This is a genomic window from Sedimentitalea sp., assembly GCF_039973035.1.
GTDB lineage: Bacteria > Pseudomonadota > Alphaproteobacteria > Rhodobacterales > Rhodobacteraceae > Sedimentitalea.
On record NZ_JBDWLR010000088.1, the window covers coordinates 113,653 to 169,936 of the forward strand.

Annotated in this window: 58 protein-coding genes (1 of these 58 cut by a window edge); 31 read left to right on the forward strand and 27 right to left on the reverse strand. The window is 58.3% G+C overall.

Annotated elements, in window-relative coordinates; translation table 11 throughout:
- Positions 1-133: 133 nt before the first annotated feature.
- Positions 134-325 carry a hypothetical protein gene (locus ABJO75_RS22730; protein WP_348126218.1) on the reverse strand — a complete coding sequence of 64 codons (192 nt, stop codon included), beginning with the start codon at positions 323-325 and terminating at the stop codon, positions 134-136.
- 351 nt (positions 326-676) lie between these two features.
- On the opposite strand from ABJO75_RS22730, the gene ABJO75_RS22735 reads away from it, so the two are divergent.
- Positions 677-1,603 carry a lytic transglycosylase domain-containing protein gene (locus ABJO75_RS22735; protein ID WP_348126220.1) on the forward strand — a complete coding sequence of 309 codons (927 nt, stop codon included), beginning with the start codon at positions 677-679 and terminating at the stop codon, positions 1,601-1,603.
- Positions 1,604-1,693: 90 nt separating this feature from the next.
- Here the strand turns inward: ABJO75_RS22735 and ABJO75_RS22740 are convergent, their stop codons facing one another.
- From ABJO75_RS22740 to tldD, 5 genes are all read right to left on the reverse strand, one after another.
- Positions 1,694-2,320 (reverse strand): 3-oxoacid CoA-transferase subunit B, encoded by a 627-nt coding sequence (locus tag ABJO75_RS22740; protein WP_348126222.1) that lies wholly within the window; start codon positions 2,318-2,320, stop codon positions 1,694-1,696.
- A complete protein-coding gene (locus ABJO75_RS22745; RefSeq protein WP_348126223.1) occupies positions 2,320-3,024 on the reverse strand; it encodes a CoA transferase subunit A in 705 nt (234 codons plus the stop codon). The genes ABJO75_RS22740 and ABJO75_RS22745 overlap by 1 nt, the downstream gene beginning before the upstream one ends.
- Before the next feature lie 93 nt (positions 3,025-3,117).
- Positions 3,118-5,730 carry a type I DNA topoisomerase gene (gene topA, locus ABJO75_RS22750; RefSeq protein WP_348126225.1) on the reverse strand — a complete coding sequence of 871 codons (2,613 nt, stop codon included), beginning with the start codon at positions 5,728-5,730 and terminating at the stop codon, positions 3,118-3,120.
- Between the two features lie 210 nt (positions 5,731-5,940).
- Positions 5,941-7,092: a DNA-processing protein DprA gene (dprA, locus tag ABJO75_RS22755; RefSeq protein WP_348126227.1), complete on the reverse strand. Its 1,152-nt coding sequence runs from the start codon at positions 7,090-7,092 to the stop codon at positions 5,941-5,943.
- Positions 7,093-7,245: 153 nt separating this feature from the next.
- Entirely contained in the window at positions 7,246-8,667 is a 1,422-nt protein-coding gene (gene tldD / locus ABJO75_RS22760) for a metalloprotease TldD (RefSeq protein WP_348126229.1), read from the reverse strand.
- A 179-nt stretch (positions 8,668-8,846) separates the two neighbouring features.
- Between tldD and coxB the strand changes: the two genes are divergently transcribed.
- From coxB to ABJO75_RS22815, 11 genes are all read left to right on the forward strand, one after another.
- Positions 8,847-9,686 carry a cytochrome c oxidase subunit II gene (gene coxB / locus ABJO75_RS22765; RefSeq protein WP_348126230.1) on the forward strand — a complete coding sequence of 280 codons (840 nt, stop codon included), beginning with the start codon at positions 8,847-8,849 and terminating at the stop codon, positions 9,684-9,686.
- A gap of 46 nt (positions 9,687-9,732) precedes the next feature.
- Complete coding sequence (gene cyoE / locus ABJO75_RS22770; RefSeq protein ID WP_348126232.1) at positions 9,733-10,674, forward strand: heme o synthase; 942 nt, start codon at positions 9,733-9,735, stop codon at positions 10,672-10,674.
- Positions 10,671-10,835, forward strand: coding sequence for a hypothetical protein (locus tag ABJO75_RS22775; protein ID WP_348126234.1), 165 nt, complete (start codon positions 10,671-10,673; stop codon positions 10,833-10,835). Before cyoE ends, ABJO75_RS22775 begins: the two co-directional genes overlap by 4 nt.
- Positions 10,835-11,413 (forward strand): cytochrome c oxidase assembly protein, encoded by a 579-nt coding sequence (locus ABJO75_RS22780; RefSeq protein WP_348126236.1) that lies wholly within the window; start codon positions 10,835-10,837, stop codon positions 11,411-11,413. Before ABJO75_RS22775 ends, ABJO75_RS22780 begins: the two co-directional genes overlap by 1 nt.
- A gap of 23 nt (positions 11,414-11,436) precedes the next feature.
- Positions 11,437-12,249: a cytochrome c oxidase subunit 3 gene (locus tag ABJO75_RS22785; RefSeq protein ID WP_348126238.1), complete on the forward strand. Its 813-nt coding sequence runs from the start codon at positions 11,437-11,439 to the stop codon at positions 12,247-12,249.
- 93 nt (positions 12,250-12,342) lie between these two features.
- On the forward strand, positions 12,343-13,020 hold the full coding sequence (locus ABJO75_RS22790; RefSeq protein ID WP_348126240.1) for an SURF1 family protein: 678 nt from the start codon (positions 12,343-12,345) through the stop codon (positions 13,018-13,020).
- The gene (gene thrC / locus ABJO75_RS22795) at positions 13,020-14,408 is read left to right on the forward strand and encodes a threonine synthase (RefSeq protein WP_348126242.1); all 1,389 of its coding nucleotides are present in this window, start codon (positions 13,020-13,022) and stop codon (positions 14,406-14,408) included. Before ABJO75_RS22790 ends, thrC begins: the two co-directional genes overlap by 1 nt.
- A complete protein-coding gene (locus ABJO75_RS22800) occupies positions 14,405-15,667 on the forward strand; it encodes a pitrilysin family protein (RefSeq protein WP_348126244.1) in 1,263 nt (420 codons plus the stop codon). The genes thrC and ABJO75_RS22800 overlap by 4 nt, the downstream gene beginning before the upstream one ends.
- 10 nt (positions 15,668-15,677) lie before the next feature.
- Positions 15,678-16,262: a GNAT family protein gene (locus ABJO75_RS22805; protein ID WP_348126246.1), complete on the forward strand. Its 585-nt coding sequence runs from the start codon at positions 15,678-15,680 to the stop codon at positions 16,260-16,262.
- A 110-nt stretch (positions 16,263-16,372) separates the two neighbouring features.
- Entirely contained in the window at positions 16,373-17,167 is a 795-nt protein-coding gene (locus tag ABJO75_RS22810) for an MBL fold metallo-hydrolase (RefSeq protein WP_348126248.1), read from the forward strand.
- 21 nt (positions 17,168-17,188) lie between these two features.
- Positions 17,189-18,604: an FAD-binding oxidoreductase gene (locus ABJO75_RS22815; RefSeq protein ID WP_348126250.1), complete on the forward strand. Its 1,416-nt coding sequence runs from the start codon at positions 17,189-17,191 to the stop codon at positions 18,602-18,604.
- 78 nt (positions 18,605-18,682) lie between these two features.
- Here ABJO75_RS22815 and ABJO75_RS22820 read toward each other — a convergent pair whose 3' ends face one another.
- From ABJO75_RS22820 to ABJO75_RS22830, 3 genes are all read right to left on the reverse strand, one after another.
- Positions 18,683-19,162, reverse strand: a complete 480-nt coding sequence (locus ABJO75_RS22820) for a fasciclin domain-containing protein (RefSeq protein WP_348126252.1) — start codon at positions 19,160-19,162, stop codon at positions 18,683-18,685.
- A gap of 198 nt (positions 19,163-19,360) precedes the next feature.
- Complete coding sequence (locus tag ABJO75_RS22825) at positions 19,361-19,900, reverse strand: adenine phosphoribosyltransferase (protein WP_348126254.1); 540 nt, start codon at positions 19,898-19,900, stop codon at positions 19,361-19,363.
- Positions 19,901-19,968: 68 nt separating this feature from the next.
- The gene (locus ABJO75_RS22830; RefSeq protein WP_348126256.1) at positions 19,969-20,598 is read right to left on the reverse strand and encodes a LysE family translocator; all 630 of its coding nucleotides are present in this window, start codon (positions 20,596-20,598) and stop codon (positions 19,969-19,971) included.
- Positions 20,599-20,757: 159 nt separating this feature from the next.
- Between ABJO75_RS22830 and ABJO75_RS22835 the strand changes: the two genes are divergently transcribed.
- Positions 20,758-21,252 (forward strand): hypothetical protein, encoded by a 495-nt coding sequence (locus ABJO75_RS22835; protein ID WP_348126258.1) that lies wholly within the window; start codon positions 20,758-20,760, stop codon positions 21,250-21,252.
- Positions 21,253-21,281: 29 nt separating this feature from the next.
- On the opposite strand, the gene ABJO75_RS22840 is transcribed toward ABJO75_RS22835, so the two are convergent.
- On the reverse strand, positions 21,282-22,154 hold the full coding sequence (locus ABJO75_RS22840; protein WP_348126260.1) for an S-methyl-5'-thioadenosine phosphorylase: 873 nt from the start codon (positions 22,152-22,154) through the stop codon (positions 21,282-21,284).
- 226 nt (positions 22,155-22,380) lie between these two features.
- Between ABJO75_RS22840 and ABJO75_RS22845 the strand changes: the two genes are divergently transcribed.
- Genes ABJO75_RS22845 through ABJO75_RS22855 form a run of 3 tightly spaced genes read left to right on the forward strand, consistent with a single transcriptional unit; the run spans position 22,381 to position 23,607 of the window.
- The gene (locus tag ABJO75_RS22845; protein ID WP_348126262.1) at positions 22,381-22,764 is read left to right on the forward strand and encodes an NADH:ubiquinone oxidoreductase subunit NDUFA12; all 384 of its coding nucleotides are present in this window, start codon (positions 22,381-22,383) and stop codon (positions 22,762-22,764) included.
- Positions 22,765-22,789: 25 nt separating this feature from the next.
- On the forward strand, positions 22,790-23,242 hold the full coding sequence (mlaD, locus tag ABJO75_RS22850) for an outer membrane lipid asymmetry maintenance protein MlaD (protein WP_348126264.1): 453 nt from the start codon (positions 22,790-22,792) through the stop codon (positions 23,240-23,242).
- A 35-nt stretch (positions 23,243-23,277) separates the two neighbouring features.
- Positions 23,278-23,607: a DUF2155 domain-containing protein gene (locus tag ABJO75_RS22855; RefSeq protein WP_348126368.1), complete on the forward strand. Its 330-nt coding sequence runs from the start codon at positions 23,278-23,280 to the stop codon at positions 23,605-23,607.
- On the opposite strand, the gene aat is transcribed toward ABJO75_RS22855, so the two are convergent.
- From aat to accB, 3 genes are read right to left on the reverse strand one after another with little or no spacing between them, the layout of a single operon-like run.
- Positions 23,571-24,203, reverse strand: a complete 633-nt coding sequence (gene aat, locus ABJO75_RS22860; RefSeq protein ID WP_348126266.1) for a leucyl/phenylalanyl-tRNA--protein transferase — start codon at positions 24,201-24,203, stop codon at positions 23,571-23,573. The two genes, ABJO75_RS22855 and aat, sit on opposite strands and share 37 nt — an antisense overlap.
- 35 nt (positions 24,204-24,238) lie before the next feature.
- Complete coding sequence (accC, locus tag ABJO75_RS22865; protein ID WP_348126268.1) at positions 24,239-25,591, reverse strand: acetyl-CoA carboxylase biotin carboxylase subunit; 1,353 nt, start codon at positions 25,589-25,591, stop codon at positions 24,239-24,241.
- Between the two features lie 9 nt (positions 25,592-25,600).
- Positions 25,601-26,086 carry an acetyl-CoA carboxylase biotin carboxyl carrier protein gene (gene accB, locus ABJO75_RS22870; RefSeq protein WP_348126270.1) on the reverse strand — a complete coding sequence of 162 codons (486 nt, stop codon included), beginning with the start codon at positions 26,084-26,086 and terminating at the stop codon, positions 25,601-25,603.
- A gap of 324 nt (positions 26,087-26,410) precedes the next feature.
- Between accB and ABJO75_RS22875 the strand changes: the two genes are divergently transcribed.
- Complete coding sequence (locus ABJO75_RS22875) at positions 26,411-27,919, forward strand: AMP-binding protein (protein WP_348126272.1); 1,509 nt, start codon at positions 26,411-26,413, stop codon at positions 27,917-27,919.
- Positions 27,916-28,719 carry a 3-hydroxybutyrate dehydrogenase gene (locus ABJO75_RS22880; RefSeq protein ID WP_348126274.1) on the forward strand — a complete coding sequence of 268 codons (804 nt, stop codon included), beginning with the start codon at positions 27,916-27,918 and terminating at the stop codon, positions 28,717-28,719. Before ABJO75_RS22875 ends, ABJO75_RS22880 begins: the two co-directional genes overlap by 4 nt.
- A gap of 6 nt (positions 28,720-28,725) precedes the next feature.
- On the opposite strand, the gene ABJO75_RS22885 is transcribed toward ABJO75_RS22880, so the two are convergent.
- The 7 genes from ABJO75_RS22885 to ABJO75_RS22915 form a co-directional block, all read right to left on the reverse strand.
- Positions 28,726-28,986 carry a hypothetical protein gene (locus ABJO75_RS22885; RefSeq protein WP_348126276.1) on the reverse strand — a complete coding sequence of 87 codons (261 nt, stop codon included), beginning with the start codon at positions 28,984-28,986 and terminating at the stop codon, positions 28,726-28,728.
- A 300-nt stretch (positions 28,987-29,286) separates the two neighbouring features.
- Positions 29,287-30,033, reverse strand: a complete 747-nt coding sequence (locus ABJO75_RS22890; protein WP_348126278.1) for an SDR family oxidoreductase — start codon at positions 30,031-30,033, stop codon at positions 29,287-29,289.
- A gap of 587 nt (positions 30,034-30,620) precedes the next feature.
- Positions 30,621-31,376: an ABC transporter ATP-binding protein gene (locus ABJO75_RS22895; protein WP_348126280.1), complete on the reverse strand. Its 756-nt coding sequence runs from the start codon at positions 31,374-31,376 to the stop codon at positions 30,621-30,623.
- 12 nt (positions 31,377-31,388) lie between these two features.
- Entirely contained in the window at positions 31,389-32,144 is a 756-nt protein-coding gene (locus ABJO75_RS22900; RefSeq protein ID WP_348126282.1) for an ABC transporter ATP-binding protein, read from the reverse strand.
- A gap of 11 nt (positions 32,145-32,155) precedes the next feature.
- A complete protein-coding gene (locus ABJO75_RS22905) occupies positions 32,156-33,349 on the reverse strand; it encodes a branched-chain amino acid ABC transporter permease (protein ID WP_348126284.1) in 1,194 nt (397 codons plus the stop codon).
- Positions 33,350-33,352: 3 nt separating this feature from the next.
- The gene (locus ABJO75_RS22910; protein ID WP_348126286.1) at positions 33,353-34,384 is read right to left on the reverse strand and encodes a branched-chain amino acid ABC transporter permease; all 1,032 of its coding nucleotides are present in this window, start codon (positions 34,382-34,384) and stop codon (positions 33,353-33,355) included.
- 115 nt (positions 34,385-34,499) lie between these two features.
- Positions 34,500-35,846 carry a substrate-binding protein gene (locus tag ABJO75_RS22915; RefSeq protein ID WP_348126288.1) on the reverse strand — a complete coding sequence of 449 codons (1,347 nt, stop codon included), beginning with the start codon at positions 35,844-35,846 and terminating at the stop codon, positions 34,500-34,502.
- A 225-nt stretch (positions 35,847-36,071) separates the two neighbouring features.
- Here ABJO75_RS22915 and ABJO75_RS22920 point away from each other — a divergent pair, with 225 nt between their 5' ends.
- The 5 genes from ABJO75_RS22920 to ABJO75_RS22940 all read left to right on the forward strand — a co-directional run bounded on the left by ABJO75_RS22920 (position 36,072) and on the right by ABJO75_RS22940 (position 42,031).
- Positions 36,072-37,379 (forward strand): short-chain fatty acyl-CoA regulator family protein, encoded by a 1,308-nt coding sequence (locus ABJO75_RS22920; protein ID WP_348126290.1) that lies wholly within the window; start codon positions 36,072-36,074, stop codon positions 37,377-37,379.
- Positions 37,380-37,463: 84 nt separating this feature from the next.
- Positions 37,464-37,844, forward strand: coding sequence for a response regulator (locus ABJO75_RS22925; protein ID WP_348126292.1), 381 nt, complete (start codon positions 37,464-37,466; stop codon positions 37,842-37,844).
- Positions 37,841-38,152: a hypothetical protein gene (locus ABJO75_RS22930; RefSeq protein ID WP_348126294.1), complete on the forward strand. Its 312-nt coding sequence runs from the start codon at positions 37,841-37,843 to the stop codon at positions 38,150-38,152. Before ABJO75_RS22925 ends, ABJO75_RS22930 begins: the two co-directional genes overlap by 4 nt.
- A gap of 5 nt (positions 38,153-38,157) precedes the next feature.
- Positions 38,158-40,836 carry an ATP-binding protein gene (locus tag ABJO75_RS22935; protein WP_348126296.1) on the forward strand — a complete coding sequence of 893 codons (2,679 nt, stop codon included), beginning with the start codon at positions 38,158-38,160 and terminating at the stop codon, positions 40,834-40,836.
- 106 nt (positions 40,837-40,942) lie between these two features.
- Positions 40,943-42,031 (forward strand): FliM/FliN family flagellar motor switch protein, encoded by a 1,089-nt coding sequence (locus ABJO75_RS22940; RefSeq protein ID WP_348126298.1) that lies wholly within the window; start codon positions 40,943-40,945, stop codon positions 42,029-42,031.
- Positions 42,032-42,047: 16 nt separating this feature from the next.
- On the opposite strand, the gene ABJO75_RS22945 is transcribed toward ABJO75_RS22940, so the two are convergent.
- Positions 42,048-42,473, reverse strand: a complete 426-nt coding sequence (locus ABJO75_RS22945) for a TIGR01244 family sulfur transferase (RefSeq protein WP_348126300.1) — start codon at positions 42,471-42,473, stop codon at positions 42,048-42,050.
- A gap of 176 nt (positions 42,474-42,649) precedes the next feature.
- Positions 42,650-43,513: an MBL fold metallo-hydrolase gene (locus ABJO75_RS22950; RefSeq protein WP_348126302.1), complete on the reverse strand. Its 864-nt coding sequence runs from the start codon at positions 43,511-43,513 to the stop codon at positions 42,650-42,652.
- A gap of 251 nt (positions 43,514-43,764) precedes the next feature.
- Here ABJO75_RS22950 and ABJO75_RS22955 point away from each other — a divergent pair, with 251 nt between their 5' ends.
- Positions 43,765-43,980 carry a hypothetical protein gene (locus tag ABJO75_RS22955; protein ID WP_348126304.1) on the forward strand — a complete coding sequence of 72 codons (216 nt, stop codon included), beginning with the start codon at positions 43,765-43,767 and terminating at the stop codon, positions 43,978-43,980.
- A 4-nt stretch (positions 43,981-43,984) separates the two neighbouring features.
- Here ABJO75_RS22955 and ABJO75_RS22960 read toward each other — a convergent pair whose 3' ends face one another.
- Complete coding sequence (locus tag ABJO75_RS22960) at positions 43,985-44,203, reverse strand: hypothetical protein (RefSeq protein WP_348126306.1); 219 nt, start codon at positions 44,201-44,203, stop codon at positions 43,985-43,987.
- 160 nt (positions 44,204-44,363) lie between these two features.
- On the opposite strand from ABJO75_RS22960, the gene ABJO75_RS22965 reads away from it, so the two are divergent.
- The 7 genes from ABJO75_RS22965 (at position 44,364) to ABJO75_RS22995 (ending at position 52,723) form a co-directional block, all read left to right on the forward strand.
- Positions 44,364-44,624, forward strand: coding sequence for a DUF2312 domain-containing protein (locus ABJO75_RS22965; RefSeq protein WP_348126308.1), 261 nt, complete (start codon positions 44,364-44,366; stop codon positions 44,622-44,624).
- Between the two features lie 771 nt (positions 44,625-45,395).
- On the forward strand, positions 45,396-46,349 hold the full coding sequence (locus ABJO75_RS22970) for a helix-turn-helix domain-containing protein (RefSeq protein ID WP_348126310.1): 954 nt from the start codon (positions 45,396-45,398) through the stop codon (positions 46,347-46,349).
- A 144-nt stretch (positions 46,350-46,493) separates the two neighbouring features.
- Positions 46,494-47,270 (forward strand): hypothetical protein, encoded by a 777-nt coding sequence (locus tag ABJO75_RS22975; protein WP_348126312.1) that lies wholly within the window; start codon positions 46,494-46,496, stop codon positions 47,268-47,270.
- A 225-nt stretch (positions 47,271-47,495) separates the two neighbouring features.
- On the forward strand, positions 47,496-48,995 hold the full coding sequence (locus ABJO75_RS22980; RefSeq protein ID WP_348126314.1) for a DUF1254 domain-containing protein: 1,500 nt from the start codon (positions 47,496-47,498) through the stop codon (positions 48,993-48,995).
- Between the two features lie 64 nt (positions 48,996-49,059).
- Positions 49,060-50,196 carry a DUF1254 domain-containing protein gene (locus ABJO75_RS22985; protein ID WP_348126316.1) on the forward strand — a complete coding sequence of 379 codons (1,137 nt, stop codon included), beginning with the start codon at positions 49,060-49,062 and terminating at the stop codon, positions 50,194-50,196.
- Positions 50,197-50,223: 27 nt separating this feature from the next.
- Entirely contained in the window at positions 50,224-51,759 is a 1,536-nt protein-coding gene (locus tag ABJO75_RS22990; protein WP_348126318.1) for a DUF1254 domain-containing protein, read from the forward strand.
- A 691-nt stretch (positions 51,760-52,450) separates the two neighbouring features.
- On the forward strand, positions 52,451-52,723 hold the full coding sequence (locus tag ABJO75_RS22995; RefSeq protein WP_348126320.1) for a helix-turn-helix domain-containing protein: 273 nt from the start codon (positions 52,451-52,453) through the stop codon (positions 52,721-52,723).
- 187 nt (positions 52,724-52,910) lie between these two features.
- On the opposite strand, the gene ABJO75_RS23000 is transcribed toward ABJO75_RS22995, so the two are convergent.
- The 4 genes from ABJO75_RS23000 to yidD form a co-directional block, all read right to left on the reverse strand.
- Positions 52,911-53,561 carry a DUF1826 domain-containing protein gene (locus ABJO75_RS23000; protein ID WP_348126322.1) on the reverse strand — a complete coding sequence of 217 codons (651 nt, stop codon included), beginning with the start codon at positions 53,559-53,561 and terminating at the stop codon, positions 52,911-52,913.
- Positions 53,562-53,590: 29 nt separating this feature from the next.
- On the reverse strand, positions 53,591-54,064 hold the full coding sequence (locus tag ABJO75_RS23005; protein ID WP_348126324.1) for a phosphoribosyl-AMP cyclohydrolase: 474 nt from the start codon (positions 54,062-54,064) through the stop codon (positions 53,591-53,593).
- 76 nt (positions 54,065-54,140) lie between these two features.
- Positions 54,141-56,054: a threonine--tRNA ligase gene (thrS, locus tag ABJO75_RS23010; RefSeq protein WP_348126325.1), complete on the reverse strand. Its 1,914-nt coding sequence runs from the start codon at positions 56,052-56,054 to the stop codon at positions 54,141-54,143.
- Positions 56,051-56,284: the 3' portion of a membrane protein insertion efficiency factor YidD gene (gene yidD, locus ABJO75_RS23015; protein ID WP_348126370.1), read on the reverse strand. 159 nt of this gene lie beyond the right edge of the window; 234 of the gene's 393 nt are visible here — the last part of the coding sequence; its start codon lies beyond the right edge, outside the window; its stop codon occupies positions 56,051-56,053. Before yidD ends, thrS begins: the two co-directional genes overlap by 4 nt.

Consider the following 56,284-nt stretch of genomic DNA (forward strand, 5'->3'; position numbering starts at 1 on the left):
ACTTGGAACTGTTCTAACGGAATTACAGAACGAGGGAGATGAGCCAAAGCGATCGGTCAAAGTTCCTGAAAATCAGGGAACCGCCGCCGTTCTTCTGGCGGCGGCTCCTCGACTGTCACTGGCCGTCAGGCACCTATTCTTCGTCTGCTGTCGGGGCCTGATCGATAATGAACGCCCCGGTTGACGCCGTCAGCGTCTGCGACCCGGTTTCGATGGCGGTATAGGCGGCGCCTGCCAAGGCAACAACTGCTGCGGTCAGCACAACCCAGTCAACAGTCACGGCGCCATCTTCGTCTTTGCGAAAGCTCTTCAAGAGTTTGATCATCGTTTTGTCCCTCCAAAGGATCACTAAAATTCACAGCAACCAGCATCCTTTCGGTGGGCCGTCTCTCACCTGGCCCCAGTCTGCCGTTGTGTAGAAACACTTAATCAATGCCCAATGTCAGGAATTGGGCGAACCATAGATTTTGCCGGAGGTGGTTAATTTTCCCTTTATGACGCCTGCAACCACTTGAATCACAGGCATTAACTGGTTCTTCAGAGATTTTCGAACGACCTGAAGGCGATGCAAATCGGAGTCAAATCGGGCAAAAATGACAGATTCCGGAGATCAAGGCTGGCGTTGTGTGACGTTGCGGTGAACATTCTCCCAAAAAATGAGCAGTGAGTTGAGCAAATGAACAGGCGTGTGCTGATCGCACCGATTCTGGCGCTGGTCCTTCAATATCCCGTGATCGCCGTCGCCGAGCGATTGGTGTTTCGGGATGCATCGACAGACGTGGCAGAAACCGATCTGTCATCCGAGGCCCCAGCCGACGTCGCGAAACCTGAAACCCAAACCCGGACCGCTCCGCGACAGTTTCAGGAATTCAAGGCGCGGAGGGTCAAACCTCCCAAACCGGGCACCGAGAAGCGCATCACCATTCAGATTGATCCCAATGAACAACGGCGGCCACCGCCTCCACCAACCGCAAAACCCAAACCAGCCGCAAAGGCACCGCTGTCGCCTGCTGAACCCATCGGCAAATACACATGGTTCTGGGATCGTATTTCACCTGCGATCGCCCAAACCGGACCGGGCCGGTTGAATGAAGCCCTGATCACGTTGAACACGGCCGGAGAGATTTCGGCCCCACGGTTGCAGGCCATGCAAGACATCGCCAAGGCGCAGGGGGTCTCCATTTTGCGTTCGACCGTCGGTACGCGTGTGTCACCCGCGCTGGTGCTGGCAGTGATCGCGGTCGAATCCTCTGGCCGTGCCAGCGTAACAAGCCACGCCGGAGCGCAGGGGTTAATGCAATTGATGCCTGCTACGGCGGCGCGATTTGGTGTGACAGACAGCATGGTTCCGTCAGACAATATTGCGGGAGGTGTGAAATACCTCGACTGGTTGATGGGCAAATTCGACAATGACCCGATCCTGGTGTTGGCGGGATACAATGCCGGAGAAGGCTCCGTGATGAACCACGCGGGTGTGCCGCCCTATGCCGAAACCCGCGACTACGTGCCCAAGGTTCTTGCTGCATTTCAGGTCGCCAGCGGGCTATGCACGACTCCGCCGGAATTGATCAGTGACGGGTGTGTGTTTCACACAATGTACTGAAGAGTCGCAGAACAAAGCCGATAAACAAAACGGCCGGGCAATTTCCTACCCGGCCGAGTACATTGAATTTCTTGATGCCGCGTTACGCGCCTAGCCGACGATTGTTGCCTCTGTCGCGTTGCGGAGCTCTTCTTCGGTGACGCCGTCGGCGCACTCGACGATCTTGAGACCACCTTCAACCACGTCCAGAACGCCAAGGTTGGTGATGATGCGATCGACCACGGCCTTGCCGGTCAACGGCAGGGTGCATTCTTTCAGGACCTTGCTGTCGCCGTGCTTGTTGGTGTGATCCATCACCACGACAACCCGGCCAACGCCTGCGACGAGATCCATGGCGCCGCCCATGCCCTTGACCAGCTTGCCGGGGATCATCCAGTTCGCTAGGTCACCGTTCTCGGCCACTTCCATGGCGCCGAGGATCGCCGCCGCGATCTTGCCGCCGCGGATCATGCCAAAGCTGGTCGCGCTGTCGAAATACGATGTCCGTGCCAGTTCGGTGATCGTCTGCTTGCCCGCGTTGATCAGGTCGGGGTCTTCCTCGCCCTCGAACGGAAACGGACCCATGCCGAGCATGCCGTTTTCCGATTGCAGGGTGATGTCCTTGTCGCCGACATAGTTCGCCACCAGCGTCGGAATGCCGATGCCGAGGTTCACATACATGCCGTCTTCGAGTTCCTCGGCCGCCCGTGCGGCCATCTGGTTACGGTCCCAGCCCATTATGCGTCCTCCCGCTTGCGAGTCGTGCGTTGTTCGATGCGTTTCTCGTGGTCGCCCTGGATCAGGCGGTGCACGTAGATGCCCGGCAGGTGGATGTTATCGGGGTCCAGGCTGCCACGCGGCACGATTTCTTCGACCTCGGCGACGCAGATTTTGCCGCACATCGCGGCGGGCGGGTTAAAGTTGCGCGCGCTTTTGCGGAACACGAGGTTGCCGGTGTCGTCTGCTTTCCACGCCTTGACGATCGCGAGATCGGCGACGATGCCGCGCTCGAGGATGTATTCCTCGCCATCGAATTCCTTGCTTTCCTTGCCATCGGCAATGACGGTGCCGACACCGGTCTTGGTGTAAAAGCCCGGAATGCCACAGCCGCCGGCGCGCATCCGCTCGGCCAAGGTGCCCTGCGGGTTGAATTCCAGTTCCAGCTCTCCGGAGAGATACTGGCGCATGAATTCGGCGTTTTCACCGACGTAAGAGCTGATCATCTTTTTGACCTGACGGGTCTGCAACAGCACGCCCAGGCCAAAATCATCCACGCCAGCGTTGTTGGACGCCACGGTCAGATCTTTGGTGCCCGCGTCCCGGATGGCTGCAATCAGCAGTTCCGGAATGCCGCAGAGACCAAAACCTCCGGCGGCAATCAGCATGCCGTCAAACAACACGCCATCAAGCGCCTCGGTGGCGCTGTCATAGACCTTCTTCATGAAAAACTCCCTTTATGCGGTGTTGCAGCGGTTTTGACGCGCTGCAGCAATAGAGTCAACAAATGCGCCCGCCGAACGGTGCGGTGCTTCAGTTTACTCGGCTGCGGATTTCTTTGATGTCGACGTCTTCTTCTTAGCCGTGGATTTCTTGGCAGGCGCCTTCTTTGCCTTTGGGGCAGGTTTCTTACGCTTGCCCTTTGTCGCAGCTTTTGCGGCAATCAGATCAATGGCCTGTTCAAGGGTGAGCGCGTCCGGCTCCGTTTCCTTTGGCAACGTGGCGTTGATCTTGTCCCATTTCACATAGGGGCCGTACTTGCCTTCCATGATGTCAATCGGCCCACCTTCGTCCGGGTGATCCCCCAACGAACGCAATGTCTTGGCTGCACCGCCACGCCGCCCGCGGCTGGCAACCTTCTCTGCGAGAAGCTGCACCGCGCGGTTCATCCCGACAGTGAATACCTCGTCAAGGCTTTCCAGGTTGGCGTTGGTGCCACCGCGATCCGAGGTGCTTTCGGCATGTTTCAGATAGGGGCCATAGCGACCGATATTGGACCAGACCATCACGCCATCTTCGGGATGAGGGCCGATCTGGCGCGGCAATGAGAGCAGCATCAAGGCGCGCTCCAATTCCAGATCTTCCGGCGGCCAGTCTTTGGGTACCGACTGGCGAGGGGGTTTCTTGTTTTCTTCCGTCACAGCGCCACGCTGGACATAGGGACCAAAACGTCCCTTGAAGACGCGAATTTCGTCACCAGCATCTTCGCCCAACAGCTTGCCGTCGGGCGGGATCGCGCCGTCGTCCTCGGCGCCCGGTGGTCCAAACGCACGTGTATAGCGGCATTCAGGGTAGTTCGAGCACCCGATAAACGCCCCACCCGAACGTGCGGTCCGCATGCTCAGACGTCCTGCACCGCAGTTGGGGCAGAGGCGGGGATCAGTGCCATCTTCGTTCGGCGGGAACAGATGTGGCTCCAGCACCTCGTTGATTTTTTCCAGCACTTCCGTGATGCGCAGCTCGCTGGTTTCGGCAATCGCGGCGGAAAAATCACGCCAGAATCGATTGAGCACGGCCTTGTAATCGGATTCGCCAGCACTGACCTGATCCAACTCGTCCTCAAGCCCGGCGGTAAAGTCATAGCCGACGTACTTGCGGAAATAGTTCTGCAAGAAGGCAATCACCAGCCGACCTTTATCCTCAGGAATCAGCCTATTCTTTTCCTTGATCACATAGCCACGATCCTGAATCGTCGTGACGATGCTTGCATAGGTCGAGGGCCGCCCGATTCCCAATTCTTCCATCCGCTTGACCAGAGTCGCCTCGGTATAGCGGGGTGGGGGTTGGGTGAAATGCTGCTCGGGCGTTACGCTGCGCTTGTCGGCGGGCTCACCGGTGGAAATCTGCGGCAACCGCTTGTCATCATCATCAACGACCGCGTCATCCCGGCCTTCTTCATAGACACGCAGAAACCCGTCAAACAGCATGACCTGCCCGGTGGCGCGCAGTTCAACCTGACCATCCTTGCTGCCGATATCGACGGTGGTCCGCTCGAGCCGAGCGGCGGCCATCTGGCAGGCGAGTGTTCGCTTCCAGATCAGATCATAGAGTTTGCGTTGATCCGCATCCGTCAGTTTCAGCCCGGCGGCGTCCTGGGTCATATCGGTCGGGCGGATACATTCATGCGCTTCTTGCGCGTTCTTGGCTTTGTTCTTGTACATGCGCGGGCTGTCCGGCACGTATTCTGCTCCAAAGCGATCCTTGATCGCATCGCGCGCTGCATGCACGGCCTCGGGCGCCATATCGATGCCGTCCGTCCGCATATAGGTAATGTGCCCGGCTTCGTAGAGCCGCTGTGCCACGCTCATCGCTTGACGCGCGCCCATGCCGAACTTGCGGCTGGCTTCCTGTTGCAGGGTCGACGTCATGAACGGCGCGCTTGGATTGCGGTTCGCCGGTTTCGCTTCGACCGAAGTGATGCTCAGATCACGACTGTTGATCGCCTGAACTGCCAGCTCCGCCTGCGTTTCATTCTCGATGTCGAATTTTTCAAGTTTCTTGCCGGCGAGAACCGTCAGGCGGGCCTCAAATTGCTGTCCGCGCGGCGTGGCGAGCAACGCCTTGACCGACCAATATTCGCGGGCACGGAATGCTTCGATCTCCATTTCGCGCTCGACGATGAGGCGCAGACAGACCGATTGGACGCGCCCTGCCGATTTGGCACCGGGCAGTTTACGCCACAGCACCGGGGACAGGTTAAAGCCGACAAGGTAATCCAAGGCTCGCCGTGCGAGATAGGCCTCGACCAGCGGCATATCGACCTGACGCGGATTTTTCATGGCCTGGGTGACGGCATCCTTGGTAATCGCGTTGAACGTCACACGCGATACGGCGGTGTCTTTCTTGATTGATCGCCGCTTGGTAAGTGCTTCTTGCAGGTGCCAGCTGATGGCTTCTCCTTCGCGATCCGGGTCGGTTGCGAGGATAAGAGCGTTGTCTTCTGCAAGCGCGTCGGCGATGGCCTTGACGTGCTTTTTGCTATCGCTGGCCACTTCCCATTTCATTTCGAAATCATGTTCGGGATCGACGGAACCATCCTTGGGCGGCAGGTCCCGAACATGCCCGTAGGACGCCAGAACCGTGTAGTCATCGCCGAGATATTTGTTGATCGTCTTTGCTTTGGCTGGTGATTCTACAACAACTACAGGCATTTACCCAATAACCTCATGCGGCGAAAGATGCGCGTTCTATGGCGAGGCAAGATGTGGGGTGCAAGACCTGATTGTCAATCCGCGTGATTTGGGCGCACGGGTTGCCCCGCTCAGTGAGGCAATTAGGTCCGCCCGGTTTAGTGTGATGACGACTGTTTGGTGCCCTGATGGGCAAGTACTGAGTTTGCCAATCGCAACCGCGAGCTGAAGTCAGGACCCAAGGGATAGCAGGCCACCGGATTGCCGCCGAATCTTGCCGTCCAGTTCCAGATCCACCAAGGCCGGGCCAACATGACCTGCCGATACGTCAAGATCGCGAATCAATTGATCTTCGGCGACTGGCGACGGGCCGAGCCGCGACAAGATCTGCTGATGCAGGTTCGCTGTCTGCGACAGGGTCCTGCGTTCGGGCGGTGGTGGTGGGAGGTCGTCGAGCAGATCGCGTTTCACCGGCGCGACCGGGGTGGCCAGCTGAGGCAAGGCGGCAATCACGTCCTGCGCGTTGCGCACCAGGGTGGCCCCATCGCGGATCAGCAGGTTGCATCCCGAGGCGCGGGCATCAAACGGATGGCCGGGTACCGCGAGCACTTCGCGCCCTTGATCCAAGGCATCGCGGGCGGTGATCAGGCTGCCTGATTTCACGGCGGCTTCGACGACGACGACAGCTTGTGCCACCCCTGAAATGATCCGGTTTCGGCTGGGAAAATGGCGGGCTTGCGGCGTGGTGCCCATGGGTTGTTCCGAAATCAGCAAACCGGTGTTTGCGATATCTTGTGCCAACGCACCATTCTCGGCGGGATATACGACATCGACGCCCCCGGCCATTACGGCAATAGTACCGGTCCCGATCGAGGCGATATGGGCGGCGGTGTCGACGCCTCGGGCAAGCCCGGATGCGACGCAGTATCCGTTCTCGCCGAGTTCTTGCGCCAGCGCCCGCGCCATGCGTGTACCCAGCGACGATGCGTTGCGCGCCCCGACAAGCGCCACGGTCGGCTGTGACAACAGCGACGTGTCGCCAACAGCCCAGAGCATGGGTGGCGCGTCGGGAATCTCTGTCAAGCGGGCCGGGTAGTCCGGATCGCCAAGGCACAAAAGCCGCGCACGCGCGGCTTTTGCGGCCTTGATTTCGGCTGCTATCACACCGGCAGGACAAATTTCATAGCCCTGAACCCCGGCGGCGCGCGCCACTTCGGGCAACGCGGCCAACGCCTTCTGCGCTGTGCCATGCTCTGCCAACAGGCGGTAGAATGTTGTGATACCGACCCTGCGCGAGCGCAAAAGGCGAAGCCACGCGAACCGATGGTCTTCCGTGGTGGGTAGGAGTGGGGGGTGAGTGGAAGAATTGTTTTCCTCGGTCATCCGTTGCTCCGCCTTGTTGCAAGATCGGTGTAGCGCCCGGTCCGTTAACAGGACGTAAAGCGTGGACAATTCTTTGCGGATTTTCGAGAAAATGCATCAATGGCTTAGCAGGCCCCCGAATGGGCCGCCGACAGCCATCGATAAGAGGTCATGTCAGGCCGCAGAACCGCCCACCGTCAGGCCACCGATCAGGACGGTTGGCTGGCCGACGCCGACCGGAACCCATTGGCCTTCCTTGCCGCAGTTCCCCATGCCGGGATCAAGCTGCATGTCATTGCCAAGACCTCTGATCCGGGTGAGGGCGGTGGCCCCGTCACCGATCAGCGTCGCGCCTTTGACCGGTGCGCCGACCTTGCCATTTTCAACACGATAAGCCTCGGTGCAGGAAAACACGAACTTGCCGCTGGTTATGTCAACCTGCCCGCCGCCAAATCCGACGGCCCAAATGCCGTCCTTGATCTCGGAAACCAGTTCGGCGGGGTCAGCCTCTCCGCCCATCATGTAGGTGTTTGTCATGCGAGGCATGGGCGCATGGGCATAACTTTGGCGCCGCCCGTTCCCGGTCGCGGGCACCCCCATCAGCCGGGCATTCTGCCGATCCTGCATGTAACCGACCAGCGTGCCATCTTCGATCAGGACATTGCGTCGCGACGGTGTGCCTTCGTCATCGACGGTGATCGAGCCGCGCCGATCAGGGATTGTACCGTCATCCAGCACGGTAACACCCCGCGCGGCGACCTGTTTACCCATCAGCCCGGCAAACGCACTGGCACCCTTGCGATTAAAGTCGCCCTCCAGCCCATGACCGATGGCCTCGTGCAGCAGAATGCCTGGCCAGCCAGGGCCAAGCGCCACGTCCAAGACTCCAGCCGGGGCCGGAACCGCATCAAGATTCACCAGCGCGACGCGCAGGGCCTCGCGCGCTTTCGCCTGCCAGTCTGCCGGATCAATCAAGCCTTCCAGCCCGACACGCCCGCCGCCTCCGGCGCTGCCGGTTTCGCGACGGCCATTCTGTTCGACGATGACTGACACATTCACCCGCGTCATCGGGCGCACATCGCGGACCTGCACACCATCGGGGCGCAGTATTTCGACCTCTTGCAGGGTCGCGGCGAGTGTCGCGGAAACCTGAACCACACGCGGATCAAGGTCGCGAGCGAAGGCGTCGATCTCCCGCAGGGTATCGATCTTGACTGGAAACGGCTGGCCAGTTGTCGGGTCAACGTCAGTATAAAGTCGCGCATTTGTCGGTGCGGGCGCGTCGGCCATGGTGCCACCACCAGCACCGACGGCCAACCGTGCGGTCTGGGCCGCGCGCCTGAGTGCACTGACGCTCATCTCGGTAGAATGGGCATAGCCGGTGACTTCGCCATTCACTGCGCGCAGTCCGAATCCTTCGGACGCGTCATAGCTGGCACTACGCAAGCGCCCGTCGTCAAACACCAGCGCCTCCGATTTGCGCCGCTCGGCAAAGACCTCGCCATCGTCGGCGCCATCGGTTGCAGCCTGCAGTTCGCGCAGCGCTTCGTCCCTCGGCAGTGTGGTCTCAAACGGACGGAATGGTGTGTTTTGCATGTGCGGCTGGCCTCGTAACATGATCTGAATCAAAAAAAGCGGCTGTTTGACGCAATCTGATGGGTTTATCTGCTTCGCGGAATATGATTTCTACAGGCAGCAAATACAACGGGGCAGGTGCGTTCTGTGAATCATACCTGTATACGCCCCACAATTCGATCAACCGATCAGGATAGAACATGAAGAACGCTTTTTCGCTCGCCGGGCTATTTACCTCCCTATCGGTCCTCCCCGCGCTGGCGCAGGACGGGCTTGAGATCATCGGCAAGCCGATTGATGGGGCAATAGGCTTTCAGCCCGCAGTCACCGAACTCGCGCATGACCTGCAGTCTCTGGACTGGTTGATTCTGGTGATCATCACGGTGATCTGTGTCTTTGTGACCGCGCTGCTGATCTATGCGATTGTGCGTTTCAACAGCCGCGTGAATCCGACGCCGGCCAAATTCACCCACAATTCACCTCTGGAAGTCGCCTGGACGGTCGTGCCGATCGTGATCCTGATCTTTATCGGCGCATTCAGCCTGCCGGTGTTGTTCAAGCAGCAAGAAATTCCCGAGGGTGACATCACCATCAAGGTGACCGGCTACCAGTGGTATTGGGGCTATGAATACATCGATCACGAGTTCGGCTTTGAAAGCTTCAAGCTGGAACGTGACGAGCTCGAAGAATATGGCTATGGGCAGGACGAATATCTGCTGGCCACGGACACAGCCGTTGTTGTGCCGGTCGGCAAGACCATCGTGATGCAGGTTACCGGTGCCGATGTGATCCACTCGTGGACTATCCCGGCCTTTGGCGTCAAGCAGGATGCGGTTCCCGGTCGTCTGGCCGAACTGTGGTTCGCGGCGGAAAAGGAAGGCATCTACTTTGGTCAGTGTTCGGAACTTTGCGGCAAGGACCATGCCTATATGCCGATCACCGTCAAGGTCGTCAGCCAAGAGGTCTATGACGAATGGCTGACCGGTGCCATCGAAGAATATGCCGGCGCGCCTCGCAGCGTGACGCTGGCATCCAACTGAACGTAGAGGGCGGGGAATACCCGCCCGTTTCGGCAAGGGACCCGCGATGAGCGACGTCAGCATCAATAGTGCCATCCGCGAGGACGAGGCCAGCTTTGGCGATTTTTTCGCGCTGCTGAAGCCGCGCGTGATGACGCTGGTTGTCTTCACTGCCTTTGTCGGCCTGCTCGCCGCTCCGGTTCCCGTGCATCCAATGGTCGGCTTTTGCGCGATCCTGTTCATTGCCCTTGGCGGAGGTGCCTCGGGTGCTCTGAACATGTGGTGGGACGAGGATATCGACCGCGTGATGAAGCGTACCCGCAAGCGTCCGATCCCATCCGGCAAGGTTACCGCGTCTGACACGCTGGCCATTGGTCTGGCGCTGTCGGTGTTGTCGGTTACGATGCTGACGCTGGCGACCAACGTGATGGCCGGGGCCATGCTTGCCTTTACCATCTTTTTCTATGTCGTTGTTTATTCGATGTGGCTCAAGCGGCTGACGCCTCAGAACATCGTCATCGGCGGTGCCGCGGGTGCCTTTCCGCCGGTTATCGGGTGGCTGGCCGCGACCGGCTCGATGGCGGTTGAACCTTGGCTGATGTTCGCGATCGTATTCATGTGGACGCCACCGCACTTCTGGGCGCTCGCGCTGTTCATGCGCAACGACTATGACGATGCAGGCGTGCCAATGCTGACCGTGACGCACGGTCGCCGCGCGACCCGTCAGCATATTCTGGTCTACACCGTTCTACTGGCCGTTCTGGCCCTCGGAGCGGCTTTTTCGGCGATCGGTGGGCCGATCTATCTGGCGATATCGGTGGTCGTGAACCTGATGTTCCTGCGCGGTGCAATCCGCATCTGGCGGCGTGACGAGGATGCCTCGGAAGCCGATAATTTCGCTGTAGAGCGCGCGTTTTTCCGGCTGTCGCTCTGGTATCTGTTTGTGCATTTCGGCGCGATCCTGATCGAAGCCCTGCTGCGCCCGTATGGCATGGGAGGCTGGGGATGAGCATTCGTACAACCCACGAGATCCACGAGCGGCGGTTCAGCCGAAATGTGGGCGTTGGCCTCGCTCTGGTGGCGTTTGTCGTGATCGTGTTTGGCCTGACCGTCGTCAAAGTCACGCGCGGCGATTTTGAGCAAGTGCCCGCGACAGAGGGACAAGACTGATGGCGCTCTCCGGTCCACGCAAGACGGTTGTGCAACTGGTCGCCGTGGTTTTCACGATGGGCGCACTCGCGTGGGCGTCGGTACCGTTCTACGACTGGTTCTGCCGTGTCACGGGGTTCGGCGGCACGACGGTTGTGGCCTCTACTGACTCAGCCGATATCCTTGAACAGACCATCAAGATCAGATTTGATGCGTCGCTGGAACGCGACATGCCGTGGACCTTCAAGCCGGTCGAGCGCGAGATGGAAATTCGCATTGGTGAAACTGGGTTGGCATTTTACGAGGCCTTCAATCCGACCGACCATCCGGTCGCAGGGCAGGCGAGCTATAATGTCTTCCCCTATGAGGCCGGTGGCTTCTTTAACAAGATCGACTGTTTCTGTTTCACCGAACAGGTACTGGAACCTGGCGAACGGGTGCAGATGCCGGTGACGTTCTTTGTCGATCCGGAAATCGTCACGGACCGGGATGCAAAACACGTGCATTCGATCACGTTGTCGTACACATTCTACGAAATCGACCTGCCCGAGGGCTTTGCCGCCCTCGAAACTGAGGCAGGCAACAATAATACGAACTAACGCCGCAAGGTAAGGGACACTCAATGGCACACGCAAAGAACCACGATTACCATATTCTGCACCCTTCCATCTGGCCGCTGCTGGGGGCGGCTTTTGGGTTCGCCATGTTGTTCGGCGCCGTTCTGTGGATGCACTCGGTCACGCCGTATTTGTTCTGGATCGGTCTTGCCGGCGTTCTTTACACCATGTTCGGCTGGTGGTCCGAAGTCGTTCATGAAAGCCATATCGGCGATCACACGCCGGTTGTGCAGATCGGTCTGCGGTACGGGTTCATCCTGTTCATCATGTCCGAAGTGATGTTTTTCGCGGCGTGGTTCTGGTCGGTCTTCAAGCATCTGATCTATTCGATGCATGAATACGCAGGCAGCGAATACGTCGTGCCTGTCATATATCCTGTTGACCCGTTCAATCTGCCCTTGATCAACACGGTTGTCCTGCTGCTGTCGGGCTGTACCGTGACCTGGGCGCACCATGCGCTTATCCACGGAAACGTGCGCAAGGACCTGATCGCAGGTTTGGCTCTGACCGTTGTACTGGGTGTCGCCTTTACCGCCTTGCAGGCCTACGAATACATCCACCTGCTGCATGAAGGCTGGAAATTCGGCGAAGATATCTTTTATTCGAACTTCTTTATGGCCACCGGATTCCACGGCTTCCACGTGATCATCGGTACTATCTTCCTGTTCGTTTGTCTGATCCGCGCCATGCGCGGCGATTTCACCCCGAAACAGCATGTCGGGTTCGAGGCTGCCGCATGGTACTGGCACTTTGTGGACGTGGTTTGGCTGTTCCTGTTCTTCGTTGTCTACATCTGGGGCACTTCGCACCTCGGCTAGGTCGATTGCGGTTGAAAATCCGCTGACAGAACGTATCAAGCATGGCGCGCGGGTGATCCGCGCGCCATTTCGTTTTCGAGGATGTTGCCGGCGATGGCTCGTGTTGTCTTTCTGGTGTTCTTTGGCATGACCGGGTGCGCAATCCTGGTCTGGCTCGGCACGTGGCAGATTCAGCGACTGGGCTGGAAACAGGAAGTTCTCACCGAAATTGACAGCCAGATATCAGCCGAGCCCGTTGCCCTGCCTGTGGCCCCGGACCCGGATGCCGACAAATACTTGCCGGTCGAAGTCTCCGGCACGGTGTCTGACACTGAACTGCATGTGTTGGTGTCGGTCAAACATGTCGGTCCCGGCTATCGCATCATCGCGCCGTTTCAGACCGAGGATGGTCGCCTGATCCTGCTTGATCGCGGTTTTGTCCCGACCGAAGAAAAAAACAAGGCCCGCCAGACCGGACCGATGACGGTGATTGGCAATCTGCATTGGCCTGACGAGATCGACAGCTATACCCCTGAACCGGATGTGGCCGCAAACACGTGGTTTGCGCGCGATGTTCCAGGCATGGCGGCGGCACTGGGGACTGAACCTGTCCTTCTGATTGCCCGGTCCCAGACCGATCCGAACATGACGCCGCTGCCTGTTGATACTGTCGGTGTGCCCAACGATCACTTGCAGTACGCAATCACCTGGTTTTCACTGGCCCTGATCTGGGCTGCGATGACCGCATATTTCCTGTGGCGCACCCGCGCAAAACCCGAGAGCCGAGGCTAATGAAATACGTATCCACGCGCGGCACCGCGCCTGAACTGAGCTTTGAAGAGGCGATGCTGTCCGGTCTGGCCCGCGACGGAGGGCTTTACGTGCCAGCCGAGGTGCCGCAGATGACCCCCGACGAAATCGCCGCGCTTGCGGGGCTCAGCTATGAAGAAACCGCGTTTCGCATCATGCGGCCATTTATCGGCGATACGTTTACCGATGATGAGTTTCGCGCAATCATCGACCGTGCCTATGCCGGGTTTGGGCACGCGGCGCGCGCACCGCTGGTGCAACTTGCCCCAAACCATTTCCTGCTCGAACTGTTTCACGGCCCGACACTGGCCTTCAAAGACTTTGCGATGCAGTTGATCGGTCAGCTGTTTCAGGCGGCCCTGACCCGGCGTGGTGATCGCGTCACCATCGTCGGCGCCACCAGCGGCGATACCGGGTCCGCTGCGATCGAGGCGTTCAGGGGGCTGTCCAACGCGGATGTGTTCATCCTGTTCCCGCATGGTCGCGTCAGCGAAGTGCAGCGCCGCCAGATGACCACACCCAGCGAGGCAAACGTGCACGCGCTTGCGGTGGATGGTGACTTTGATGATTGTCAGGCCGCGCTCAAGGATATGTTCAATGATTTTGACTTCCGCGACGGGGTCCAACTCGCCGGGGTCAATTCGATCAACTGGGCGCGAGTTCTGGCGCAGGTGGTCTATTATTTCAGCTCCGCCGTCAGCCTCGGTGCGCCGCAGCGCAAGATCAGCTTTACAGTGCCAACCGGCAATTTTGGCGACATCTTCGCGGGCTATATCGCGAAACAGATGGGTTTGCCGATTGATCAGCTGGTCGTTGCGACCAACCAGAACGATATCCTGCATCGGTGCCTGAGCGGGCAGGGGTATCACAAGGGGCCAACCCATCCGTCGATCAGCCCATCGATGGACATTCAGGTCAGCTCGAACTTCGAGCGGGTATTGTTTGACGCCTATGGCCGCGACGGGCGCGCGGTTTCGCAATTGATGGACGAACTCAAGCAAGGCGGTTTTGACATCTCGCAAGGTGCGCTCGGTTATCTGCAAGAGCATTTTGCATCGGGCCGGGCTTCTGAAGACGAAACACTCGCCACCATTGCCGAAACGCTGACACAAAGCACAGAACTTTTGTGTCCGCATTCTGCGGTCGGGGTGAAGGTCGCCAATGAACACCGCGCGACTGACGTGCCGATGATCACGCTTGCCACAGCCCACCCGGCCAAGTTCCCGGCGGCGGTCGAGCAGGCCAGCGGCATACATCCACCTCTTCCCCCGCGCATGTCCGATCTGTATGACAGGCCGGAACGGGTGACGCGGATCGCCAATGATCTCGGCGCCATGAAGGACTTTATCAAAGGACACATCGCCAAGTGACGGTCGAACAACACACATTGGGCAACGGTTTTCGCATCGTCAGCGAACACATGCCGGGCCTGCAATCTGCCGCTATTGGTATCTGGGTGTCCGCAGGCGGGCGCCACGAGCGGATCGAACAGAATGGCATCGCGCATTTCCTGGAACACATGGCGTTCAAGGGAACCCGCAAGCGCACTGCCGTGCAAATTGCCGAGGCCATCGAGGATGTGGGGGGCTATATCAACGCCTATACCAGTCGCGAAGTCACCGCCTATTACGCTCGCGTTTTGCAGAGTGATGTTCCGCTGGCAATGGATGTGATTTCTGACATCGTGTTGAATCCGATCTTTGACCCGAATGAGATCGAGGTCGAGCGCGGTGTGATCCTGCAAGAAATCGGTCAGGCCCATGACACCCCTGACGATGTGATTTTCGATTGGTTGCAGGAAGACAGCTATCGCGATCAGCCTTTGGGCCGAACGATTCTGGGACCGACCGAACGCGTCAGCAATTTCTCACGCGAGGACCTGTCTGATTTTGTGGCCGAGCATTACGGGCCCGGCCAGATGATCCTGTCGGCCGCTGGCGCGGTTGATCACGCTGAAATCGTGCGCATGGCTGAGGAGCTGTTTGGTCACTTGCAGCCGAAACCGGATCTTGTCGCCGAAACCGCGCGGTTTACCGGCGGGGAAACCCGACGCTCCAAGGAACTTGAACAGGCACATTTCGCACTTGCCTTTGAAAGCCCGGGCTACCGCGACGATGCGATTTATACCGCCCAGATTTACTCCAGCGCGATGGGCGGCGGCATGTCGTCTCGCCTGTTTCAGGAGATTCGCGAAAAACGCGGGCTTTGCTATACGATCTTTGCCCAGACTGGTGCCTATGCGGATACTGGGACGACCACCATCTATGCCGGAACTAGTGCGGCGCAGATTGGCGAACTGGCCAACATCACTTTTGACGAGATGAAGCGCGCAACCGAAGACATGAGCCCACAGGAAGTGGCCCGTGCTCGCGCGCAGATGAAGGCCGGGATGTTGATGGGATTGGAGAGCCCCTCTAATCGGGCGGAACGATTGGCGCGGTTGGTTCAAATCTGGCACGTGGTTCCGCCGCTCGAGGACACCATTGCCCGCATTGATGCGGTATCAACCGGTGACGTTCGAGAGTTTGCCGAGACAATCGCGGCCAACGCGCCAGCGGCGCTGGCACTGTATGGGCCGATCGACAGCGCGCCCACATTGGCAGATTTGCAGGGAAGGCGCGCAGCCTGATGCCGGTCTGATGCTTCTGGCCAAACGCAAGCTCAAGCTCGAGACCGAGCGTCTGACCCTGCGCCCGCCGGTGCATTCGGATTTTCGAAATTGGTCTGCCATGCGCGACGCCAGCCGTGATTTCCTCACCCAATGGGAGCCGGTCTGGGCCAGCGACCACCTGAGCCGTAAGGGGTTCACCAACAGGGTCTATTGGGCGCAGCGATCCATTGGCAACGGGTCGGCGGTGCCATTGTTCCTGTTCCGACGCGACGACCAGTCTCTGGTTGGGGCGATCACGCTGGACAATATCAGGCGTGGGCCAGCACAGGCCGGGACACTTGGCTATTGGACGGGTGCACCGTTCGCGCGGCAGGGATACATGCGCGAAGCTATCGGGGCAGTGGTCCATTACGCGTTCTCGCAACTTGATCTTAGCCGGATCGAGGCCGCGTGCCTGCCCGAAAACGCCGCCTCGCGCGGATTGCTGGAAAAGTCCGGGTTCAAATACGAAGGCGTTGCGCAGTCATACTTGCAGATCAACGGGCGTTGGCGGACGCATGTTTTATATGCATCCTTGCGCAGTGATCGGCGCGGGCGGACCGACGCGGGCTAGGAAGCAGGGGCGCACACCCGAAAATTGAGGATGAGGGGCTGACTTTCGACCCGCACGTTCTATCCTCTTTGCTCATGATGGTACTACGCGCTCTATCCTTGATACTTCCGATGTTGCTCTGTGCCCCGCTTTACGCGCAGGACCGACGACCAAGCCATTGTATCGCCATCGCGGATGCGACGCCGGGTATGACCTTTGTGCACAAAGCCGCGTGGCAGGAGCCTGTGCCTGAATACTCCGTGCGTTTGTCATATGTCGCCCATGCCAGCTTCCTTCTGCAAACGCCTGCTGGGCTGAATGCCGTCACCGATTTCACCGGCTTTATCGGCTCTGCCAACATGATCCCCGACGTTGTTACGATGAATCACGCCCATGATACCCATTGGACGGCCTTTCCCGATCCGGCGATCCCACATGTGTTGCCCGGTTGGGGCGCGTTCGGAGAAGGGATCGAGCATCATCTCGATCTGGGCGAAATGCTTGTGCGCAACGTGTCGACCGACATCCGCTCGCAATTCAGCGGGATAGAGGAAAAAGGCAATTCGATCTTCATCTTCGAGGTCGCAGGATTGTGCATCGGCCATCTCGGTCATTTGCACCATGTGCCGAATGATGAGCAATTCGCGGCAATCGGGCGACTGGATGTGGTCATGGCCCCAGTCGATGGCGGTATGACGTTGCCGCTGCCTGAGATGATCAGTATCCTGAAACGGCTGAAATCCTCGGTGGTCATCCCGATGCACTGGTTCAGCAGTTACACGCTCGATTCATTTCTAGGTGGCATGACAGATGAGTTCGCTATTCAGCGCCCCGGTATATCCCATATTGAATTGTCTTTGCGGGACTTGCCTGACCGCCCGACGGTCGTGGTTCTTGAGCCGGCGTACCTGTCGGACCAGGATTGATTCGAACGCGAGGTTCGCTGGATGAGCCTCAATCCCGCCGACGATCATTTTGTCGCGTCCCTGAATGGGTCGATATCCACGGACGTATTTCGCCCTGTTGAGCCGCGCTATCTGGAAGAGCCGCGCGGCCGTTTGAACGGGCAGGGCGGTCTGCTGGCGTGCCCGCGCAATGCGCATGAGGTTTCGACCCTGATCAAAGCGGCCAATGCAGCACGCGTCGGGGTTGTACCCTATGGCGGGGGAACCGGATTGGTCGGGGCTCAGGTGAAGCCGGACGGACCTGCCCCCCTGATCCTGTCGCTGGAGCGTATGTCGGCCATCCGCGCGGTTTATCCCGAGGAAAACGTGATTGTTGCAGAGGCTGGCGCGGTTTTGGCCGACGTTCAGGCGGCGGCGCGCGCATCGGGACGTCTGTTTCCCCTGTCGCTCGCGTCCGAAGGATCCGCGCGGATCGGAGGCAACCTTGCGACCAATGCGGGCGGCGTGAATGTTCTGCGCTACGGGAATACGCGGGATCTGTGCCTTGGGCTTGAGGCGGTGTTGCCGGATGGGCAGATTTGGAACGGATTGACGCGGCTGCGCAAGGACAACACCGGCTATGACCTGCGCAATCTCTTGATCGGCTCCGAAGGAACGCTTGGCGTGATTACCGCCGCGGCACTCAAGCTGGCACCAATCCCTGCCTCGACCGGGACAGCGATCTTGGTTGTTCCATCGCCGCGCGCTGCGATCGAATTGCTGTCACTCGCACGCGAGAGGCTTGGCGAGGGTGTCAGCGCCTTTGAACTTTTGCACAGGCAAGGTTTTGAGTTTCTGACCGAAACGCTGCCAGATATTCGGCAACCTTTCCGTGAGCCGCCGGAGTGGTGTGTGTTGATCGAACTTGGTCTCGTTGCGGCAGTGGACCCGCAAGAGCAGTTGGCCAGTCTGTTTGAAGAGGCACTTGAAACGGGTTTGGTGCAGGATGGCCTCATCGCGCAGTCAGAGACGCAGCATGAAGACTTTTGGACCGTACGCGAGCAGTTGCCCGAGGCCAACCGCCTGATCGGGTCAGTGTCGAGCCATGATGTCTCCATCCCGTTGGGCGCGCTGCCTGACTTCATCGAGAAGGGCCGTGAGCTGGTTTCCGGGTTCGGAGACCTTCGCATCAACTGCTTTGGCCATGTCGGGGACGGCAACCTGCACTACAACGTGTTCCCACCAAAAGGCACGAACCGGGAGGCGTACAAACATCAAAGCGGTGCGATCAAGCGTGCTCTCCATGATCTCGTCGCGGCATGTGACGGTTCAATCAGTGCCGAACACGGGATCGGGCGGATGAAGGTCGATGATCTCGAAAGATATGGTGATCCCGTCAAGCTCGCGGCGATGCGCGTGATAAAGAAGGCGCTGGACCCTCTCGGCATCATGAACCCAGGCGCCGTGCTCGGCCCATAACAAAACCGGCGAGCCTTTCGGATCGCCGGTTGATCGTGCGTGGCTAGATGAGGGGTCGCCACGCGGCGATGCGCGTGATCACTTGGGCATGATCACCTTATCGATGATGTGAATAACACCGTTGTCGGCCTCGATATCTGCCGAGACGACGGTTGCATCGTTAACCATGACGCCGTTGTCGAGGTCGATCATGATGTCGCCGCCCTGAACGGTTGTGGCCGCCATGTCGTCGCTCAGGTCACTTGACATCACCTTGCCTGCCACAACGTGATAGGTGAGGATCGCAACCAACTGGTCCTTGTTCTCTGGTTTGAGAAGCATCTCGACCGTGCCTTCCGGCAATGCTGCGAACGCTGCGTCTGTTGGCGCAAACACTGTAAACGGTCCTTCGCCTTTCAGGGTATCCACCAGACCAGCGGCCTGTACTGCGGCCACGAGTGTATTGAAATCATCTGCACCGATGGCAGTGTCGACGATGTCTTTGGAATGGCCGCCGGCAAGGGCGGCACCCGCCATCATCATGGCAGCAGTCAGAGAGAAAGCGGTTTTGCGAAACATGGGTGTAATCCTCAAGCTGTTGAGCAATGCCGTGTGTGACATTGAAAGGAATACGCCCCGGCACCAAAATTGGATCACCGATTTTCCGATGCTGATTGTCTTGACTTGGCGCCATCGGCGCCTAAGTAACGAGGTCGTTCGTTTTCCAATCAACATTACGTGATGGAAAAACTGTGATATCGTTCAGATCGGGCGCGATCAGTCGCCTTCGAATGCACAGAGGGCATGCACATCCATGCCGAGTTCTTCGAGAACCTTGCGCCCTCCAAGATCAGGGAGGTCAATGATAAAGGCGCAGCTGATGATCTCGCCGCCAAGCCGCTCGATCAGTTTGATGCCCGCCGCAGCTGTGCCGCCAGTGGCCAATAGATCGTCGACCACCAAGACCTTTTCACCGGCCTGAATTGCATCATCGTGGATTTCGACAATCGCCTCGCCATACTCCAGCTTGTAGTCCTGACTGATCGTGGTGCCAGGCAGCTTGCCTTTCTTGCGGATCGGCACAAATCCCACGCTAAGCTGGTGCGCAATTGCGCCGCCGAGGATAAAGCCCCGGGCCTCAAGCCCGACCACCTTGTCGATCCGCTCGCCTGCATAAGGATGCAGCATCTGGTCGATCGCCATGCGAAAACCGCGCGGGTCCGCAAACAGCGTGGTCACGTCGCGAAACATGATCCCTTCCTTGGGGAAATCGACGACTGTGCGGATATAGTCGCGGACAGAGGTGTTTCTGGGCATGACGGTTCCCGTTTGCTGCAAGTCGCCATGCGTTTGGCCTATTGCGCAGCCTTGCGCAAGCTTGTGGTTCAGGTGGGTCGGCGCAGCAATGCGGTAAACAGGCCCATCCCGATAAGAGTCACACCGCCACTGCGCGTGAGCGCCGTGATCACCGCCGGTTTACGCACGGTTTGCCGCAACTTGTCCGCCAACAGCGCATAGGCCAAGGCGTTTAGCGCCGCGAGCATGACGAAGGTGCTGATGAGAATGGCAAACTGCGGAAGCATCGGCGACCCGGTTTGCAGAAACTGCGGGACAAAGGCGATGAAGAACGCGATGGATTTCGGGTTCAGCGCGGTCACACCCGCCGCGTGGGTAAAGACGCTGCGCGGCGTAACCTCGCGTTCGGTTGTGATGGTGTCCAGCCCTTCAGAAGGCGCGCTACGCAGCAGTTTGATGCCCAGCCAGACGAGATACGCCGCCCCCACCCATTTCAGTATCGAGAACAAAGTGGCAGAGGTAGCGACCAGTGCGCCCAGACCGGCGAGCGAGGCACTCATCGCGATGAGATCACCCAAGGCAACACCACCCGCCGAAGCAAGTGCGACGCTGCGTCCTTTGGATAGGGCATAACTCAGTACCAAGAGCACAGTCGGACCTGGAATCAGCAGCAATGCAGTGGAGGCGACGACGAAGGTCAGCCAGAGGTCAATCGGCATGATCTGTCCAGTAGTTGTTGCGCTGTCCAGATGGCCAGAGCGGCGGTCTGATGTCAATGCGGTGCACGCCAGCCGATTCGATTCAAATGGATTTGTGGTCTGAAGCTGAATGAAGATTTCGTCAGCGAGGTTCGCGTCGACGCGATATATGCCAATTCCATGCGGGAATTGATGCCCGATTTCTTAGGCCTCTTAGCTGGCGGCGCATCGCTTCAGGACACCACGTCCTTGGTCGAGCTCATGAAGACCGACGTGGGCAAGCAGACCGCTCAGCTGCGGCTCGCTGGCCTGATGACCCAGATCCGCAAGGATACCGAACATGCTGAGACGCCGAAGTTTTGCGAATGCAGGATGGCCAGCCATCTTAATCGTCGCCAGCGCGTCTGTACGGTCCGCAGTTCTTTGATTCCCGAAAGCAAGCCTGAACTAAGCGCATTCAATTTCGCGAGCTTCTCCAATATGGTTCCGGAAACGGTCTTTGAACGCTGTGGGCCGGAAAAAAGTGCGGCCGCCAAGCAGATTGAGATGCAGAGCTGCCCGGCTGATATCGGCGTGCCGTGGGATGTGGCGTTGCGCCGTGCCCTTGGAGTTGTCGAGCCGCGCGACTTTGCGGGGCAAGACAGCGAACCTCCAACGGAAGCTGCCGACAGCTGACCCTTCGATCGCTTTGCACGTCCGAGGTGCTACAACACGCGGCCTGCAACTGCGTCCAGTTTGGCCACCAGCGCAGGATCGCGTACGTCGGACGCAGTCAGAATCGCGTACTCAAGTGCGCGGTCACAGCCATGCGGGCAGGGCTCGCGCTCGAATCCCAAGAGGTCAGGCAGGCGACGGACAAGTGATCGGGCCTTGTCCGCGTTCCCGGTCAACGTCGCGATGATATCCGAGATATCGACTTCGCCGTGATCCGGGTGCCAGCTGTCATAGTCGGTGATCATAGCGACCGATGCATAGCAAAGCTCTGCTTCGCGGGCGAGCTTCGCCTCGGGCATATTGGTCATGCCGATCACGTCACAGCCCCAGCTTTCGCGATACATGCGCGATTCCGCGAGGGTCGAGAATTGCGGCCCCTCCATCGCGAGATAGGTGCCGCCACGATGAACGGTGATATCGGCATCGCGTGCGGCAGTTTCACAGGCATCTCCAAGGCGCGGACAGGTCGGATGGGCGAGGCTTACATGGCCGACGCAGCCTGTGCCAAAGAATGATTTTTCGCGCGCAAACGTGCGGTCAACAAACTGATCCACGATCACGAAATCGCCGGGTGCCATCTGTTCACGGAACGAACCGCAGGCAGAAACGCTGATTACATCCGTCACACCCAACCGCTTTAGCGCATCAATATTGGCGCGATACGGAACGGTGCTGGGCGAATGGACATGGCCGCGACCGTGACGCGGCAGAAACGCCATGTCGACCCCATCGAGAACCCCGGTGAGAATGGCGTCAGACGGTTTGCCCCAAGGACTATCGACCTGTTGCCATTCGGCGTCTTTCAGCCCGTCAATTTCGTAGAGCCCCGAGCCGCCAATGATTCCGATTCTGGTGTTGGTCATGAGAGTTCCTGTGGCTGTCGCGTGGGCAAGGTGACGAGCTTGGCAGGGGAAATCAAGCTGTGAAGCCTCTGAAGTCTCGTCATTTGTTGCGGCGCGGCAGAAACGCAAAAGTCAGCGCGCGCATCTGGCAAGGCGAAGAATTGCGGCAATGGGCCTTGCGCGATCGGTGACACTGGACCTTTAGCGCGGGATGCGTCATATCAGGAACGAATTCTCGGAGGCTTTCATGGGCATTCTCAACTCTCTACTGCGCGCGGTGACCTGGTGGAACGGGCAGACCCTGAACACCCAGATCTTTACATGGCGCAAGGGCGTCAAGGTGGGTGAAGACGAGCAAGGCAACGTGTTCTACCGCAATGCTGATGACAGCAAACGCTGGGTTATCTTCAACGGCGAAGTCGAGGCAAGCCGGGTCAGCCCTGATTGGCATGGCTGGCTGCACCACACGTGGGATGAGCCGCCAACTGATAAACCCCTTGCACACAAGCCTTGGGAAATCCCGCATCAGGAAAACCTGACCGGAACCGCGCTTGCCTATGCACCGTCCGGATCGATCCGCCGGGCGGAACCTGCGCCGCGGCGCGATTACGAGGCGTGGAGCCCCGAGTAAACTCGGCACATCAACGGAGCGCGACATGTCGCACAACACAACCGAAATCGCCGTCGGCGGCGCAGTTCTGGCCGGGGCGGTGGCATTTGCCCTTTATGCCGGTCAGGCAACCGGGCTGTCAGGCTCTGGGGCAGGCTATGAGCTGAACGCCAGTTTCCGCTCGCTTGAAGGCGTCAGTGTCGGCACCGATGTCCGGCTGGCCGGGGTCAAGATCGGCACGGTCACCGAGGTGGAACTAAACCCAGAAACCTATCGCGCGGACACGACGTTCTCTGTACTCGAGGGCATTCCGGTACCGGATGACAGCGCGGTAATCGTTTCATCCGAGGGGCTTCTCGGCGGCAACTTCGTTGAAATCATGCCGGGTGGCTCACCGTTCTTTTTCGAGGCCGGCGACGCGATCGAAGACACCCAAGGGGCTGTGAGCTTGATTTCGCTGTTGGTCAAGTTTGTGGCAGGCAGCGGAGGCGACGAGTGATCCGAAATCTGATCGCGCTGGCGCTAAGCGCTGTTATGGCGTCGCCGTTGGCGGCGCAGCATCAGAATGCCGTATCGGCTCCCGGTGCGGTTCTGCGTGCTCTGGACAAGGTTGATGGGAAAACCATTGATATCACGGTGCCTTCTGGCGGGGCGGTGGATGCCTTTGGTCTGACCGTCGAGCTTGCCGATTGCCGCTATCCCGCGGAGAACCCAACGGGCGATGCTTTTGCCTTTCTGATCATCCGCGATATCGATGCTTCGGAGGTCGATTTTCAGGGCTGGATGATTGCATCTTCCCCGGCGCTGAATGCGCTGGATCACAGCCGCTATGATGTCTGGGTATTGCGCTGTATCACGTCCTGAGCGGTTGGAACCGGCGGGCCGCCAAAGTCGGCGTGTAGCGCAATCGCCTCATCAAGCCGTTCATGATAGCTGCCACGTGGTATCTCGACTGCCCCGAGTGACGCAAGATGCTCAGTCAGGAACTGCGTGTCAAACAGCTGAAATCCTGCCTGACGCAGCCGGTCGACCAGATACGCAAGTGCGATCTTTGAGGCGTCAGTCCGCCGCGAGAACATGCTTTCGCCAAAGAACGCAGCTCCGACCGTTACGCCATAGACACCGCCAACCAGATCGGTGCCGTCCCAGACTTCGAGCGAATGCGCGTATCCTGCCCGATGCAACGCGATATAGTGCTGGCGGATTTCCGCGTTGATCCATGTTTCGGCCCGATCTGCACAGCCATCGACAACGTCGGCAAAAGCGGTGTCGATCCGGATGTCGAACCCGCACCGCAACAGGCGACGGCGCAGGGATCGTGATATATGAAACCCGTCCAGCGGTATGATGCCGCGACGCTTGGGATCAACCCAGAAAATCTCGGCATCATCGCGATGCTCGGCCATCGGGAAAATTCCGATGGTATAGCCGCGCAACAAAAGCTCGGGTGTCAGTGTCATCCGCGTCTCACCGAAGCCACCGGGCCGCCGGGGGGTTATCCGTCGGCCAGATGCGTTTCCAGCCAGTGCTCCAGCCAGTGAATGTTATAATTGCCGCTGTGGATGTCCGGCTCTTCGAGCAGTTCAATGAACAGGGGGATGGTGGTGTCCACCCCATCGACAATCAGCTCGCCCAAGGCCCGGTTCAAACGCGCCAACGCTTCGGGGCGGTCACGACCGTGCACGATCAGCTTTCCGATCAGGCTGTCGTAATAGGGTGGGATCGAATAGCCGTCATAGAGCGCGCTATCCATGCGCACACCCAATCCGCCGGGGGCGTGATACTGGGTGATCTTGCCGGGGCAGGGCGAAAAGTTTGGCAGTTTCTCGGCATTGATCCGCACTTCGATCGCGTGACCATTGATGACCAGATCGTCCTGGGTAAACGACATCGGCAATCCGGCGGCCACACGGATCTGTTCGCGCACGAGATCGACACCGAATATGCCCTCGGTCACCGGGTGTTCGACCTGCAGTCGCGTGTTCATCTCGATGAAATAGAACTCGCCATTTTCATAAAGAAACTCGATGGTTCCCGCACCGATATAGTTGATGCGGGCGACGGCATCGGCGCAGACCTTGCCGATCCTTTCGCGCTCCTCGGGGGTGATCACAGGGCCGGGGGCTTCTTCGAAGACCTTCTGATGCCGCCTTTGCAGCGAACAATCCCGTTCACCCAAATGCACGGCCTTGCCCTTGCCGTCGCCAAAGACCTGAATCTCGATATGGCGCGGTGTGGTCAGGTATTTCTCGATATAAACTTCATCGTTGCCGAAATTGCTTTTGCCCTCGGCCCGCGCAGTCTGAAATGCGCGCTCCATGTCGGCGGCGGTTGCGGCCACTTTCATGCCTTTGCCGCCGCCACCTGCGGTGGCCTTGATGATCACCGGATAGCCGATCTCTTCGCCGATCCGCTCAGCGGTGGCCAGATCCGGCACGCCGCCTTCGCTGCCGGGCACACAAGGCACGCCAAGCGCCTTCATCGTGTCCTTGGCGGTGATCTTGTCGCCCATGATGCGGATGTGTTCGGCGGTGGGGCCGATAAAGGTCAGCCCGTGATCTTCGACGATCTGCACAAAATTCGCATTCTCAGACAGAAAGCCGTAACCGGGGTGGATCGCCTGCGCGCCGGTGATTTCGCAGGCCGAGATGATCGCCGGCAGCGACAGATAGCTTTGGCCGCTTGGCGGTGGGCCGATACAGATCGATTCATCGGCCATGCGCACATGCATGGCATCGCTGTCCGCAGTCGAATGAACCGCGACCGAGGCAATGCCCATTTCGCGCGCGGCACGGACCACACGAAGGGCGATTTCCCCGCGATTGGCAATTAGGATCTTGTCAAACATGAGACTGCCTTATTCGATGATGACGAGCGGGGTGCCGTATTCCACTGCGGCACCATCCTCGACCAGGATCCGCTTGACCGTGCCAGATTTGGGGGCCGGGATATGGTTCATGGTCTTCATCGCTTCTACGATCAGCAGTGTATCACCTTCGGAGATGCTGGCGCCGACGCTGACAAAGGCGGGCGCATCCGGTTCAGGCTGCATATAGACCGTTCCGACCATCGGTGACAGGACCGCACCGGGATGGCTGGCCGGGTCTTCGGCCGTTTCGGCCACGGCAGGAGCCGCCGGAGCTGCGAGCGCCGCAGGCGCCGCTGGCATGGCCATCTGCACAGGCGCCGGGGCTGCGGGTGTCACGCGGCTGACACGGACATTCAGGCTGTCATCTTCGCCATAGTCACGTTTGACCTGCACTTCCGTAAGGTCGTTTTCTCGCAGCAATTCGGCAAGCGCCTTGATGAATGCCACGTCCGACTCGTGTTTGGTGTCTGTCATGATGTCCTCGACCGGTTCTGCTGTGCCCGCCTGTCCCGCGGGTTTTTCGTGTCGGCGCTTATAGGGCAAGCTCTTGCCTGTGAAAAGCACCGTTCATTCTGCACAACATGGCGACTAATTGGCAAAATTGCCAGTGCTGGCGTCGCGACGGCTTCTGGATGGTCCCGCTGGGATCATTTGCGCCGGTTTCATGCCTGCCTTTGTCTCCTTGAAAATGCGAACGGCTAAGAAACATCTGATCTGGCACCTGCGACACGACGGTGGTCAGCGCGGCGCAAATCCGGATACATGTTACAGACACGATCATGGCAGAGGGTGGGTAACATGAACCTTGGTAACTGGTTGTCCCGGCAGGCGCAGGCGCATCCGGACCGGCCTGCGTTGTTTCTGGGCAACGAGCATGTCGCGGACTATGGCGGATTTCATGTTCGTGCGGCGCGGGTTGCGGGATGGCTGCAAGCGCAGGGCATTGTGCCGGGCGATCGCGTCGCGATGTTCATGAAGAACTGCCCGGACTACCTCATCGTCCAATTTGGCATCTGGTACGCTGGTGCGGTCGCAGTTCCGATCAATGCCAAGCTGCACGGGCGCGAAGCGGCCTATATCTTGCAGGATTCGGGCGCGTCTTTGGTCGTTGCGACATCGGCGCTGGCTGATTCTCTGACCGATGCGCAGGTTGCCTGCCGCGTCGTCGTCGCCGGCGGCGTGGACTACGGACAGGTGTTTGAGGCCGACCCTGTCGAGACGCCAGTCTGGCGCAGCGCCGATGATCTGGCATGGTTGTTTTATACCTCCGGCACCACAGGGCGACCCAAAGGCGTGATGATCACTCATCGGATGCTGATCGCGGTGTCGCTGGCCTATTCGGTCGACGTCGATACGGTAAACGCCGATGACGCAGTGATCTACGCCGCTCCGATGAGCCATGGTGCGGGCCTCTATAACATGATCCATGTGCTGAACGGCGCACGCCACGTCTGCCCGGTATCCGGCGGGTTTGAACCTGCTGAAATCTTTGACCTTGCCCGGCATTTCGGGCGCAGCCAGATGTTCGCGGCCCCCACTATGGTCAAGCGCATGACAGAGGCGGCAATGGCCACAGGCGAAACCGGCGAGGGGCTGCGCACTGTCGTTTACGCCGGGGGGCCGATGTATAACGCCGACATTATCGAAGCCGTTGACCACTTCGGGCCGATCTTTGTTCAGATTTATGGTCAGGGGGAATGCCCGATGGGGATCACGGCCTTATCCCGTCACGATGTAACTGATCGGACCCATCCGCGATGGCGCGAGCGGCTGGCCAGTGTGGGCCGCGCGCAAACGCCAGTCGAGGTCCGCATCGGAGATGCGAAGGGCATGCCGGTTCCTGCAGGCACCCACGGAGAGATCATGGTTTCCGGTGACGTTGTCATGCCGGGGTATTGGGAAAACCCGGAGGCAACCGAGAAAACCGTGATCAATGGCTGGCTGATGACAGGAGACATGGGGTTTATGGACGTGGATGGATACGTGACCATGCAGGACCGCTCCAAGGACATGATCATAACCGGCGGGTCGAACGTCTATCCGCGTGAGGTCGAAGAGGTGCTTTTGACACATCCCGAACTGCGCGAGGTTTCGGTGGTGGGGCGTCCACATCCCGAATGGGGCGAAAGCGTCGTGGCCTTTGTTGTGGGAACTGCATCGCCCGAGGACCTCGACCGTTTGTGCATCGACAATATCGCACGGTTCAAACGGCCCAAGGAGTACATCACGCTCAATGAACTTCCCAAGAATAACTATGGCAAAGTACTCAAGACTGAGCTGCGCAAGGCATTGGAGGACAGCAAATGACGGATTTGTCACGTAAGACGGCGCTGGTCACGGGATCAGTGCAGGGCATTGGCCTCGCGATCGCCGAGGCGCTTGCTGGGGCAGGTGTGCGGATCGCGCTGCATGGGTTGGCTGGCGATGCACAGATCAATGAGGTTTGCACGCATCTGACTCAGGTGGGTGCGCCACAGGCAGAGTTTTTTCCGGGTGATCTGCGCAACCCCGAGGAAATCGGCGATCTGATGCGTGCCGTTTCCTATTGGGGTGGTGCCGATATCCTCGTGAACAACGCGGGAATCCAACACACCGCACCGTTGACCAAGATGCCAGCCGAGACATGGGATTCGATCCTCGCGGTCAACCTGAGTGCTGCGTTTCACACGATGCAGGCGGCATTGCCCGAGATGGTCCGGCGTGGTTATGGGCGCGTCATCAATATTTCTTCTGTGCATGGACTTGTGGCCAGCAAGTACAAGGCACCCTATGTGGCGGCGAAACATGGGTTGGTCGGATTGTCCAAGGTTGCCGCACTAGAGCACGCGGCAAAGGGAGACCGCGCCAAGGGGGGCGTGACCGTCAACTGTATTTGTCCGGGGTGGACCAACACAGCAATCATCGAGCCGCAGATTGCCGATCGCCTTGATGCGTTCGGTGGTGATCGCGACGCGGTGATCGCCGACCTGCTGAAGGAAAAACAACCCAGCCTGCGCGGGTCCGACCCTTCGGAAATCGGCGCGCTGGCGTTGTGGCTGTGTAGTCCGTTGGCGCATAACCTCACAGGCGCGGCAATCCCGATAGATGGAGGATGGACCGCGCAATAGGGTGTCCTATGGCTCCGGCTGCTGTTCCAGTTCACGCGCCTGCTGGTCCAGCATCTCCATGATCTTGATCTGAATTGCGGACGGGGGCGCGGTTTCCTGTTGATCGCCATTCCCGGTCTGTCGTTGTCCGGTCTGCCCAGATGCTGCGCCATCGGAAGCAGGAGTTACGGTTTTCGCAATGTCTGGCTGAACAGGATCAGGTGGCAGCGAGGCCGGATGGCCTGTTGATTGTGGCGCCATTGCCGGCAGCGCAATCGAGATATTCATTTGATTGCTCCATTCATTTGTGGAGCCCTCACCCAATGTCCAGATTGTCCCGGGGTGGGTTATCAAATGGTAAAATCTGAAGGCGACACACGTCATCACCTTTAAGCAAGTTTAGGAAAATCGCCCGTATTGCGCTGTGAAAGGTGGGCCAATACAGCACCCTTTTTCGCAACTGGTACTGATCTTATATCTGCGTGCCCGCATTGTTTTACCGAATCGTGAATCGCCCCGAATGTCGGCAGTGTGGGACAAGCCGGACATTTTATAAGCGTAGCCAATGCCGGCTTTCAACAGAAGTGATTATCGGCCACCAGCGATGTCAAGGATGCTACCAGTGCAATAAGACGCCTCGTCGCTGCAAAGCCAGGCAATCGCATCGGCGATCTCTTGTGCTGTGCCAGGTCTCGCCATCGGGACATTCTGGCCAAGTCGTTCAGCACGGTCCGGCTGCCCACCGCTCGCATGTATTTCCGTTTCGATAAGTCCTGGCCTAACGGCATTTACTCGGATGTTTTGACTGGCAAGCTCTTTGGATAATCCTAATGTCAAAGTGTCCATGGCTCCTTTACTCGCAGCGTAGTCAACATACTCAAAGGGAGATCCGAGGCGTGCGGCAGCGGAAGATACCAGGACGATAGACCCGGTCTTACCAACCTTTTGGCTCGGCAACCGCCGAGACGCTTCGCGTGCGAAGAGAAATGATCCCAAAACGTTTGTATTGAACATCATCTGAAGACGCTCGATTGGCATTTCAGATAACGGCATCGACGGCGCGACGACACCTGCGTTCACGACGACAGCATCAAGACTGCCAAAGAACTTATGGGTTTCATCAAACGCAGCCAATACATCTGCCTCACTTGATGTATCACCTTGGATCAAAAAGGCTTTGCCGCCAGTATCTTCGATAAACATCTTAGTTTGCTTCGCCGCCTCAATACCGGAACGAAACGTGTAGGCGACTTGCCATCCCTTTTTAGCCATCGCGATAGCCGTGGCCCTGCCGATCCCTCTGGAGCCTCCGCTAATAAGTACGGTCTTCTTCATGTTGAGAGCTCCATTGTTTGATGCCTGAGGGTCATTTCAAGCATTGTATCTATATCTTGGCTGAGTTGAAGCTGCCCTTCAGAGATATCATCTCTCGCGGCTGGCTCGCCGGAAATATAGTCACGTGCCACAGCGACCAAATATAGGTGAAATCCCGTGCTGCCTTGGGTATTCGTAATGATCGTATCTAGGCCGATAAAAGTACGTGATGGTTTGGCATGAACGGTTGTTTATTCAAACAGCTCGCGACAGGCTGCGGCACCTGTGCTTTCACCAAGTCGACATAACCGCTTGGGACCCCCAAAGCTCCGCGTCGGGTTCATTCTTTCTACGAACAAGTAGCAGTTCGTGCTTGCGAACGACGACAGCTAACGCGGCCAGCTTAGAGCAAGTCATTAATCCGAAACCTAATTTATCTATGCGGACATTCGCTGGTATGCAGAATTGTTGCAAAATGTACTCAAAACGGACCTCTTGTTGATGCTAGTGCCGACCGAAAGGATACGATCTACCAACACGGGCCGTAAGGGGCCCGCGTCTTGTCGGCTAGTTGGTCGTGCGGCGGGGTGGTTTGAACCGCAGACGGTTCAGATCGCCAGATACTCGGAGCGAAGTTCTTCGTTTTCAAGAACCTCTGCGGCAGATCCATCAAAGACGATACCGCCGGTGTCCAGAATGACCGCACGATCCGCGAGTTCGAGCGCGCGGACGGCGTTCTGCTCGACGATAACGGTGGTCATGCCCTGTTCCTTGATGTGGATCAGCGTCTTTTCGATCTCATCCACGATCACCGGTGCCAGCCCTTCATAGGGTTCATCCAGCAAGAGCACCTTGATGTCCCGCGTCAGCGCCCGGGCGATGGCCAGCATCTGTTGTTCACCACCAGACAGCGTCACGCCTTCTTGCATCCGGCGCTCGCCCAGACGGGGGAACAGATCATAGACCCGCTCAATCGACCAACCGATCGGCGGTGCGATCTGGGCGAGTTTCAGATTTTCCTCGACAGTGAGGCCGGCGATGATCCTGCGGTCTTCTGGTACGAGGCCCAGTCCGACGGACGCTGCTTCGTAACTGGCCATTTTGTGCAACGGCTGATGGTCCAGCCAGATTTCGCCCTGGCGCACCTGTGGATCGCCAAGGCGCGCGATAGAGCGCAAGGTCGATGTCTTGCCCGCGCCGTTTCTGCCTAAGAGCGCAAGGATCTCGCCTTCGTGGACGTTAAAGCTGATGCCCTGAACGATATAGCTTTCACCATAGTAGGCATGCAGATCCCAGACCGAGAGAAAGGCTGGCGCGGTTGTTGCCTGATTGGCGTTTTTGGAAAAGTCCGGTTTGACGTTCATGTGTCTGACTCCTTACGCCGACTCGCCGAGATAGGCTTCGCGGACCTTGGGGTTGCCCCGGATGTTTTCGGGGGCGTCCTCGACCAATGGGGTGCCTTGCGCCAGAACCGTGATCCGGTCAGCGAGCGAGAACACCACGTGCATGTCATGTTCGATGATGGCGATGGTGATGTCGCGTTCTTCCTTGATCTGCTTGAGCAGGTCGATGGTGTTATTGGTGTCGGCCCGTGCCATCCCGGCCGTCGGTTCGTCCAGCAACAGCAGGCGGGGTTCCTGCGACAGGCACATGCCGATTTCCAGACGCCGTTTGTCACCACGGGACATTGCAGCTGCATGCATGTCACGTTTGTCGATCATGTTCATGTCGATCAACATCGCTTCGGCTTTTTCCACCACGTCCGTTTGCGACGGGATCGACACGATGGCGTTCATTTCGAACGATCCGTCCCGCTTGGCAAAACAGGGGATCATCATGTTTTCCATGACGGTCAGATCGCCAAAGATCTCCGGAGTCTGAAACACGCGGGAAATGCCCATCTGGTTGATTTCATAGGGCGCCAGTCCGAGAACCGATTGGCCATCAAACAGGACGCTGCCGGTATCGGGGATCAGCTTGCCCACTAGGCAGTTGAGCAGGGTCGATTTGCCCGCGCCGTTGGGGCCGATGATCGCGTGCACAGTGTTTTCAGCCACCGAGAGGTTCACATCTCCAAGGGCCTGCAGACCACCAAAGCGTTTGTTGACGCCTTTGACTTCAAGGATACTCATGTGTCGTCTCCTTATTCCGCTGGCTCAGTGGATTTGGCGTTGTCACCTTTGGTGCCAGACCGCTTGCCGCGCCACCAGGCTGCGATGCGTTGACCACCTTCGACCAACCCGCCGGGCAGGAAGATCACCACCAGCATGAACAGGATGCCGAGGGTCAGGTGCCAGCCCTTGCCGATGAATGGGTGCACGATGAACACCAGTGCGTCTTCAAGGCCATCGGGCAGAACGCTGAACCATTGATGCAGGACGGTGTCGTTGATCTTGGAAAAGATGTTCTCAAAGTACTTGATAAAGCCCGCACCAAGGATCGGGCCGATCAAGGTACCAGCACCACCAAGGATGGTCATCAGAACGACTTCGCCGCTGGCAGTCCACTGCATCCGCTCAGCCCCGGCAAGTGGATCCATAGAGGCCATCAGCCCGCCGGCCAATCCGGCATACATGCCGGAAATCACGAAGGCCGCCAGCGTGTAGGGACGGGTGTTGAGCCCGGTATAGTTCATCCGTTGTTGGTTTGACTTCACAGCCTTGAGCATCAGACCAAAAGGCGAGCGGAAGATGCGGATCGCGAGATAGACGACGATCAGCATGATGATCGCGCAGAGGTAATAGCCGGCGTTGAAATCAAAGGACCAAGGACCGACATCCAGCGTATAGGTCGACCGCATTTCCAGTCCAAACAGGTTGGTCAGCTTGGGACTGTTCGGCCCCATCAAGTACTGCGGATCGTCATTATAAACTTGAAGCCCGGTTTCGCCATTGGTGATCGGCGTCAGAACGGAATAGGCCAGCGCAAAGGACATCTGGGCAAAGGCCAACGTCAGGATCGAGAAATAGATGCCTGATCGGCGCAGCGAAACATAGCCGATCACCACCGCGAACAGGCCGGAGACGATGACCGCCAGCAGGATCGCGGGAACAACATTCATGCTGAGCAGCTTGAACATCCAGACCGCCGAGTAGGAGCCGACCCCGAGAAAGGCCGCGTGACCAAAGGACAGATAGCCGGTCAGGCCAAAGAGAATGTTGAACCCGACCGCAAAGATGCCAAAGATCACAAAGCGCTGCATCAGGTCGGGGTATCCCGCGTTGAATTGCGCCATGGCTGATCCTTCGGGGAAGGGGTTCAGAAGGATAGGGGCGAACATGGTCAGGATGGCGACCACGATCAGCAGGCTTGTGTCTCGTTTGTTAAGTCCGAGCATGGCTTATTCCTCCATCACGCCCTTGCGGCCCATAAGGCCCCGAGGACGGGTGAGTAGAATGATGATGGCGACCACGTAAATGATGATCTGGTCGATGCCGGGCAGGATGGATTTGACTTCGTTCATCGAGGCGAAACTCTCAAGGATGCCCAACAGGAACCCCGCAAGGACCGCGCCGGGGAGGCTGCCCATGCCGCCGACGACGACGACGACAAAGGACAGCACAAGAAAATCCATACCCATGTGGTAATTGGGTGAGTTGATCGGCGCGTACATCACCCCGGCAAGCCCCGCCACGGCGGCGGCGATGCCAAACATGATGGTAAAGCGACGGTCGATATTGATGCCCAATAGTCCAACGGTTTCGCGGTCAGCCATGCCCGCACGCACCACCATCCCAAAGGTGGTGAACTGCAGGAAGGCAAAGACCGCGCCGATGATGACCGTGGCAAACAGGAAATAGACCAGTCGCCAGTACGGATAGATGATGGCGTTCGGTTCAAACCCAAGAAGGACGCCGAAATCGAGCGATCCGCGGAACATGTCCGGGGCAGGGGTCGGGATCGGGTTGGCACCGTAGAAATACTTGATCACCTCTTGCAGCACGATGGCGAGGCCAAAGGTCACAAGGATCTGATCCGCGTGTGGGCGTTTGTAAAAATGCTTGATCAGTCCGCGTTCCATGATGAACCCGATGGCGATCATGATGGGGATCGAGAACAGGATGGCAAGCGGAACCGACCAATCGATGATTGCAGCGCCGATTTCGGGGCCGAACCAGCTTTCGATATAGGTGTTTTCAACCTTGAGCGGATTGCCCAGAAAGTCTTTCTGGGTCTCGTCGATGGTGATGTAGCCGATGGTCAGCAGCTTGTTCAGCGTCACAGCGCAGAACGCACCGATCATGAACAGCGCGCCATGGGCAAAGTTCACCACGCCAAGCGTGCCGAAAATCAAGGTGAGGCCCAAGGCGATCAGCGCATAGGCAGATCCTTTGTCGAGCCCGTTCAGAATTTGCAGTAGGATTGCGTCCATTGGTCCCCACCTTCGGGTTTGCCGGGCGACACGAGTAAAGGCACCGATGCCGTTCGCGTCGCTGGATCAAATGGGTCCGGCCGCAAACTGCGCGGCCAGACCATTTTCAGGAAAATCAGGCGCCGGGGTTACACGCACCCAGCTGACCACCTGCAAACATCGGGTGATCAATCGGATAGGTGACCTGTGCTGCCGGCGTGATTTCGACAACTTCGAGAAGGTCGAATTCGCTGGTCGGATTCTCTTTGCCGCGCACAACCAGAACGTCCTTGAAGCACTGGTGATCACCGGCACGATACAGTGTCGGACCATTACCCAGACCGTCAAACTCAAAGCCCTCCAAGGCTTCGCCGACGGCGCAGGGGTTAAAGCTGCCCGCGCGTGTGACGGCATCGGCATAGAGAAGAGTTTGCACATAGCAGGTGTGGGCGGCCTGGCTTGGTGGGAAGCCGTATTTGGTGCCGAACGATTTCACGAAGGCTTTGGAGCCATCGTCCTGCAGTGACCAATGCCAGTTGGTCGAGCCAAAGATGCCTTTGACGTTTTCGCCGGCACCACGGGCCATCAGGCGCGAGTAGAGCGGAACGACGATTTCAAAGTTCTTGCCGTTGGCCTGTTTTTCGCGCAGCCCGAACTGAACGGCGTTGGTCAGCGAGTTGACCATGTTGCCGCCATAGTGGTTCAGGATCAGCACATCGGCGCCAGAATTCAGAACCGGGGCGATGTAGGACGAGAAGTCGGTCGATGCCAGCGGTGTCTTGACCGTGTTCACGGTTTCCCAACCCAGAGCTTCGGTCGCGGCCTTGATCGACTCTTCCTGGGTCCAGCCCCAAGTGTAGTCGGCGGTCAGGTGATAAGCCTTGCGGTCCGCACCATAGGCTTTTTCCAGAACCGGGGCGAGCGCTGCGCCGGACATATAGGCGTTGAAGAAGTGACGGAAGCCGTTGGCCTTCTTGTCCTTGCCGGTGGTGTCGTTGGAGTGGGTGAGACCGGCCATAAAGATCACGCCCGCTTCCTGGCAGAGACCCTGAACCGCGATCGCAACGCCCGAGGACGAGCCGCCGGTGATCATGATGGCGCCGTCTTTTTCAATCATCGACTTGGCGCTGGCGCGGGCGGCGTCGGATTTGGTTTGCGTGTCACCGGTGACAAATTCGACCTTCTTGCCGAGAATGCCGGTACCATCCAGAGCCTTGGAATTGAAGGTGCTGAGCATGCCGCCATCACCCTCGCCATTCAGGTGCTCAACGGCCAATTCATAGGCGCGCAGTTCGTCGGCGCCTTCGTCGGCATAGGCGCCGGTTTGCGGTACGTTAAAGCCAAGCGTGACCGTGCCACCGGTCGGATCGTTGGTAACGGCCGACACGGACGACGCGGTAAAAATCGTCGGCAATGCGACGCCAGCTCCGGTTGCGGCACCCGTCTTGAGCACGCCGCGGCGTGTGAAGTTCGATTTGGACATTTATTCCTCCCGTTTTGACCGTGCAGCGTCATAACGTGATGATGCGCACGGGCACTATTGTGCAAACTCAGTATTGGGTGGCGATGGAAAATCGCGCAATAAGTCGCTTGAAAAAAACAATAATATTGTAAATAAATACACAGGGCGCGCTGATGGTTTGTAAATTGTCTTATGTTGCAATGCAGAAAGCCATTGATAACTCGCTGAAAAGGAGATTCCCGCGACATGGCTCGTGACACCCTGACTGGCAGCCGGATCCGCGAGCGACGATCAATTGCGGGTATGCGACAGGCCGATCTTGCACGGCAAGTGGGTATCTCGGCCTCGTACCTCAACCTAATCGAGCATAACCGGCGCAGAATCGGCGGCAAGCTTCTGCTCGACATTGCCCAGCTTCTGGGGGTCGAGCCGTCGATGTTGACGCAGGGAGCGGAGGCCGCATTGATCGCGACCTTGCGCGAAGCGGCGGCTGACGCAGGGGCTGTGGCGGCAGAAGTTGACCGGGCAGACGAGTTTGCCGGTCGATTTCCGGGTTGGGCCGAGGTGCTTGCAGTCGGGCACAGACGTATCGCGTCGCTGGAACGGGCGGTGGAAATGCTGTCTGACCGGCTGACCCATGATCCGCATCTCGCGGCCTCATTGCACGAGGTATTGTCGACGGCTGCCGCAATCCGATCAACGGCCTCGATCCTGGCCGAGACCGGAGAGTTGGAGCAGGAGTGGCGCGAGCGGTTTCACAACAACCTGAACGAAGACAGTTTGCGGCTGGCCGAAAGCAGCAAGGCGCTGGTGACCTATCTGGATGAAAGCGAGGACGCTGATGAACGACGCGGGTCCCCACAAGAAGAGGTCGAGGCCTTTGTTGCGCAAAGCGGCTTTCACTTTGTGCGGATCGAGGATGGCACATCAGAGCCGGACGCGCTGGTGCGGGACGCGCCCGAACTGACCTCGCGCGCCGCGCGGCTGATCGCGCGTGATGTTCTGACACGCTATTCAAAGGACGCCCGTGCGATGCCACTGGGGGCGTTCCGCGATGCGATCGGCCGGGTCGGGCCTGACCCGATCGCATTGGCCGAGGCCTTTGGGGCCGAGCTGTCGGCGGTGTTCCGGCGACTGGCTGCGATGCCGGATGGCGTTTTGTCCGGTGATGTCGGTCTTGTAGTCTGCGACTCATCGGGCAGTATTCTCTATCGTAAACAGATCGAGGGCTTCGCCTTGCCGCGATTTGGTGCCTCGTGCCCCCTCTGGCCGGTGTTCACAGCACTGAGTCGCCCTTTGATGCCGATCCGACGCCGTGTGTCTCAGTTGGGTCGATCCGCGATGCTGTTTGACTGCATGGCCATCGCACAGCCGGTGGGAACCGCGCTGTTTGACCAAGACCCGCTTTATCAATCCACGATGCTGATTCTGCCTGTTTCGGGAGACTCAGATGAAAATGTTGCGGTTCAGCCGGTTGGCAGCAGTTGTCGGGTTTGCCCGCGTTCCGAGTGTCGCGCCCGTCGCGAACCATCGATTCTGAGCGAAGGCTTTTGACAGGGTTATAGAAGCAAGGTTAAGTTGGGTGAAAAGCAATAAAGTTGCGCGACCGACGCGCGCCCCTGGGGAGGAACGGCGCATATGGGGCGAAATGTCCTGCTGATCGAGGATGAACCGAACATCATCGAAGCCATAAGATTTCTGCTCACCCGTGACGGGTGGGAGGTTGATACACATTCCAATGGTGCGGATGCGGTCGAGGTCGTTCAGGCGGCATCGCCCGATCTGGTCATTCTTGATCTGATGCTTCCGGGAAAGAGTGGCATGGATATTCTGCGCGACCTGCGCGACATCCCTGAACTCGCCGGGTTGCCGGTGCTCATGCTCACCGCGCGCGGGCAATCGCGGGATCGGGAAATGGCCGAAAAGGCAGGGGTCAGCCGTTTCATGACCAAGCCGTTTTCCAATGCGGAAGTGTTGACTGCGGTGCGCGACCTTCTGGCGCAAGCGTCGCGCCAATGACAGGCGGCGGCCCCGAGAACGACCTGACCGAACAGATGCAACCCTCGGTGTTTCTGGAGCGTCAAAGCTATCGTCGCCGCCGCCTCATGGACGCGGCGCGCATTCTGCCGCTCTTTGGTGCGCTGTTGTTCGCGCTACCGCTGCTCTGGACGTCACCAGTGTCTGACGGCGCGACCGGAAATGCCGGTATCGCGATGTCCAGTGCCATCATTTATGTCTTCTCGGTCTGGACCGCGTTGATTGTTGCGATCCTTGTCTTTGGCAAGACCACACGGGCCTGGTCGCGCCCGGGTGATGGTCAGGGTTGAACTAGATGGCTTCGCTGAACCTGCTGGTCCTGGTGTGCCTGGGGTATGTGGTGCTGCTGTTCATCGTCGCCTTTGTCGCGGACCGTCTGGCAGCACAAGGGCGCAGTCGATGGCTGCACACGCCGTTGATCTATACACTGTCTCTGTCGATCTATTGCACAGCATGGACATTCTATGGCGCGGTTGGATATGCAACCCGGTCCGGGCTTGAGTTTGTAACCATCTATCTCGGGCCAACGCTGGTCATGGTCGGCTGGTGGTGGGGGCTGCGTAAGCTGGTGCGCATCGGACGCAGCCAGCGGGTGACATCGATCGCTGACCTGCTCTCGTCACGCTATGGCAAATCTAATTCGTTGGCGATCTGCGTAACGCTCTTGGCGGTGATCGGCGTGACACCGTATATCGCGCTGCAATTGCAGTCGATCACCCTGTCCTTTTCGATTTTCGCCGAGGCGGACCCGAATAGCGCCTATACGGACGGATCAAGTGTGTTCTACGTGGCCGCCGGGCTTGCGGTGTTTGCGATCCTGTTTGGGACGCGGAACCTTGATGTGAACGAACGCCATCATGGTGTGGTCACCGCAGTCGCGCTCGAAGCGGTGGTGAAACTGCTTGCACTCTTGGCTGTTGGGGCATTCGTGGTCTGGGAACTGGCCGGTGGCGTGGGTCCGGTCATGGCGCAGATTGATGCATCCGAGATCGGCCAGTGGAATGTGCATTCCGGGCGCTGGGCGACCTTCACCTTCCTGTCTGCTGCCGCATTTGTCTGCCTGCCGCGGATGTTTCAGGTGCTGGTTGTCGAAAACAGCGACGAACGCCATCTGCGAACGGCAGCGTGGGCGTTCCCCCTCTACCTTCTGTTGATGAGCCTGTTCGTCATCCCCATCGCCGTGGTCGGCCTTGATCTGATGCCCAAGGGATCGAACCCGGATCTGTTCGTCTTGACCGTCCCGCTAAGCCAAGGGCGCGAGGGGTTGGCGATGCTGTCCTTCCTTGGCGGGTTTTCGTCAGCGACTTCGATGGTGATCGTTGCGGCGATGGCGCTGTCAACGATGGTGTCCAACCATATTGTGATGCCCATCTGGTTGTCATGGCACGGGGAGGGCGCGTCGGTATCGGGAGATGTGCGCAATGTGGTCCTGCTGGCGCGGCGTGTTTCGATTGCGGGGATATTGGCGCTTGGCTATTTCTACTATCGTCTTTCCGGTGGCGGCGATGCACTGGTTTCAATCGGTCTGGTGGCCTTTGCCGGGATCGCCCAGATACTGCCTGCGCTGGTCGGTGGCTTGTTTTGGCGGGGGGCCACGCGCACCGGCGCGCTAGTCGGGCTTCTGCTCGGCTTTGGAGTATGGCTATATACGCTCCTTTTGCCGGAATTGGGCGGCAGTTTCCTGTCGGACGGGGTTTTGCAGGATGGCCTGCTGGGAATCGCTTGGCTACGTCCGCTCGCGCTTTTCGGCATCACCGGACTCGACCCGGTCGTTCATTCGGTGATGTGGAGCCTTCTGCTGAATGCTTCCGGGTTCTGCATCGTCTCTTTGATCACGTTCCCAAGCCCGTTGGAGCGTCTTCAAGCGGCGCAATTCGTTAACGTGTTTGATCATTCTGTTGGCCCCCGTGGGTGGACCGGATCAATTGGTCAAAGTGAGGATCTGATGATCATGTCCCAGCGGATCCTCGGGGCGCAACAGGCGCAGGATCTCTTTCACCGCGAGGCCGAAGCACAGGGTCAACGGGGCTATCTTCCCGAGCCAAGCCCTGCATTTCTGGATCGTCTCGAACGGGAATTGTCCGGTTCTGTGGGCGCGGCCACGGCACATGCCATGATCGGGCAGATCGTGGGCGGATCGTCAGTATCGGTCGAGGACCTGTTGGCGGTTGCCGATGAAAGCGCGCAATTGCTGGAATACTCCAGCAAACTCGAAGCAAAGTCTGCTGAACTGAGCCTGACTGCGCGTCAGTTGCGCGACGCAAATGCCAAGCTGACTCAACTGTCGCTGCAAAAGGACGCGTTTCTAAGTCAGGTCAGCCACGAGTTGCGAACGCCGATGACCTCGATCAGCGCGTTTTCCGAGATCCTGCGGGATACCGATGGACTGGATGAAGCGGAAAAGACCCATTATGCAACGATCATTCATGACGAAGCCTTGCGCCTGACGCGGCTGTTGAATGATCTGCTGGATCTGAGTGTTCTTGAAAGCGGGCAGGTCAGCCTGAACATGCGCGCCGGTGTGTTGTCGGATGTGCTGGATCGTGCCGAGGCTGCTGCTCTTGCGGGGTCGGATGGGCCCTTGTTGGTTCGGCGGCAGCGAAGCGAAGAGGGGTTCGCGCTGCACACCGATCTGGACCGGTTGGCGCAGGTGTTCATCAATCTGATTTCGAACGCTCAAAAATACTGCAACGCCGAACGGCCCGAACTGCGGATCAAGGTCCGCGCAGTCTCGGACAAGTTGCTGATCGATTTTGTCGACAACGGCACCGGTATTCCGCCCGACTCCCGGGCGGTGATCTTTGAGAAGTTCACACGTGTCAGCGGTGAAAAGGCCGGCGGTGCGGGACTGGGGCTGGCGATCAGTCGTGAAATCATGCAGCGACTGGACGGAAATGTCAGCTATTTGCCGGGAAAATCCGGTGGCGCCTTTCGAGTCATGCTGCCCCTGAGCGTGCGTGTGGCCGCGCAATAGCATCAGACGTAAAGGTATTTGTAACCAACCTTGCGCTAGACCGGGAGCATACTTTTTATCGACGGGCAGGCCACAATTCATGGTTACCTCTGAGGCACACTCAGCATTGAGGCGTAAGACAGATACGAATCGCGACGGCGGTTCCACGGCCGGCAGGTCTGCGGCCGGCGCGCTGCGTCTGGGAATCGCACGAGCTGCGGCGAACCTGTTCGATCTGGCGGTATCGGTCATTGGCGTTCGCCAGGCGCGCGCGGATCAGGATGCGGTGGGCCAGCATCTGTCCGACGATCGTTTGTTGATCCTGTTGGATGGTCCTCACGGATTGACGGGCGCGCTGGTTCTGGATCGCGCCTTGATGGTTGCGCTGGTTCAGCAGCAAACGATGGGGCGTGTTACCGCCACAACGCCGGATGACAGGCCCTTTACCGCGACGGATGCCGCGATGGTCGCGCCGCTGGTGGATGCGACATTGGAACGTGCGGCGAAACTGGCCGAACTGCCCGCCGATGTTCTGTGCCTGACGGGGTTCGAGTTTGGCGCGCGGGTCGAAGATCGCAGGTCAGCATTATTGGCGTTGGATTCCGACGCGTATCGGGTCTTTGACCTGACGTTGGAACTGGATGGCGGACCGTTGCAGGGCGAGCTGTGTCTGATCCTGCCAGAGCCAAAGCCGCAGGTCGATACGAGCCAAGAGACGTCGGCGAAGCAGGATTCGCCGACACTGGGTCATGCCATCGGGGTAGCGCGTGCCGATCTGATCGCTGTCATTTCCCGCGTGCGTTTTCCGCTCGCCGATCTGTCAAAAATGCAGCCGGGCGATTTGCTGCCTTTGGTGCAAGAGCGGCTCGACCGTATCGAACTGGTCTCGATCACCGGGCAAAAAGTTGCAGTTGGACGATTGGGGCAGAGCGGGGGGCTGCGAGCTCTGAGATTGAACGAAAGCCGCTCCCCCGTTCAGGGAGATCAGGATGCATTCGCGAGCGGCATCAATTCAAAGGCAACCGCATTGGAGGATCCGATGACGGTGGAAGGCCATCTCGTCGATCCGGTCGCCGAACCTGTCAGTGTTCATGTGAGGCCTGATATCGAGCCCGCTGATGACTTGCGGAAGATGAGCGCTGACGAAGCCGCAATCGAAATATCGGCGCTGGCTGGGCTCGAGGAAGATGAAGCGTTGAAGCAATCGACCGGATAGATCCGGCCCACAGCTTTCAGCGATTGTGCAGTTGTTCCAGCGTCGGACGCAAACCATCGAGTTGATACCCGGCCGCCGAAGTATCAGCGAGAACCGCGTCAGCCGGCCGTGTCGCGGCTTGATCCAGTGCCCAGATCACCGAACACCGCGTCCCGGATGCGCAGTAGGCCAAAACAGGGCCGCCTGCAGACTCGACCATCCCGGATTGAATGGCGACGTTCTCTGGTGTCATCGTCTGGTGTGTCAACGGCAACACTTCAAAGCGCAGGCCAGCGTCGCGCACCGCAGCGCCGATTGCTTCGGCCTGATGGCTTGGCGGGACTTCGCTGTCTGGGCGGTTGCAGATCACAAGCGTGATACCTGCTTCGGCAATGGCGGGGACGTCCTCGACCGAGATTTGCGGTGAGACGGCGTATTCGGGGGATAAGCTGCGCAGGTCCATGAAGAAGTGTTTACGTCGGTGTCCTCAGACTGTCCAGCCAACCCTGTGTGCAGGAGCCATTCAGGATTCGTGAGTTCATTAGAAAGTCGCGAGTACCGAAGCCTGCAGGGTTGAAGGTTCATTCAGTGCGTCAGGCACGGCGCTATCTGATCCAGTTTCTGTCACCAAAGCCGTGGTCAGAGCTTGTTGATCGGAATCTTTAGAAAAACGTTCCCGGCGTCGTCCTTCGGCGGCATTCGTCCCGCCCGCATGTTGACCTGAATGGAAGGCAGGATCAATCGCGGCATCCCAAGCGTCGCGTCGCGTTCGTCACGCATCCGCACGAAATCCTCGACGTCGCGTCCCTTGCCGATATGCACGTTCAGCTCTTTTTGTTCGCCCACCGTTGTTTCCCAGGCAAAGTCATCGCGCCCCGGCGCCTTGTAGTCGTGCCCAACAAAGACACGGGTCTCGTCGGGCAGCGCCAAGATCCTTTGGATTGAGTTAAAGAGCGCCTTGGATGAGCCGCCGGGAAAATCGCAACGCGCGGTTCCAAAGTCCGGCATGAACAACGTATCGCCGACAAACGCGGCATCGCCGATCACATAGGTCAGACAGGCCGGTGTGTGTCCGGGTGTGTGCAGGACGTCGCCGCGCATCTGCCCAATATGAAAGCTGTCGCCTTCTTTGAACAATGCATCAAACTGGCTGCCGTCACGTTGAAACTCGGTGCCTTCGTTGAACACTTTGCCAAACGTATCCTGCACCATGGTGATACGGTCACCGATGCCGATTTTCCCGCCAATCTGTTCCTGAAGATAGGGGGCTGCCGACAGGTGATCTGCGTGAACGTGGGTTTCAAGTATCCATTCGACACGCAATCCTTGTTGATTCACGTGTTCGATGATCGCGTCGGCAGATTTGGTATCGGTGCGTCCGGATGCCTGATCGTAATCAAGCACGCTGTCGATTACGGCGCATGCGCCTCCCTGAGGTTCACGGACGACGTAGGACACAGTGTTTGTGGCCTGATCGAAAAAGGCTTTTACATCGGGTGTCATGGCATTCTCCGTCCAATCTGTTCAATCACGTATGGATTTCCGCATGTGTCGAGAATCAAAGGCCGCTGATTTGATTTGTATCAAGGTCTGTGGGGTAAGCGGATGTGAAAGTCGAAAATGTGAACAAAATCATCTTGGGGTTGAGGGCGTTTTCTGAGAACATGGTGGGGTGGTACACGTGACAAACGTGGCGGTGTTGTGCAGCCGTTACGCTTTGGTTGTACCCTGAGTGAAATTCCGGGGAGAATGACATGAATATAGACGAGTTGAAACTGAGAGCCGAGAACCTCGAAGAGCAGATTTCCTGCGCCAAGGCCGAGATGCGGATTGCGCTTCAGCCGCAATTTTCATCCGTACTTGGAAAGATAGCCGCCGAAGGTGCTCAGGTGCCGGGACGGATGCGGCGTCTTGATGCAGTTCTGGTCGAAGAGGCGATCGAGGCACGCTTTGACAACATGCCAGTCTGATTGTTCAGCCTAGGATCACACCTACGGCTACAAGCATCAGTCCAATCACTGATAAAAAAAGCGCGCCCATGTTCATCGGCAGGACCGATTGCAGTATGGCGCGCATTTCCTCATCAGGAAGCTTTGCGCGTCGCGCCTTGGCGACGCGCAAAATGCACCAGATCAGCCCCGCGAGACCGGTAAGCGAAATCGCTGCGCCCACCCAGACCATTATTTCAAACATGCCGCCCCCAAGGCTTTCATCATATTCGATGCGCCTAGCGGATCGTCTGCTTTCGCGCAACTGGGTTCCGTGACGCGACCTGCGGTTTGAGCCTTGCAGCGGCGGCGGTGCAGCGGTATTCCGCAGTTTCTGACATCTATTGATCTACGGAGCCCCTGCGATGAGCGATACCAATACCGATACCACCTATCGTGTGACTGCCGATGAATTGCGCCAGTTCATCGAACGGGTGGAGCGGCTGGAAGCGGAAAAGCAAGACATCGCAGAACAGCAGAAAGAAGTGATGGCTGAGGCCAAGTCCCGTGGCTACGACACCAAGATCATTCGCAAGGTGATTGCATTGCGCAAGCGCGACAAGGACGACATCGCAGAGGAAGAAGCGATTCTGGAGATGTACAAAGAAGCGCTTGGGATGTCGTGAAGCACGTTTAAGTGCTCAACATTTTTGAACTAACACTTTGCCATTGTGCGGGCGCCAGAACGTTTTTGTGCAGCGCCCATTTTTTTTACGGAAACATGCACTTCTGGAGCGTGACGTTGGCGATAAGCGTCGCGCGTAATTGATCGCATTTTGGCGATTGAAGCAACGCTATAGAAATTCATCCAGTGGCATCTGGCCCGAAATTTCTACGGAAAACGCATACGCTTTTCAGTGTGTTAGGTTTTCATTTTGCGTGTGCCGAGCGTGCTTATTTCGGTGCCAAATTGCCTGCGCCAGCGAGAATTCCAGAACGTTCTGAGACAATTACTCGGTACACCTCAAGCGTTCGTTGTTTGTTTACAAACACTAACCTGTGCCATCATGCCAAACGAGTGAGGCCGCTCAGGCCTTCGTGCCCTCATGCTTGTTAGCAAACGCGCATTCGTCTGCGGCGTGCCTCTGTCGATATGCACAACAACACCTGGTCGCAGTGGCGAAGTCTCTTGGGAGGTAACACTCGGCTGTTTTCAGAGTTGCGTTCGCATTGTCTGTTCGACGACAAGTTCCGTCAGTTCGGCAAGAGTAACGCGCCGGCTTTGGTGAGAGGCAGTTGAAATGGGTAGCGATTACGTCTGAGCGAGGTGACGTCATCCTACGTAACTGCTGCTCTATAAATTTATCGATATTTTGTGGTAGAGATGACAGAGCGTAGCCCGATCAAACGATTGCCACACGCCCGATACGATCTAAAAGGAATCGAGCAGATTGGAAATGCAAGCGTCAGAATCAAAAAATACTTGGGCAAAAGTCCCGATTTCTCACATCGAAGATCTGCGGGACGCGGTTCTTGGCGCAGGTCTGGACGCCACTCAGATGTCACGCGGTGACTTGTCCGGTGGCATCGCTTTTTCTGACGTCGATGGGATGGTATTCACCTCCGGTCTGATCGGTGGGCGCGTCGCGTTGAGCGGCCCGCTCTCTGGTGAAGGGGTCACGATCGGAGTCGGCCTCGATCTGCCCGCCGGGACGCGGCATTGGCTCAACGAAGTCGAGACCGGAAATGTCGGTGTCTATCTGCCGGGTGACGCGCACGACTCGATCTATGCCCCGGGCGCGCTCTACGCGACGGTGACTTTGACGCCGGAGCGTTTGGAGGAGGAGGCCGCGGAACTCGACCTCGTTCTCGATCAGCGAACGCTTGGTGGGACTGGCGTCCATCCACGCAAGGTTTCAGCGGAAATTTCGCTGGCGCTTCGCAAACAATTCCAACGTGTCCATGCTGGCAGTGCCCTGCATGCAGATCCCGCCCGCACCATGCTGGATGCTCTGCTTTGCCATTTGGCTCGTCCGCCACGCAGAATAAACGTCGGCACGCGGCCCGGCGGTTACGGCCGTATCGTTGAGCGCGCCCGTGCCTACATCTCCGACAACCTGTCAGAGCCGATCCTAGTCGACGAGATCGCCCGCGCCGCCGGCACCTCTCGACGGACATTGTTCCGTGCGTTCGCGGAAATCCTTGACGAGACGCCGAAATCCTATGCACGTCGTTTGCGCTTGCACCGTATCCGCAGCGACGTCGCCGAAGATCCCGAGCGCAATTGCACAATAGCGCTGATCGCCAATGATTGGGGGATGAGCGATCTCGGACGAATGGCTGGATGCTACCGGGAACTCTTTGGTGAACTGCCGAGTACAACTTTGGCCAAGGCGCGCCGTCTGCATTGACGCAAACTTGGCACGAACTACGTAGACACCCGGAGTTTTTCGGTCAGTGTTGGATCAGAACCAGCTAGGTGCGAAATTGCCTTGGCTCTATGACGCCCGCACGGCCTGCGTCGGGCTTTGATTGCCTGCGGCGGAGGAGGAAATGTGAAGGAACAAATGCTAGTTGCTGGCGCTGTAGTGGCGGCACTCGTCTCCGGCCCGCTCGTCGCACAGGAAAATGCTGCCGCGCAGGCAAACAATCCGCTTGCCAACACCACTGCGCTCAACTTCCAAAACCTTTACACGGGCGAGCTGACCGGTAGTGATCGCGATGCAAACCAATTCTTTTTACGATACGCGAAACCGTTCTCTGCCTTCGGTGGCAACTGGTTGATGCGCGCAACCCTGCCGGTGAACACCTTCCCCGATGCGGGTGGCGGCGACACGACCGGCATCGGCGACTTCAACGTCTTTGCCGCATACCTATTCGACACAGGCAATCCGGCGATCAGTTTCGGCATCGGACCGCAGCTGACGATGCCGACAGCCACCGATGACATGCTGGGTACAGAGAAATGGTCGGCCGGCTTCGCCAATGTGCTGTTCAATGCAGCCAACCCTAAGTTTCAGTGGGGCTATCTTCTCACTTGGCAGGCGAGCTTTGCTGGCAACGATGATCGCACCGATGTGAACGCTGGCGCGTTCCAGCCGTTCGCCTTTTATCAGCTTGGTCAGGGCTGGTACCTGCGCTCTGCTGGTATCTGGACCTACGACTTCAAGACCGACAGCTACTCTGTGCCGATCGGGCTTGGTCTGGGTAAGGTCATGCAGACGGACCTCGCCACGGTGAATGCCTTCATTGAACCTCAATATTCGATCGCGACCAAGGGCGACGGTCAACCGGAATGGGGAATTTTTGCGGGCCTGAATTTTCAGTTCTGAATGCCGACTGATATTCAAGCAACGAGGAAATTCTGATGAACATATTGGCGATCCCGACAATCAGAACAACGCGATTCAGAGCATCCGTGCTCGCAGTTGACTGAAGTTCATCGAGACGAATGACTTGCAGGTGGGACACGGTTTACCTCGCTGGCATATGTCTTTCCCGAAAATCAGATGCACGTGAAAGAACGTGCACCACACAAAATCAAGGAGTTACCGTAGATGACCCGAACAATCGTCACGCTCACCGCAACGGCTGCATTGCTTTGCACGACCACGTTGTCCGCATTCGCACAGGACGCGGTACCGTTGGATGCTGCCACGCTTAGGGGTGATGAAACGATCGACACACCAATCGGCACAATCGAGTTGCAGGATAACTATTTCGACGACGAGGCTTCGCAAAAGCTCTTCGACGAAATGGACTATCAGCGCGCAAGTCAGGCCTATCTGTGGAGTATTCCCCTGATTGGCTTTGCGGCCTGGCGTGATAAACAGACCGCCGCTTTTGACGTTCAAAACTCGACCGATTTCGTCGTACTTGAAAGCCTCAAGGAAAAACGTGGCATCGTGACCGCCAACCTGACGACGCCTTATATCTTCAACTTCTCGAACCTCTCGGACGGTCCGATCCGGATCGAGTATCCGGCGGGACAAACCGCAGGTGCCGTTCTGGATGCATGGCAACGTCCGGTGTTCGACCTCGGCCTGACTGGTCCCGATCGGGGCGAAGGCGCGAGCTATGTGCTTGTCGGGCCGAATGATGACCCCGCAAAATACGAAGCGGATGGCGTCAACGTCTTTCAGAGTGAGACCAACAACGTGATGATTGGCCTGCGCATCCTCGAAACAGACCCGGCCTATTTCGATACCTTTACCAGTTCCTACGAGATGGGTCCGGCCGATGGCGAGATTGCTGCCAGCACCTTCATCACTGGCAAGGATGTCGAATGGAGCGGGACGCCGCCGCGCGGGCTCGAGTATTGGTCAAAACTGTCGGACATGATCAATGATGAACCCGTGCGCCGGATCGACAAGCCCTGGTTGGGCATGATCGAGCCGCTGGGCATCGTTAAGAGTCAGGAGTTCGCCCCCGATGACCGCCAGCAGGAAATTCTGAAAAAGGCGGCGGCGATGGGCGAACTGATGACCCGGAACATTCAGGTCAACCCCCGCTATGTCGAACCCTATTGGGACGACACCAACTGGTACAAGAGCTTCGATTTCCAGACCGAGCAAGAAAACGACACGATCCAGCAGATTGATCAGCGCGGCACCTGGTTCTACGAGGCCGTGTCCTCATCCAAAGGCATGCTCGACCCCCAGCCGGGCAGCGGTCAGGTTTACATGACCTCCAAGCGTGACAGCAACGGCGATCTGCTGCGCGCCGATCGCAACTATGTGCTGCATGTTCCCGCCGAGGTTCCGGTCGGGCAGTTCTGGGCGTTGACGTTGTACAGTGAAGAGACCCGCCGACCTTATGACAACGGTGGCACCGAGGCCAAAGATGTCAGCCTCGACAGCCGCATGGACCAACTCACCTATAACGAGGACGGCTCCATCGATCTCTATATCGGTCCCGACGCGCCCGAGGGGATGGAAACGAACCACATGAAGACCGTCGATGACGATGGTTGGTTCGTTTATTTCCGCCTCTACGCCCCGGAGGATGCGTTTTTCGACAAGAGCTTTACCCTGCCAGATTTCGAACGCGTCGAGTGATCCGGCGTATTCCATCCCGGCCTCTTGCATGGCCGGGATTCTTCTTGCCGAAGGACGACAAAGGATGAATGACCTCTTCAAGATTGCATTGCTGGCCCTGGTGGTCGGTTTGACCACTTCGACGGCACCGCTGTTCGCTCAGGACGAGACCCAAACAACAGCGCCTGACACCGGTGTCGGCGACAACGGACAGGCCCTGCCGTCCAGCCTGGCCTTTACCGACGAGGGCGGCGAGACCGTGACGATGGACAACGTCATTCGCGCGGAAACCGCCAAATATATGGCGGCCGAGACGATCACCACCGGGCCCAACGCGTTCCGCCATGAACGCGAGGGGATCGACCTGAAGGCCCAGACGGTGATCCGGTCGAACTTCGATCTGATCTATTCCTATGGCGTATGGGATGTTAGCGGCGGCCTCATGATCTCGGTACCAGACTACGACCTGCTGCAACTGGTGCAGGTGCTGGATGAGAACTCAGTCACCATTGGCGTGGTCTATCCCGGCGACACGCTGGAACTCGGCCCCGACGACGTTACCCATGGAAGCCATGTCTATCTGTTCATGCGCACACAGCCGCGCAGCGATGACGACACGGGCATGGACGAGATGCGACAGCGACAGGACGCCGTGACCGTCAAGGCGGGTGCCGATGCACCTTATGCCTCCGACGTTCAATATGATGTGGCCAGCTTCAACGCCTTGCGCAGCGAGCTCATCGGGAGGGCGCCGACCGAGGGTGTGATTGAGAAGGGGTTTATCGATGACATCGACGATATCGAAACGCCACAGTATCAGCTGATCAACACGGCCGGATGGGCCGGTCTTCCGGCCAGGCACGCATTCTATTTTGTCGTCCTTCCCGGTGATGACGGTGCCGCACAAAGTAAACCCGCCATCGTGACCTTTGAGCCACCGGAGTTGCGCTATGACGATGCCGGTTACTGGTCGATCACTTTTTATAATGCCGATGGCTGGGTCGAGACCAATCCGTTCAAGCTCAGCAGCCGCGAGGCGGTGGCGAACGAGGACGGCACGATCACCATCAATATCAACGGTGGTACGGATGCAAAAAACAACATCAAAGCACCCAAGAACTGGAACGCGCTTTTCCGCGCCTATCTGCCGGTCTCGGTCGAGGACATCGTCAAGTATCGCGATGACTTCGTGCAAAACCACAAGGTGACGGCGGAGCAATAGTTTCCGAAACAATAAGAGGAGAATGAGATGACACGTTCATCCCTGACGAAATCGACTGCCGCGTTTGCGCTTGTCGCGGCCATGGTGTCGCCTGCCATCGCACAGGACAGCCGTATAGAAGCGTTGAGCAGTCTACCGTTCGAGCAGAACCGGCCCACACCCGAAACTGCCCTAGCGCTGAGCGACGAGCTGACCTTTCAGCAAGCAACGCAGGCTTACCTCTGGGCGATGCCGCTTGTGAATACGCTAGGTATGAAGTTCGGTTCCGAAGAGGTCTTTGGCGCGGGATACAACGTCCTGCCGATCTGGAAGGAGCGGCTCGACCCGAAAACCCTAGTCACGACGCCGAACTCGGATGTGCTTTATGCAATGAGCTATATCGACATGAACGACACAGGACCGGTCGTTCTTGATGCGCCGCCGGGCCTGCAGGGCATCCTGTTGGATTTCTGGCAACGGCCCATTCCTGTGGATGGCGGCAAGTTCTTTGGCGATGTCGGTCTGCCCGGCCCTGATGCGGGTAAGGGCGGCAAGTTCCTGGTGCTGCCTCCGGGCTATGACGGCGATGTGCCTGGCGGATATTTTGTATACCGCTCGGCGACGAACAACCTGTTTATCTTCCTCCGTGGTTTCTACGACGATCCTGACAATCTCGATCCGGCAGTCGAACTGATGGAGCAGGCGGAGGTCTATCCGCTGAATGTGGTCGAGGCCGACCGTAAGCCGATGGAGTATCCCAACGCGTCTGGTGTTCCGGCCAACATGCTGCCGCGGTCGGATTTCAGTGTCTTTGAGCAGTTGAAATGGCTTGTCGATAGTGAGAGCACCAATCTTGCCGGACCGGATGGGCTTGGGATTCTGGCCAATATCGGTTTGATCGCGGGTCAACCGTTTGAGCCGGATGACGCAACCCGTGCGATCCTCGATGCCGGGGCAACTACCGCCTACAAGATGTCGCGCGTCATCGGTCTGAGCGATGAGGTCAACGGCAAGTCCATGCTGGTCTGGCGGGACCGACAGTGGGTGAACCCGGTTAACAATGCCGCCGAACCGGGACCGAAAAAGGCACTGGATCTTGCGTTCAAGAACACCGCGTCGAACTTCATCGACATCGAACAGCGCGTTTGGTTTTTCACAGACTACTATTCGATGAGCCCGGGCATGGTGTCGCAAACGCCGGGCAAGGGCGCTGCGTACTGGATCGTATTCAACGATGCCGCTGACGCACCGCTTTCGGGCGACAGCGCTTACAAACTGACCTTACCTGCTGATGTGCCGGCATCCCTGTTCTGGTCGATGACGCTCTATGAGGCCGAGAATGCCTCCGGACTGGCGACTGATGTACGTCGTTTCCCGTCACTCGGCTCGCGTGACAAGCCAGCAGTGAACGACAATGGCACAACTGATATCTACATAGGTCCCGAAGCCCCTGAGGGTCATGAGGCGAATTGGCTGCCGTCGGCGGCGGGTCGAGGCTTTTTCGGAATTCTGCGGCTCTACGGACCGGGTGAGACGGCGATCGACTATAGCTGGAAGCCCAGCGATCTGCACAAGGTCGAGTGATCGGGCGCAAATGAAAGCGGAGGCGACAATCAAGTTTACGGGGTTTGTCGCCACTGATCCGGGAAAGCAGGAATCGTCAATCTGGTCGCGAGGCTGGCAACCACGCTTAAAACGGCGTCAGCCAAAGCATTCGTTGCCCCTCCCATGGCCGGATGGTTGGCAGTTCGGTTGTCACCCGTCGCATCCGCGTGGTCTTCTCAACCGGGCCTGAGTGGATTTTTTAAGGTTGTGAGAGTGTCTCGTCACGCAAGGTTGGCCCATCCGGGAAGTACTGCTGATAAAAGCGGCCCTTCGTCGTGCATCGCGCCGAGATAGGCTGGAGTCAGCGCTTCTACAAGATTCGGGCTCAGCGTAGAATTTGGCCGGACACAGAGCATGATGGGCGGAGCCCAGACTTTTTCTGTGGGTGCGTAGTGGTTGCTACTGAATGATGTGAGCGGATATTCAGATTGTGGCAAGAATCGAGAAACAACTGGGGCGCCGTACGGCCACTCACGGCCCGCTATACAGATTGTGCAGTTGCAGAAAATTTGCAGGCGGGGCGAGATCGTGCAAGAAACACTGGTGCCGAGCGACAATTCTGGCGGTGCGCGGCGCTGGCCAATCCTGTGTAGCGCGCGGGAGTGGCGAGGTTTGTACGTAAATCCATCCCATCGCGGCTCTGAAACTTATTGGAACGAAAGAAGACACCATGCTGACAATACTGCCCGAACGTGTCCAGGAACTGCGCCGCGCCCGAGGACTGGGCCGTAGCAAACTCGCCAAGCTCTCGGGGGTGACCGAACGCCAGGTTGCCCGTCTGGAAGGTGCCTTGCCGTGGAAGGGCGAGTTGACCCCCGGCATGGTCCAGCGCATTGCCGCCGCGTTGCAGGTTCAGCCGGAAACCCTTCTGGGGGATCAACCACTGACTGAATTCGACATGGCAGCGCCCCCGCAGGCCAGTAGTTGCAGTTGCTGCAACTAACCGCCAACGGCCCGCTTTCGCGGCGGGCCTCTTCGCTGCGTGCGGTGTTGCTCCAAACAGGACGGTGACGCAGAAATATCATTCGCGAGTATCGCAGAAGACGGCGGTGTAATCTGTGCACTGCGAGAGAGTATTGCCCGCGCGTGAAACAATGGTCGCGCTCAGCAATCCAGCAGCCATTGGCTCCCTAGATCAATGCAGGTAAACTCTCGACCTCTTTTGCAGGGTCTTCAATAGGATCGAGCACAAGCAACAACCGCGTCTCACCCGTCCCCACAATCGGGGGTGATCGGTGCAACAAACTCGATACCGGTGTTTCAGGCCAGCGCGTGCCGCGCAGGATGACCGGTGAGCCGGTTGGCACGGTCATGATCCGTTCCGGCTCACGGCCATTTTCTGAAATCCCATATTGCGTGCCGGTTCCGCGATAGGTGCAGATCAGCCGGGCTGTCACAGCATCGGCGTGGAACTTGCGGCAGGCATTGGTGTTGACCACGTCAATCCGCAGCCTGAGATAGGGGCTCTTCATAATGCTCGCAAATATGGATGCCAGTGCAGAGGCGTCTTCGATCAGGATGTTTCGCTCGGCGCATTCCGGCGTTCCGCAGTCGTTGGCAATATCAATCAATACGTCGCAAACCGTCTCTGGCCGCACGATCAGCCGCGCCCGTGGTAACTGCTCCGTCGGTAGTGCATCGATCCAACGCTGAAAATGAGGTTTGGGATCACGCCGCCAGACCGTGGCCGCGCAGGACCGTTGGTGAATAGCAGTCAGACCGCTCGGCGCGGATGTAACAGTCGTGCAGGTGCTGAGTTCGGGGCGACTGGTGAGGATCATCGTTTCGTCTCCGGAGTAAGGCTCTGGCCCTATGGCTGGTAGGGCAGTGAGGAATGGTGCAGCACGATGCGCAGGGTGCCGGTTTCGTCCATCTTGTAACCAAAGCTCTTGTCGACCGTGGTGACGGACCCGTCCTTGTTGGTCAGCTTGACCCAGCCCATCCACATGGCGACGTCGCCCTTGATGAACGCGGCGGAGGTGGTGCTTTCGGTCGCGCGCCAGCCCATGATCGCGAAGCCGTTGTCGAGCGGATATTCCTCGGAGTGTCCGCAGAAATAGGCCAGCGCGCCTGCCTTGGTCGGTCGGAACGTCTGCGCGCCGCTTGCCATGGTCGGTTTGAACAGGACTGGCCCGAGGTTGTATCCATAGTAGGTGTCAATATTGGCGGAGGCGACTTTGCGGGCGGCCTCGACGCCACCCTCCTCGAAGGCCTTTGAGATGGTGATTTTGCCATTGCCCCAGATGGTCAGGGCTTGTTCGATGTCGTCTTGGGTGATCGGCAAGGGGGATTCCTCTCTTGCTATGATGTTTCAAAGGGGCGCAATCGCGTTTCGCCAGTGCCCCCCGTTTGCACCGCCATCAGGACGGTGATCGCGCCTCGGCGACCAGTGTTTGCATGGCCTCGTCTAATGTCACGGTCTGGGTCTTGTCCGCCCCGTGGCGGCGGATCGTGACGGTGTGTTCTTCAGCCTCCCGCCCACCAAGTGCGATTTGAACAGGGACCTTTTGCAGTGCGTGTTCACGCACCTTGTAGCCGATTTTTTCGTTGCGCAGGTCAGTTTCCACCCTCAACCCTGCTGCCTTCAACACACCAGCGACCTCGCGGGCCCAATCGTCCGCGGCATCGGTCACTGTGGCGACAACCGCCTGAACCGGCGCGAGCCAAAGCGGCAGGTGCCCCGCATGGTGTTCGATCAAAATGCCTGTGAACCTTTCCAGCGAGCCAAAGAGCGCCCGGTGCAGCATGACCGGCGCCAGCTTGTCTCCGGAGGGGGCGACATAGGTCGTGCCGAACCGTTCGGGCAGGTTGAAATCCACTTGCAGCGTTCCGCATTGCCAATCCCGCCCGATGGCATCACGCAGGACATATTCCAGCTTCGGCCCGTAAAACGCGCCTTCACCTTTAAAGATCGTATAGGGATGGTCGGCCTGATCTAACGCCGTGCGCAGCGCCTCCTCGGACCGACCCCAGCTTTCATCACTGCCGATGCGGTTCTCGGGGCGTGTTGAAAGCTTAATCCGCACATCCTCAAACCCAAAGTCGCGGTAGATCGACATGACCAGATCGTTGACCTTGAGACATTCCTCGGTCAGCTGTTCAGGCGTGCAATAGATATGCGCGTCGTCCTGAGTGAAACTGCGCACGCGCAGAAGCCCATGCAAGGCGCCCGACGGCTCATAGCGATGCACCTTGCCGAATTCCGCGATCTTCAGGGGAAGGTCACGATAGCTTTTGGTGCCTTGCCCGTAGATCAGCATATGGCCGGGGCAGTTCATCGGCTTCAGCGCATAGTCACGGTCATCCTCGGTCTTCGCAAGGAACATGTTCTGGCGATAGTTCTGCCAATGGCCAGAGGTTTCCCAGAGGGCACGGTCCATGATGTCGGGGGAATTGACCTCGATATAGCCTGCCTCTTCCTGACGATCCTGCATGTAGCCGATCAGCGTCTGGAACAGACGCCAGCCTTTCGCATGCCAGAAGACCGAGCCGGGCGCGACCTCCTCAAAATGGAACAGGTTCATCTCGCGGCCCAGCCTGCGGTGATCGCGCTTTTCGGCCTCGGCCATCATCGTCATATGTGCGTCAAGTGCCGCTTTGTCCGCAAAGGCAACACCATAGATGCGGCTGAGCATCTGATTGTCGCTGTCGCCGCGCCAATAGGCCCCCGCCACGCGGGTCAGCTTAAAGGCCGTGCCTGCGTCGCCAGTGCTGCGCATATGCGGCCCACGGCACAGGTCGAGCCAGTCGCCCTGACAGTAGACTTTCACCGCCTCGCCAGCGGGGATCGCATCCAGCAGCGCCACTTTGTAAGGCTCGCCTGCCGCCTCAAAATACTGCCGCGCCTCTTCGCGGGTCCATTCCTCGCAGGTGAAAGACGTTTTGGCAGCGATGATCTGGCGCATCTTCTTTTCGATGACCGGAAGATCTTCGGGCGTGAACGGCGTGTCACGCTCGAAGTCGTAGTAGAACCCATGCTCGATGGCGGGGCCGATGGCCGTCTTGGTGCCGGGCCAAAGCGCCTGAACGGCTTCGGCCAGAACATGGGCAAGGTCATGGCGGATCAGCTCCAGTGCACGCGGATCATCGCGCGACATCAGCTCCACCGCCGCCCCATCGGGCAGAGGCGCGGACAGATCGGAGACCTTGCCATCGACGACCGCAGCTACTGTGCGCTTGGCAAGGCTTGGGCTGATGCTGGCTGCGAGATCGGCGGCAGAGCTGGCAGGTTCAAGCGCCCGGGTCCCGCCGTCGGGCAGGCGAATATTGATCATTTTAGGGTCTTTCTTTCTGAGAGCGGGAGCACCGGGTCGTATCCGGTGCCTCCCCATGAGTTGCAGCGGGCAAGGCGCCAAAGCATCAACCATGTTCCGCGTAGCGGCTCATGTCTCTCCAGCGCGGCAATGGCGTAGACGGAACAGGTGGGGTGAAGGCGGCAATTACGACCCAGGCAGGGGAAAACAGCAGGCGGTATCCGCGCGCTGGCCGGTTCAGGAGCCAGACG

Coding starts and splice junctions, on each gene's coding strand:
- ABJO75_RS22730 (WP_348126218.1), bottom strand. CDS start 325: ATGATCAAACTCTTGAAGAGCTTTCGCAAAGACGAAGATGGCGCCGTG.
- ABJO75_RS22735 (WP_348126220.1), top strand. CDS start 677: ATGAACAGGCGTGTGCTGATCGCACCGATTCTGGCGCTGGTCCTTCAA.
- ABJO75_RS22740 (WP_348126222.1), bottom strand. CDS start 2,320: ATGGGCTGGGACCGTAACCAGATGGCCGCACGGGCGGCCGAGGAACTC.
- ABJO75_RS22745 (WP_348126223.1), bottom strand. CDS start 3,024: ATGAAGAAGGTCTATGACAGCGCCACCGAGGCGCTTGATGGCGTGTTG.
- topA (WP_348126225.1), bottom strand. CDS start 5,730: ATGCCTGTAGTTGTTGTAGAATCACCAGCCAAAGCAAAGACGATCAAC.
- dprA (WP_348126227.1), bottom strand. CDS start 7,092: ATGACCGAGGAAAACAATTCTTCCACTCACCCCCCACTCCTACCCACC.
- tldD (WP_348126229.1), bottom strand. CDS start 8,667: ATGCAAAACACACCATTCCGTCCGTTTGAGACCACACTGCCGAGGGAC.
- coxB (WP_348126230.1), top strand. CDS start 8,847: ATGAAGAACGCTTTTTCGCTCGCCGGGCTATTTACCTCCCTATCGGTC.
- cyoE (WP_348126232.1), top strand. CDS start 9,733: ATGAGCGACGTCAGCATCAATAGTGCCATCCGCGAGGACGAGGCCAGC.
- ABJO75_RS22775 (WP_348126234.1), top strand. CDS start 10,671: ATGAGCATTCGTACAACCCACGAGATCCACGAGCGGCGGTTCAGCCGA.
- ABJO75_RS22780 (WP_348126236.1), top strand. CDS start 10,835: ATGGCGCTCTCCGGTCCACGCAAGACGGTTGTGCAACTGGTCGCCGTG.
- ABJO75_RS22785 (WP_348126238.1), top strand. CDS start 11,437: ATGGCACACGCAAAGAACCACGATTACCATATTCTGCACCCTTCCATC.
- ABJO75_RS22790 (WP_348126240.1), top strand. CDS start 12,343: ATGGCTCGTGTTGTCTTTCTGGTGTTCTTTGGCATGACCGGGTGCGCA.
- thrC (WP_348126242.1), top strand. CDS start 13,020: ATGAAATACGTATCCACGCGCGGCACCGCGCCTGAACTGAGCTTTGAA.
- ABJO75_RS22805 (WP_348126246.1), top strand. CDS start 15,678: ATGCTTCTGGCCAAACGCAAGCTCAAGCTCGAGACCGAGCGTCTGACC.
- ABJO75_RS22810 (WP_348126248.1), top strand. CDS start 16,373: ATGTTGCTCTGTGCCCCGCTTTACGCGCAGGACCGACGACCAAGCCAT.
- ABJO75_RS22815 (WP_348126250.1), top strand. CDS start 17,189: ATGAGCCTCAATCCCGCCGACGATCATTTTGTCGCGTCCCTGAATGGG.
- ABJO75_RS22820 (WP_348126252.1), bottom strand. CDS start 19,162: ATGTTTCGCAAAACCGCTTTCTCTCTGACTGCTGCCATGATGATGGCG.
- ABJO75_RS22825 (WP_348126254.1), bottom strand. CDS start 19,900: ATGCCCAGAAACACCTCTGTCCGCGACTATATCCGCACAGTCGTCGAT.
- ABJO75_RS22830 (WP_348126256.1), bottom strand. CDS start 20,598: ATGCCGATTGACCTCTGGCTGACCTTCGTCGTCGCCTCCACTGCATTG.
- ABJO75_RS22835 (WP_348126258.1), top strand. CDS start 20,758: ATGCGGGAATTGATGCCCGATTTCTTAGGCCTCTTAGCTGGCGGCGCA.
- ABJO75_RS22840 (WP_348126260.1), bottom strand. CDS start 22,154: ATGACCAACACCAGAATCGGAATCATTGGCGGCTCGGGGCTCTACGAA.
- ABJO75_RS22845 (WP_348126262.1), top strand. CDS start 22,381: ATGGGCATTCTCAACTCTCTACTGCGCGCGGTGACCTGGTGGAACGGG.
- mlaD (WP_348126264.1), top strand. CDS start 22,790: ATGTCGCACAACACAACCGAAATCGCCGTCGGCGGCGCAGTTCTGGCC.
- ABJO75_RS22855 (WP_348126368.1), top strand. CDS start 23,278: ATGGCGTCGCCGTTGGCGGCGCAGCATCAGAATGCCGTATCGGCTCCC.
- aat (WP_348126266.1), bottom strand. CDS start 24,203: ATGACACTGACACCCGAGCTTTTGTTGCGCGGCTATACCATCGGAATT.
- accC (WP_348126268.1), bottom strand. CDS start 25,591: ATGTTTGACAAGATCCTAATTGCCAATCGCGGGGAAATCGCCCTTCGT.
- accB (WP_348126270.1), bottom strand. CDS start 26,086: ATGACAGACACCAAACACGAGTCGGACGTGGCATTCATCAAGGCGCTT.
- ABJO75_RS22875 (WP_348126272.1), top strand. CDS start 26,411: ATGAACCTTGGTAACTGGTTGTCCCGGCAGGCGCAGGCGCATCCGGAC.
- ABJO75_RS22880 (WP_348126274.1), top strand. CDS start 27,916: ATGACGGATTTGTCACGTAAGACGGCGCTGGTCACGGGATCAGTGCAG.
- ABJO75_RS22885 (WP_348126276.1), bottom strand. CDS start 28,986: ATGAATATCTCGATTGCGCTGCCGGCAATGGCGCCACAATCAACAGGC.
- ABJO75_RS22890 (WP_348126278.1), bottom strand. CDS start 30,033: ATGAAGAAGACCGTACTTATTAGCGGAGGCTCCAGAGGGATCGGCAGG.
- ABJO75_RS22895 (WP_348126280.1), bottom strand. CDS start 31,376: ATGAACGTCAAACCGGACTTTTCCAAAAACGCCAATCAGGCAACAACC.
- ABJO75_RS22900 (WP_348126282.1), bottom strand. CDS start 32,144: ATGAGTATCCTTGAAGTCAAAGGCGTCAACAAACGCTTTGGTGGTCTG.
- ABJO75_RS22905 (WP_348126284.1), bottom strand. CDS start 33,349: ATGCTCGGACTTAACAAACGAGACACAAGCCTGCTGATCGTGGTCGCC.
- ABJO75_RS22910 (WP_348126286.1), bottom strand. CDS start 34,384: ATGGACGCAATCCTACTGCAAATTCTGAACGGGCTCGACAAAGGATCT.
- ABJO75_RS22915 (WP_348126288.1), bottom strand. CDS start 35,846: ATGTCCAAATCGAACTTCACACGCCGCGGCGTGCTCAAGACGGGTGCC.
- ABJO75_RS22920 (WP_348126290.1), top strand. CDS start 36,072: ATGGCTCGTGACACCCTGACTGGCAGCCGGATCCGCGAGCGACGATCA.
- ABJO75_RS22925 (WP_348126292.1), top strand. CDS start 37,464: ATGGGGCGAAATGTCCTGCTGATCGAGGATGAACCGAACATCATCGAA.
- ABJO75_RS22930 (WP_348126294.1), top strand. CDS start 37,841: ATGACAGGCGGCGGCCCCGAGAACGACCTGACCGAACAGATGCAACCC.
- ABJO75_RS22935 (WP_348126296.1), top strand. CDS start 38,158: ATGGCTTCGCTGAACCTGCTGGTCCTGGTGTGCCTGGGGTATGTGGTG.
- ABJO75_RS22945 (WP_348126300.1), bottom strand. CDS start 42,473: ATGGACCTGCGCAGCTTATCCCCCGAATACGCCGTCTCACCGCAAATC.
- ABJO75_RS22950 (WP_348126302.1), bottom strand. CDS start 43,513: ATGACACCCGATGTAAAAGCCTTTTTCGATCAGGCCACAAACACTGTG.
- ABJO75_RS22955 (WP_348126304.1), top strand. CDS start 43,765: ATGAATATAGACGAGTTGAAACTGAGAGCCGAGAACCTCGAAGAGCAG.
- ABJO75_RS22960 (WP_348126306.1), bottom strand. CDS start 44,203: ATGTTTGAAATAATGGTCTGGGTGGGCGCAGCGATTTCGCTTACCGGT.
- ABJO75_RS22965 (WP_348126308.1), top strand. CDS start 44,364: ATGAGCGATACCAATACCGATACCACCTATCGTGTGACTGCCGATGAA.
- ABJO75_RS22970 (WP_348126310.1), top strand. CDS start 45,396: ATGCAAGCGTCAGAATCAAAAAATACTTGGGCAAAAGTCCCGATTTCT.
- ABJO75_RS22980 (WP_348126314.1), top strand. CDS start 47,496: ATGACCCGAACAATCGTCACGCTCACCGCAACGGCTGCATTGCTTTGC.
- ABJO75_RS22985 (WP_348126316.1), top strand. CDS start 49,060: ATGAATGACCTCTTCAAGATTGCATTGCTGGCCCTGGTGGTCGGTTTG.
- ABJO75_RS22990 (WP_348126318.1), top strand. CDS start 50,224: ATGACACGTTCATCCCTGACGAAATCGACTGCCGCGTTTGCGCTTGTC.
- ABJO75_RS22995 (WP_348126320.1), top strand. CDS start 52,451: ATGCTGACAATACTGCCCGAACGTGTCCAGGAACTGCGCCGCGCCCGA.
- ABJO75_RS23000 (WP_348126322.1), bottom strand. CDS start 53,561: ATGATCCTCACCAGTCGCCCCGAACTCAGCACCTGCACGACTGTTACA.
- thrS (WP_348126325.1), bottom strand. CDS start 56,054: ATGATCAATATTCGCCTGCCCGACGGCGGGACCCGGGCGCTTGAACCT.